The organism is Rhizobium sp. R693, assembly GCF_002211315.1.
Taxonomy (GTDB): Bacteria; Pseudomonadota; Alphaproteobacteria; order Rhizobiales; family Rhizobiaceae; genus Rhizobium.
In genome coordinates this window covers 1-56,977 of record NZ_LOKY01000015.1, presented here as the reverse complement: position 1 = coordinate 56,977, position 56,977 = coordinate 1, and the positions used below count along the sequence as shown (strand labels likewise).

Here is a 56,977-nt window from a genome sequence, read left to right as displayed (position 1 = left end):
CAAGGCGGCTGAAGACACGGGCAATCGTGGCGGTGAGAATGAGATAGAACACAGTCACCACGATCAGTGGCTCATAGACGAGCAATGTGTCCTGGCGGACTTTGCTTGCGACTGCATAGAGATCCATTACGGTGACTGTGAAGGCGAGTGGGGTCGCTTTCAACTGCATGACGATTTCACCACCGATCGTTGGCAATGCGATGCGGATGGCCCTGGGCAGCCAGATGCGCCGGGTCAGCATGAACCGCGACATTCCGAATGCGCGGCCTGCTTCCAATTCACCTTTCGGTACAGCAAGCAGCGCGCCGCGCAATACTTCCGCCTCGTAGGCGGCATAGTTCAGGGTGAAACTCACGGCCGCAAAGAAGAAGCCCTCGCGCAGCACGGGCCAGAACAGGCTCTGGCGGATACCGGGGATCATCGGGAGCAGCGAACCGACACCATAGTAGAGAAGCCAGAGCTGGATAAGCAGGGGCGTGCCACGGAAGAAGGTGCAATAGCCCTTAGCGAAATATTTGATGGCGGGGCCGCCGCTTATCTGCGCAAATGCAAGGCCGATTGCAAGTGCAAAGCCGAAAACAACCGAGATCACCAGAAGCAGAACGGTCTGTGCGGCGCCTGCGAGAAGAAGCGGCCAATAGGAGGCCATCCATGTGAAGGTCATGGCGGTGCACTCCTTAGGCTGGCTTCGGTTGGCCGCGCCGCACATGACGCTCGATCAGACTGAAGACGACGTTGGAGACAAGCGTGATGGCGAGGTAGAGAAGCGCTGCCGCCAGGAAGAAGATGAAGTAGTGCTTGGTGCTTGCACCGGCCAGGCGAGTGGCGAGCGCGAGCTCTTGGTAACCGACGACGGCTACCAGCGCGCTGTCCTTGGTAATCGACATCCATAGATTGGCAAGGCCCGGCAACGCGCTCGGCAAGAGCGCCGGCAGGATGACGCGCCGAAAACGCAATTGCGGCCCCATGCCGAAGGCCTTCGCCGCCTCGATTTCGCCTGCGGGAATGGCAAGTATTGCTCCCCGCAGCACCTCGGTCATGTAGGCACCCTGCACGAAGCCGAGCACGGCAACGGCGACGACGAAGCCATTCACCTCTATATGCGGCAGACGAAACGTTGCCAGGAGCCGATTAAGGCCGTCCATGCCGGCATAATAGAGCCCGACGATCAAAATCAGTTCCGGAATGGCGCGAACAGCCGTTGTATAGAGATCGAGCAGCAGGCGAAGCGGCCGGTTGCCGGAAAGCTTGCCAAGAGCGCCTCCCGTCCCAAGCAGAATCCCGATCAGGAAGGCGCCGGCAGAAATCGCAATCGTCGAGACGGCACCCACGAGCAACGTTCCGCCCCATCCAGGTGGATAGGGTGAAAGAAGCTCGAAGATCCCTTGTCGGGCCGCCGCCATCGTCGGGACCGCCTAGTTTGCGCCGTAGATGTCGAAGTCGAAGTACTTCCTGGTGATTTCGTCGTACTTGCCGCTGGCGCGTACTGCGGCGATAGCGGCGTTGAGCTTCGCCTTTAGCTCGGCATCTTCCTTGCGCAGGCCGCCGGACACCCCTGCCCCGAGTATCTCCTTGTCATCTGCAACGTCACCGGCCTTGGTGCAGCAATCCTTGCCGCTATCGCTTTTCAGGAAGGCATCAAGGGCAAGTGAATCCCCGAACACGTAGTCGATGCGTCCGGCAGCGAGGTCCTGGAATGCCTCATCGAGCGTCTGATAGGTCTTCTCGTCCGCGACCCCGGCAAAATACTTCTTGAAGTAGTCCGACTGAATGGTGGAAACCTGGATGCCGATGGTCTTGCCCTTCACATCCTGCGCAGTTGCGCCGAGCTTTTCATCCTTCGGCCCGATCAGCGTGCTGGGAGTGTTGTAATATTTGTCTGTGAAATCGATGACCTTCGAACGCTCGGGCGTATTCGACATGGACGACCAGATAACGTCGAACTTCTTGCTCTGCAGGGCAGGAATGAGGCCATCCCAGGACAGCTCTACAATTGAGCATTGCTCCTTCATCTCTTCGCATACGGCATTCATCAGATCGATTTCCCAGCCTTGCCATTGGCCGGAGGCATCCTTGGCGAAGAACGGCGGATAAGATTCGTTCATGATGCCGAAACGAAGCTCAGCCTGAGCGGTGATGGTCGAAAAAGCCAGCGCCGCGCCGGCAAGAAGCATGGGGAGCAGTTTCATGTTTCAAGATTCTCCTGATGTGGTTGTATGTGAAAGCGCCAAGTGTCAGCGCGTCAGCATGCCGGTAAATTCGCGGCAGCGCGCGCTAAGGGGAGCGTCGAAGATCTGTTCCGGGCGGCCCTCTTCCTCGATCCGCCCCTTGTGCAGGAAGAGGATGCGGCTTGAGACATCGCGCGCAAAACGCATCTCGTGGGTAACGATGAGCATGGTTCGCCCCTCCTCGGCGAGGTCGCGTATGACCTTGAGCACTTCGCCGACCAGCTCCGGGTCAAGTGCGGACGTCGGCTCGTCAAAGAGCATCACTGACGGCTCGATACAAAGCGCGCGGGCGATCGCCGCTCTTTGCTGCTGGCCGCCGGAGAGAAACGCCGGATAAGCGTCGCGCTTGTCGGAAAGGCCGACCTTGGCAAGGAGCGCTTCTGCCTTCTCGATCGCCTCCAGGCGCGGAACACGAAGGACGTGAACCGGGGCCTCGATAATGTTCTCGAGCACTGTCTTGTGTGCCCACAGATTGAAACTCTGGAAGACCATGCCGAGGCCGGCGCGCATCCGCTCGATCTGTCGCCAGCTCTTTGGCTGCAATTGCCCCCGGTGCGTCCGCTTCCAGGCGACTTCCTCGCCATTGACGATGATACGACCGCGGTCCGGAACCTCCAACAGATTGATGCAGCGCAGAAAGGTGCTCTTTCCAGAGCCGGATGAACCAATGATCGAAATCACGTCGCCCGGACGGGCCGTTGCGGAAACGCCCTTGAGGACTTCGTGCGAGCCAAAGCTCTTGTGTAGGTCATCGACACGGAGTGCCTGGGAGGACGGTTCTGGCATTCACAATTCCGTAGGAGCAATTTGGGCAGAATATCGCGAACATGCGCGAATTTTGCGCGCAAAGGCAAACCAAAATGCATAATATGTGCAAAAATCTCTTCTCATTGCGTGTTTTCGGATAGAATGAACGAAGCAGTTTGCCGCTCGTGCGTCGAAGGAGACAAAAATGGAAAAACTGGATCACTTTGACCGCGACATTCTGCAACTCGTGCAGCGTAACTGCCAGCTCACCGCCGAGAGCATTGCCGACGACGTCGGTCTTTCCACCTCGGCGGTTCAACGCCGTCTGAAGCGCCTGCGCGAAGAGGGGATCATCAAGGCGGAGGTGGCGATTGTCGAGCGCAAGACAACCGGCACGCCCATGGTGTTTATCGTCGGCATGGAAATTGAGCGGGACAATTACGATGCACTGGCGAAATTCCGGCTCTGGGCGGAAAAGCAGGATCACATCCAGCAGGTCTACTATGTTACGGGAGCCGTGGATCTCATTGCCATCGTCACCGCCCGTGACGTCGAGCACTATGACGACATCGCAGCCCTGATCATGGCGGAAAACCCTCAGATCCGGCGCATGCATACCAATGTGGTACTTCGCGACGTAAAGCTTGGGCTCTTCGTCCCGCTTTCAGGTGCAACCGACGACTGATTGGGACCGGCGCGCATCGACGCCAGTGTTTTTCTCTACAAACCAGCGGCGGCGACAACGCTGGCGGTGCTCGCCACGTCCACGGCCTTGGCCGGATGGAAACCGGAACGACGCGCTGCCCGCGTTCAACCCTTTCGGCCTGCGCCCGGCTCGCCTGCGCAATCCTGGTAAGGTCAGGGATTGGCGAAAGCGACGTCAGCGGCATGCGGTTGGCTTTGCGCCATAGCCATCCGGATAGATACTGACGGGGCCGCCCCGTCTCCGAGGCGTCAATCTGCTGGACGGCTCGGGACTACAGGTCGCCGGAGTTGCCGAAGCGCTCAGCTTTTCCGATCCGGCGTATTTCAGCGGCTTCTTCAAACGCCTTACCGACATCTCCCCGCGCGCGCATCGCGCCGGCGCCATTTCTGAAAAAAAGCCGAACGCAGAAACAAGCTAATACGGCCTGGCCCTGAGAGCCGGATCTCACCGCTTAAGCGGTGGCGCCTTTCAGCCAGAAGGATACTGACACTGCCTATCTTGGCGATCACGTGGAGTATGAAATCAGAACCAGCAACGGCTTGGTTGTCATCTTTCCTCGGTGGAAAGGGCACCTGACGCCTTTGACAGACTTGGAAATTGGCTTCAAGGATCGCAAGATTGCCATCACTGGCGGCTGAGCGGCCGCATTTCATCAAGGAAAGATTTTTATGACATTCCATGTCGTACCCGGGCTCGAAGCACGTTTTGGGCTTGCCGAAGCTGTGGCCCGCGAAGCAGGAGCAATGGCGCTCGATTACTTCAAACGCCGCGACACACTGGTCGTCGAAACCAAACGCGATCCGCAGGATGTCGTCTCGATCGCCGATCGGGATGTCGAAAACCTGATCCGCGCCCGGTTCAAGGAAGCCTTCCCTACCGATGGCGTGCTCGGCGAGGAGCATGGACTTGAACAAGGCAGCTCCGGGTTTACCTGGGTCGTCGATCCGATCGACGGCACAAGCCCGTTCGTCAACGGCATGCCGAACTGGTGTGTCTCCATCGGCCTGTTGCATGACGGCGTGCCGGTTGTCGGTGTCATCTGCGCACCATGCCACGACGAGCTTTATGCTGCAGCACTGGGCAAGGGCGCAAGGCTGAACGGCCAGAAGCTGTCGCTGGATGCGTCGCGGACTGTTCGAAACGCCGTTACCGGCATCGGCGCCAACAACCATGTCACGCCGGCTCTTGTGGCTGGGATCGTGGAACGCCTTTTGGAGGCGGGCGGCAATTTCATCCGCAATGGATCGGGCGCCCTGATGCTTGCCTATGTCGCAGCAGGCCGTCTCGTCGGCTATTACGAGCCGTACATGCATGCCTGGGATTGCATTGCCGGGTACTGCCTCGTGAAGGAAGCAGGCGGTTGGTACTATCCTTTTCCCACGGCAGGGGAAGGGCTGACGAAGGGCGCACCCGCGCTTGCTGCCGCGCCCGGTGCGATCGACGATCTGCGCAAGATCGCCTGTATCTGATCCCTCTTCATCGACCGACGGCCGGTCGCGCCAGGAGTGGCATGGCCGATGCCTTCGCCTTAAAGAGTGCGGTGGCGATATCTGCAGGCCAGGGCCTACCGGCCCCGAAAAACCCATCGGGGCTCGTGTGGGAGCTTCTCCTGGATCCGAACGACGCTGCGCGTCCCAAAGGAATTGCGATGGTGCCGACCATCGGGCCAAGGCGAAAGGCTGTGGAAAGTCACCCTGCCACACCCTATCTACATCTATGCCGGGTTTCCGATACCCGATGCTGTGATATTGCCCGATCTTATTCGGGAGAGATTCGATGGCCTTGATCGATATTCTGACGTCCGTGGCTCTCGCGGCGACTGCAACTGTCACCGCGTCCATATCGCCGGCTCAGACGTCAACTCCTGCCTTCCGTCCATTTGGCGTTTCACAGGATGCCCTGCCCTCCGCGCTCGGTTGCAAGCCGATCTACGGCAATCAGCCGGATACGACAGGACAATATTCGTGCAGCAGCTTGCCGGACGGAAATGACCTCTACGACCAGTATGTGCTCGCCTATGTCAGCGGGATGGGAATCTGCAACGTCGTTGCCGTTTCTCGCTACATCGACGATGATCAGCGTGGCACCACGACGCGCCAAGTCTACAAGGAAGCGGCTTCCTTACTCGCCTCCCAATTTGGTCCCGCAGACGAGAAGATCGACCATGTCGCTGCGTCCAAGTTCGAAAAGGACGGAATGTTCAAGGAAGCGGTCATTGCCCAGGAGCGACAGATCTTCGAGCAATGGGACAACCTGAGCACAAAGTTTCAAAATGCCCAATCTGCCAGCGTGACCATTTCCGGCAGCGAGGACGCGGGATTGGCCGTCTACAGCATTCTCCGCTTCGCCCACAACGATGCGTGCCTCAGCAATCTTGAGCAGCAGACGGGGCTATCCGGCAACGATGCAGAATGACTGGTGCTGGCTGAAGATTTCAAACAGAAGGCCGCCAGCCGGCGGCCCAAGGTAAAACAGCTCAGGCGTCCGATCGAGCCCGACCGCGTTTCTGGTCAGGATATGAACAGTGCCCGCAAGCGAGAGAACAATCCCGGCCGTTCAGCGCCGAGAATTCCCCGCACATGATGGGCTGCCGTTGCGGCGTTGACCGTCGCGCCGAAATGGCAATAGCAAAGAATATTGTGTAGTTCACCGTCGGTGAGACTGAAGAATTTTCTGGCCTGACCGTAGGTGTCATCTTCCAATCCGGCAGCCCGCAGGATCGGATCCTCGAAGGCGACCGAAATCGGCGAGTTATCACTACGCAGGAGCGATAAGACTGATGTCGGCTGATGCTCCGTCTGGTAGAGGGTCGCCAGTCGTCGATGCGGACTAAGCTCGAGAAGCTCCACCCAGCGCTCGAGACGTTCGGTTCGCGACATGATGCGGTGCGGATATGTCTGGTCGATATCCGCAATATTCTGCAGTTGCTCCAATGTCTGATGTTTCATGGCGGGCTCCATTCGGCTGAAATCTGCGTAGCCCCGTTCGCGTACGCCCTGTGTAATTGAGCTAGGGGACGGGGAAGCCCAATCAAGATAGCTTGGCAAGGATTTATTGAAGATCGCGCCGACCGCCGGCGCTATCGACCTGAAAGGAGAAGCGCTTGCACGTTGGGGCGGCAGAACCTTTGCCCGGCAGGTCGCCTACATGCCGCAGTTTACGCGGGCAACCGACGGCATGACGGTTCGCGAACTGGTGGCGCTCTGCCGCTTTCCCTGGCACGGGACGCTCGGCCGGTTTACCAGCGAAGATCACAAACTGGTCGACGAAGCCATCGAGCGCACCGATCTTGAGCGTTTTGCATTGAGCTCGCTCGCCCACCTGTGCGGCGGCGAAAGGCAGCGCGCCTGGATTGCGATGATGCTGGCGCAGAATGCGCAATGCCTGCTTCTCGATGAGCCGACCTCTGCGCTGGACCTTCTGCACCAGGACGGGGTTCTGGCGCTGCTTTGCGAACTCAGCCACGAGCGCCGGCTGACAATCGTCGTCGTCCTCCACGATATCAATCTGGCCGCCCGCTACAGCGATGAAATCGTGGCCCTGAAGAATGGCCGCGTCTTCGCACACGGCGCGCCTGCCAGGATCGTGATTCCGATGTCCTGAAATCGGTCTTCGATATGGAGATGGGCGTCTTTGCGCATCCGGTCAGCAATGACCCGATCAGCTACATCCTCTAGACAACGGCATTGGTCATTGGTGCGGGACCAAGATCGCCTGGTCCAGGGACCGCATTCAAGCCAACAATCTATTAATTCTATGGACTAAGAAATACACAGCCGCCACGGCCGGCAAATTGGAAAAGTCTTACCTCGAAGCCCCTCCCCGGATGCTGCATGGTGACGCCAAACAGAACGGGAGTCAGCCATGAACGCGCAACTGCACCACCTCGTAGCGGACCGATCCGCAGCGAATTCTCTTGAGAATGAACAGCAGGCGATTGCTGTCGCGCAGGAGCTTGCCAAGCGGTTTGAGACAAGCGCATCAAGGCGAGACCGTGAGAGGCTGCTCCCCTTCGCCGAGATCGACGCCCTGTCGCAATCCGGCCTGCTTGGTATCACGGTTCCCGAGCAGTATGGCGGGCTCGACGTGTCCAATTCGGTGCTCGCCGAGATCACTGCAATTCTTTCCGAAGCAGACGGCTCGATTGGTCAGATTCCGCAAAACCATTTCTACATCCTGGAGGCGCTGCGCACCGACGGAACGGAAGAGCAGAAGCAGTTTTATTTCGGTCGCGCGCTTGCCGGCGACCGCTTCGGCAATGCTCTTTCGGAGCGCGGCACAAAGACCGTCGGCCACTACAATACCCGCATCAAGCGCGATGGTATCGGCTACCGCATCAACGGGCAGAAATACTACTCGACGGGCGTCCTGTTTGCCGACTGGATCACGATCTTCGCACTCAATGAGGAAGAGCGGCTGGTCATGGCCTTCGTGCCGAAGGGCACCGAGGGCGTGGAGATCGTCGACGACTGGGACGGCTTTGGTCAGCGCGTCACCGGCAGCGGCACGACGGTTCTCAACAATGTCTACGTCCACGCAGGTTCCGTCGTGCAGCATCAAAAAGGGTTTGAGCGTCCGACGACCATCGGCTCTGTCGGGCAGATCATTCATGCCGGCATCGATCTCGGTATAGCCCGCGCTGCCTTCAACGAAACACTCGACTTCGTGCGGACCAGGTCGCGCCCCTGGACGAATAGCGGCGTCGACCGCGCCTCGGACGATCCATTGACGATCGCCAGGATCGGCCAGATTGCCATTCGGCTGGAGGCTGCAGCGGCGACGATCGAGCGGGCCGGCCGCAAAGTGGATGCAGCACAGATCGACATGACGGAGGAGAAGGTCGTGGCGGCGACGCTTGCGGTGGCGGCCGCAAAGGTTCTGACGACCGAGATCGCCCTTGAAGCCACCAATACCCTCTTCGAACTTTCCGGCACAGCATCCGTGAAACTCGATCTCAATCTCGATCGGCACTGGCGCAATGCTCGAACCCACACGCTGCACGATCCAGTGCGTTGGAAGAACCACGTCGTCGGCAATTATCACCTGAACGGCGTCATACCGCCCAAGAGTGGCGCCTTGTAAAAGGATCAACCAGAACAAAGCCCCATTCCCGCGGCGGGAATGGGGCTTTGCTTAATCAGGATGACGCGCTTCAACTGTAGAGGCTGACCTCAGGAATCTTGTCGTTCAGAACGAATTCACCGACTTCCTTGGCCTTGTAGAAGACCGGGTCATGCAGGGTGTGCGTGCGCACATTTCGCCAGAAACGATCGAACCGATATCGCTCCGCCGTCGAGCGCGCACCTGTCAGCTCGAAGATGCGCGACGTGATGTCGAGCGAGACATGGGTCGCATGGACCTTGGCGGCATAGGCCTCAGCGGCGGCTTCGCCACGCTCGCGCTCCGTCACATGATGCCCTCTGGCGAGGCCCGCCTGCACGGCTGCCGCGGCGGCGTCCGCCAGTGCCGCCGATGCTTTCAGCGCTGCCGTGAACTCGCCGATGCGCTCGAGAATGTAGGGGTCGTCGGCAGCGCGCTCGACGCCTGACGTCACCCACGGTCGGGTCGTCGTTTTGACGTAGTCGATCGCTGCCTGCAGCGCTCCTTCGGCCGTACCGAGATAGAAATTGACGAAGACAAGCTGGATCAGCGGCGTATTGAAAGTGGCGAGCACGGACGGCGCTGCATCGGGCGCATCGACGAAATCCTCCTCGTAGACGGGGAAGTCGTGAAACTCGACACTGCCGCTGTCGGACAGGCGCTGGCCGAAATTGTCCCAGTCGTCATTGGCGGTATAGCCTGGGCGGCTTGTCGGGACCGCAAAGCCAACGATCTTGTCGTCCAGGCTCGCATTGGCGTTGATGTAATCGGAGACGTGCGCCGCCGTAGAGAAGGACTTGCGACCGTTGAGCACATAACCACTGCCGCGACGCGTCAGGACAAGGCCGGGATCGCGCGGATTGACGGCGGCTCCCCAATAGAAGTTCTTGGCGGCCGTCTCCGCCCCTAGAATGCGGGCGCGGGCCTGGTCGAATGCCCAGTAGACGTACTGGCTGTTGACGAAGTGATAGCCGAGCAGCTGGCCGATTGAGCTTTCGCCGCGTGCGAGAATGCGCGTAAGCCTCAAACCGTCCACCCAGTCCAGTCCGCCGCCGCCGATCTCTGGCGCATGGAGGGCATTCAAAAGGCCAGAACTCTTGAGTTTGACGATCTCGGCAAGCGGTGGGCGCCCCTCACGATCAAGGTCGGCAGCGCGCCTGGAGAGATCGGCGGAAATGATCTCGGCGCGGGAGAATAGATCCTCTCGGCTGGTATTGCGATTGGTGGCAAAGAGCACGTTGGGCTGGCTCATGGGATCGGACTCCGATTCTTGACATGACACCGGCAGGGCACCGTTGCCCCGCCGAAGGATCGAGGCAGACAGCTTAGAAAAGCTTGTCGGGAATCCAGCTTGCGGTCGCAGCGTCACTCGTGCTGAAGGCCGGCACCTTCGCAGCCAGCTCCTCGATCGTCTTGACGCCGGCCGCGCGCAAGCTTTCCTGTGTCAGCAATGTCGGCTTGACGGTGATCTGATGGGGAATTTCCTGGCCCGCGACCTGCAGCGCCGCCGCACGAACGGACACGGCCCCGACGACTGCCGGATTGGTCGCAACGGTTGCCACCCAGGGGCTGCCCTCTTCCGTGATCTCCTGAATGTCTGCAGTCGAAACATCGGCGGAATAGATCTTGAGCGTCTTGGCAATGCCGAGATCGTTTGCCGCCAACTTCACGCCGCGCGCAAATTCGTCATAAGGCGCGAAGACGACTTTGATATCGGGATTGGCCGAAAGAACGGCCTTCGCCTGATCCGCTGTCGAGGTTGCTGTCGTATCGTTGACGACACCAAACCGCGCCTTCTCCACGACGCCGGAATTTTCCGATCTGAACTTCTCCCAAACCTCGTTGCGGCGGTCGAGCGGCGCGAAGCCGGCGACATAGGCGTAGCCGGCATTGAAACTCTTGCCATTGTCCTTCGCTGCCTGATCGAGGGCCAGTTGCGCAAGCTCGTGATCGCTCTGCTCGACCTCAGGGATTTTTGGATTATTGAGGTTTACGTCGAACGCGACGACCTTGATGCCCTTGTCCAGCGCTTTTTGGGTGACGTCCCCCAAGGATTCCGGCAGGCCGTGATCGATCACGATGGCGGATACGCCAAGGTTGATCGCCTGCAACACCTGTTCGCGCTGTTCGGCTGCGTCCTGGCGGCCCGGGAAGACACGCAGATCGACATCGAGCGACTTCGCCTGCGCTTCGGCGCCAGCCTGATAGGCCTGGAAGAAGTCGCCAGCGGAAATGTAGCTGATCAGTGCAATCTTGACGCCACCCTTGTCGAAGGGAGCCGGCGCACCGGCGAGGCCTCCGGCAAGGGCCGCCTCGGAGACGCAAAGGGGGATGGCAGCGCTCAGGGCCAGCCGGGCAAGAAGTTTCATCGTCGCATCCTTTAAACAATCGAAAGCGTCGTCTGACGGAAGGCCGGTTCCGGCGACGCTCGATCTATTAAATATAAACTCTATACTTTTAGTAGATTAAATCATCCGATTTTGCGAGCACGCAGAGATTCTTTGTTTCGCTCGCAAGGCCTGCCCGGCAAAGGCTTGCCTGGAAGTTCGCCCATCCTCCAGGCCAATATCAGCGCGCTCAAGGCTGATCGGACGACAAGCGATGCCACTTCTTCACATAGAAAACCTGACCCGCAGTTTCGGCGCAACGCGCGCGCTGACGGGGATCGATCTTTCCATCGACCGGGGAGAGATCGTGGCACTGATGGGCGCCAACGGTGCGGGAAAGTCTACCCTGGTTAAAATCCTGTCGGGGGTGCTTGCCGCAGACGGCGGCAAGATCCGCCTCAACGGACACGCCTTCGCTCCCCGTACGCCCCTTAAGGCCAGCGATGCCGGTATAGCGACCGTTCATCAATCGACGGATATCATCGGCGCCTCAGGGCTCACGGTTGCGGACGCACTGCTCCTGCATCGCTTCGCCGCGCGCCGCACACCGTTCTTCGTCTCGCGCAGCAGCCTTCGTCGCCAGGCGCAGGCAATGCTCGATGCTGCGGGCTTTTCCCTGCCGCTCGATCGCGACTTCGGCGACCTCGCTGCGGCGGACCGCCAGCTTGTGGCCATCGCTCGCGCGCTCGCAGACAGGGCTGATCTGCTGATCCTCGACGAGCCGACTGCCAGCCTTTCCGGCGACGAAAGCCGCCGACTATTCGATATACTTCTGCAACTGCGCGCAAAGGGCCTTGCGATCCTCTACATATCCCATCGCACCGCCGACCTTAAAGCCGTCGCAGATCGAGCCCTTGTCATGCGCGGCGGTCGGGTGGTCCGCAGCTTTCGCCGACCGATCGACTTCTCGAGCGCCATCGAAGCAATGATCGGCCGTCGGCTGGAAGCGGCACGTCCGGATGCACGCGGCCAGGCTGGACCGGTGGTCCTTGAGATGCGCAACGCACGGCTCCTGGCGACAAGCCAATCCTTCGATCTGACGATCCGGGAAGGAGAGGTTGTCGCGGTCACCGGCGCACTCGGTGTCGGCAAGAGCCGGCTGCTGTCGGCCATCTTCGGCGTGAGCCGGCTGGCAGGCGGCAAGATGTTGCTCGACGGGCAACCGCATGCGCCGCGATCACCGGCAGAGGCGATTGCAGCTGGCGTTGCAATGGCTGCGGAAGACCGCCACCGCTCATCCTTGATGCCTGCCGGTTGGCCGGGGCATCCACTTGCAGCCACGGTCAGCCTTCCGCACCTAAAGAAGTGGTATCGCCGGGGCTTTCTCGTCGGCGACCGCGAACGACGCGAGGCAACGCAGGCAATTTCCCGTCTCGGGATCAAGGCTTCGGATCCCTTTGCCTCCGTCTGGAGCCTTTCCGGCGGCAACCAGCAAAAGGCTGTAATCGCCCGCTGGGAGGCCGAACCAAGCCGACTGCTTCTGCTCGACGAGCCCTTCCAGGGCGTCGATGTCGGCGCACGCCGCGACATCATCGAGACGATCAGGGCCCGTACCGATCGCGCCACACTGATCGCAACCTCCGATCCGCAGGAGGCCTATGAGGTCGCCGACCGGATCCTGGGCATCGATCGCCATACGCTGCGGCCAATCGCAACCGCCAGCAGAGCCATTCAGGGGACATACGCATGACGACGATCGGCGAGACCGCACAGCCAGAAGAAGCAGGCACGCCTGAAGGCAATCATCGAGATATCCGCAGCGCCAGCGTGTTCCTGCGCTCGGGCGCTGTCTTCATTCTGCTCGGGCTTATGCTTGGCGGCTTTGCCTTTGCGGAGCCCGCCTTCATCAACATCGGCAATCTGATGAGCATCCTGCAGGCAGTCTCCGTCGTCGCGATCCTCGGAGCCGGCGTCACGGTAACATTGGCTGTCGGTGGCTTCGACCTGTCGATCGGCGCCATCGCCGCCTCGAGTGTCATGGCCGCAAGCTACGCCATGATCGTCTGGCAGCTTGATGCCTTTGCGACGGTACCTTTGGTGCTGGCCTTCGGCGCTGCAATCGGACTGGTCAACGCGTTCCTGATCGTGCGCCTGCGTGTACCCGATCTGCTGGCGACGCTTGCCATGATGTTCCTTTTGTCCGGCTTGCAGCTCATTCCGACAGCGGGCCGATCGATCTCGGCCGGCCTGGTTCTGCCGGATGGCTCGAAGGCGGCAGGGGCTTATGATCCAGCCTTTCTCCTCATCGGCCGGTACAGCTTCCTCGGCACGTTGCCCGTCTCGGTCCTGCTGATGGGACTCGTAACCCTTGTTCTCTATGTCCTCACCGAACGCACGCGCATTGGCCGTCTCATGTTTGCAACCGGCGGCAACGAGGTGGCGACACGGCTGGCGGGCGCATCTCCCGAGCGACTGAAGACGCTTGCCTATGTGATTTCAGCAACGCTCGCCTCGCTTGGCGGTGTCGTCATCGCTGCCCGCGTCGGGCGCGGCGACGTATCATCCGGCGGTTCGCTGCTGATGGATGCGGTGGCTGCTGCTCTGATCGGTTTTGCCGTCCTCAACCTTCGCCGCCCCAACGTGCTTGGAACCCTGGTGGGAGCGGTCTTCGTTGGTGTGCTCTTGAACGGACTGACGATGCTGAACGCGCCCTACTACACACAGGACTTCGTGAAGGGTGCGGTTCTGGTTGGCGCCCTGACCCTTACCTACGGTCTTGGCCGCAACCTGGATCGCTGAGGACTGACTGCAACCTTGCGAAATTTTCCTGTCAGGCGGCGCTTTTGGAATGAAGTTTCTCCTTAATGATACAAATCCATATATTTTATGGATTAATGGCAAACGAGAGGGCTATTTTCATGACTGAAGAAACTGCATCCGGCTTCGGCCGCCGCGAAATCCTGAAGCTTGCGGCGGTCGCCGGGGCAACTTTTGCAGGCGCGGGCGTTTTTGCTTCGGCATCAGCAAGTGCTGCAGAAGACGGCCTTTCCCTGAAAGGCAAGCGCGTCGCGATCAGCGCCACCGGCACCGACCACTATTTCGATCTGCAGGTCTATAACGCCCAGATCGAAGAGGTAAAACGGCTTGGCGGTGAGCCGATTGCCGTCGACGCCGGACGCAACGACGGCAAGCTGATCGCCCAGCTGCAGACGCTGGTTGCACAAAAACCCGACGCGCTTGTGCAGATTCTCGGCACGCTCAGCGTCATCGACCCGTGGCTGAAGAAGGCTCGCGACGCCGGCATTCCGGTGCTGACCGTCGATGTCGGCTCGACCAATTCGCTTAACAACACGACCTCGGACAACTGGGGCATCGGCAAGGATCTCGCCTTGCAACTCGTGTCCGACATCGGCGGCGAAGGCAACGTCGTCGTCTTCAATGGCTTTTACGGCGTCACACCCTGCGCCATCCGCTACGACCAGCTGGTCAACGTCATCAAGTACTTCCCGAAGGTGAAGATCCTTCAACCGGAACTGCGCGACGTTATCCCGAACACCGTTCAGGACGCGTTCACCCAGATCACAGCGATCCTTAACAAGTATCCGCAAAAGGGTTCGATCAAAGCCGTCTGGTCGGCCTGGGATATTCCGCAACTGGGCGCAACGCAGGCGATTGCCGCGGCCGGTCGCAACGAGATTAAAACCTACGGCGTCGACGGCAGCCCGGAGGTTCTGCAGCTCGTTGCCGATCCCAAATCTCCCGCAGGTGCCGATGCTGCCCAGCAGCCGGCCGAGATCGGTCGCGTCGCCATCCGCAACGTCGCCAGGCTGCTGGCCGGGCAAAGCCTGCCACGCGAAACCTATGTTCCAGCTCTCCTCGCAAACAAGCAGAACGTCGGTGAGATTACCAGGAAGCTTGGCATCGGCTGACATCGGTCTCGCGATGCGGCGAGATCGCATCGCATTTTTTCTCTCAACGGTGAGTAAGATGACCGCACCCCCTGCTGCTGAAACGGCCGAGCATGACGACGACATCATTCGTTTTGACCGGATCGCGAAACGCTTTGGTGGCGCGCAGGCGCTTCAAGGCGCCTCGCTTGCGGTGCGACGCTGCACCGTGCATGGCCTCGTCGGTCAGAACGGCGCCGGCAAATCGACACTCATTAAAATCCTTGCCGGCCTGCATAGACCCGACGAAGGGCACATCGAAGTCGAAGGGCGCGGCTATGAGAGCCTGACCCCGCATCTGTGCGAAGAGCTTGGCATCCATTTCATCCATCAGGACCGGCTGCTGGTGCCGACCTTCACCGTCGGGGAAGCGCTTTTTCTCGGCCGCGAGATCCGCCTTTCCGGGACGCCGTTTCTCGATCGCCGCGCCATGCAACGGCGAGCAGACGAAATCCTTTTAAATTATTTCGGCCTGCGGCTGCCGAAAGATGCCCTGATCAGCGAGCTTTCCACCGCCGAACGGCAGATCGTCCAGATCACCCGCGCCCTGCTCAATCAGCCAAAAGTGCTGGTCTTCGATGAGCCGACGGCAGCGCTGGTCCGGCGTGAGGCCGAAACGCTCTTCCGGCTGATCCGACGCCTTCGCGATGAAGGCGTCACCATCATCTACATCTCCCACTATCTCAATGAGATCGAGGAACTGTGCGACCATGTGACAGTGTTGCGCAACGGCCTCGATGTCGCCTCGCTGCCGATCGCCGAAACATCGGCGAAGGCCATCGCTGGCCTGATGATCGAGCGCGATATCAACGAGATGTTCCCCAAATCGCATGTCGAACCGGGTGCCGAAATCCTCAAGGTCGAGACCCTCGCGGCACCAAACCGCTACGCTGAGGTGAGCTTTACGCTCCGCCGTGGCGAGGTGCTCGGCATCACCGGCCTGCTGGGATCCGGCGCGAAGGATCTCATCCGCACGCTCTTCGGACTGGAACAGGCAGCATCCGGCCGGATCGAGATGGGAAACAAGATCGTACAGCTGCGCAATCCCATTGAGGCCGTCGAGCAAAGCGTCGCACTGGTGCCGGAGGATCGCCGCGGCCATGGCGTGGGTCTCGATCTCAGCCTCCGCGAGAACATCACCTTGTCAAGCCTCGCGCGATATACCCGCTTCGGCTTCCTGAAGCGCAAGCGTGAACGTTCCGACACCGACGATCTCATCCGGCGCCTGCAGATCAAGACGGCTGGACGAGACGCTCTGGTGCGCACGCTTTCCGGCGGCAACCAGCAGAAGGTCGCAATTGCCAAATGGCTGAGCCGACAATCGGAAATCTATCTCCTGGACGAGCCGACCGTCGGCGTCGATATCGGCTCGAAGGTGGAGATTTACGCGTTGATTGGAGAGCTCGCCGCCCGTGGCGCTGGCGTTATCGTCCTTTCCTCTGATCTACCGGAGCTTGTCGGCATCACCGATCGGATCCTCGTTTTCTTCCGCGGGCGTGTCGTGCGCGAATTCGCCTCCTCGGACACCACGACGGATGAAGTACTGGCGGCATCGACCGGCGCTTCGGAAGGATTGCGCCATGTCGGCTGATATTCAGTTCGCTTGCCCGCCTGCCAATGCCGACGGCGACGCGCCGAGCGCGAAGGGCAATCTCGCGGCCGTATCCCTTCGCTTCGGCTCGCTGCTCGCCTTTGCTTCCATTCTTGTCATCTTCTCGCTGACCGCCCCCTATTTCCTGACAATCGGCAACATTGGCAATGTTCTCGGTCAGTCGACCATCGCAGGCGTTCTTGCGATCGGCTTGACAATTGTACTGATCGCCGGCGGTTCAAACGTCGTCACTGGCGGCATCGATCTCTCGCTTGCCGCAAACATGGGGTTGAGCGCTGCGGTCTATGCTTCGCTCATTCAGCTCGGCTACGGCGATGCGATCGGAGCCGCGGCTGCAATCCTCACCGGGATTGCGATCGGTGCCGTCAATGCTGCCGCGGTCGTGCTCGCCGGCATCGTACCGCTTCTGGCAACGCTTGCCGTGATGAATGTTGTTGCCGGCCTCGAGCTGGTTCTGACTGAGAATACCGTGATACCCGCCTCCACCGACGCATTGACCGCGATTTCGACGTCCGACGGCTTCGGCATACCCATCCTCGCCTATATTCTCATCGGCCTTACTGCATTTGTGGCGGCAGTCATCCAGTACACGCCGCTTGGTCTGCGGCTTTACGCAGTCGGTGAATTTCCGGACGCTGCCCGTGCAGCGGGCCTACCCTTCAAGCGTCTTGTTGCCGGTGCGTTTATCGCAAGCGGCCTGTGCGGTGGCCTGGCCGGTATCCTCTCGGTCTCCTACCTCAGCGGCAGTACGACGGGTTCCGGGGAAATGCTTCTGCCCGTCGTCGTCACCGCCCTTCTTGGTTCGGTGTTTTCGCGTCGCCTTGTGCCGACCGTCACGGGCACCTTGATATCGGCGCTCTTCGTCGGCTTCCTCGTCAACGGCTTCCAGCTTCTGAACCTGCCGAGCACCCTTGTCAGCGGTGTGCAGGGTCTCCTGATCCTGATCGTCGTCTCCGCCACGACCCTTTTGCGCAAACGAAAGATCTGACCATGTCCGCCTCAATTCCCGCCGGACGATCCCTCGCCGGTCTTTCCCGCTACGGCCTGATACTGGCCCTCATTACCGTCTTTTCGATCTTCTGTGCCGCCGCTCCGACCTTCCTGACGACGGGCAATCTGCGGAGCATTCTCATCAACAACTTTACGCTTCTTGCCATCGTCTCGATTGCCATGACACTTGCGGTATCGGCCGGCGGGATCGACCTCTCGGTCGGCACGGCAGTCGATTTTGCAAGCTTCGCCTTTGTATCTCTGGTCCTTTCTGGAAAGCCCGTCGTGCTGGCGCTGCTTACAGCCCTTCTGGCCGGCGGTTTCGTTGGAGCCTTCAATGCGATCCTCATCTCCGCGATCGGCGTCTCGCCATTTTTGGCAACACTCGGCACGCTGTTCATCGGCCGCAGTATCCAGCAGTTGCTGACGAATGGCGGCAACCCTGTCTATCTGCCGCCAACAGCCGTCCCCGATGCCTTTCGCTTTCTCGGCCATGGAACGATTGCCGGCATCCCCGTTCCGCTGCTGATCGCAGCGGCTGTCATCGCGGGCGCCGCCGTCTCGTTTTCCCTCACCCGCTTCGGGCGGGTGGTGGTCTCGATCGGCATCCAGCCAAGCGTCGCGCGCTATTCGGGCATCGGCCTTGGCCGGCATGTCGCCGCCACCTTCATTCTTGCAGGCACGGTCGCGGCAATCGCCGGGATCATTCTGACATCGACAGTCACGGTTTACATTCCCTCCTCAGGCAATGCCTTCTTGCTCAACGCCATCGGCGCCACCTTCATCGGTACGGCTTTCTCGCCATTCGGCCGTCCGAATGTCGCCGGTACCGTACTCGGCGTTCTGCTTCTCAGCATCGTCGCCAACGGCCTGCTTCTGACCGGGCTGAACTTCTACTGGCAGCAGGTCGGCACCGGCAGCCTCATCTTCGCAGTGCTGGCCTTCAGCTTCATCAACAAGAAAGCGGTCGGCGCGTGATCGCGGCCGAACCAATCCAATGCAGGAACTCTGACATGAGCCGAGAAATCAGGCTGAACGCCTTCGACATGAATTGCGTCGGACATCAGTCGCCCGGCCTCTGGCGCCATCCACGCGACAAATCCTGGACCTACAAGGATCTCGACTACTGGGTCCACCTTGCCAAGACCTTGGAGCGGGGCAAGTTCGACGGGCTCTTCATCGCCGACGTGCTCGGTGTCTACGACGTACTGAACGGCAACGTCGATGCGGCACTGCGCCATTCGGCTCAGGTGCCGGTCAACGATCCACTGCAGCTCATCCCGACCATGGCCTATGAGACCGAGCACCTCGGCTTCGGGCTGACGGCATCGCTCTCCTTCGAACACCCCTATACCTTTGCACGCAGGATCTCGACGCTCGACCACCTGACGAAGGGCCGCGTGGGCTGGAATATCGTCACCTCCTACCTTAACAGCGGCGCGCTGAATGTCGGCCAGCCTGCACAGACCAACCACGATGATCGCTATGACCTCGCCGAGGAGTATCTCGAGGTCTGCTACAAGCTTTGGGAAGGCAGCTGGGAGGAAGACGCCGTCGTAAGGGACCGTCAGAAAGGTGTCTTTACGGATCCGCGCAAAGTGCATCCCATCCGCCATTCGGGCAAGCATTTCACGGTGCCGGGGATCCATCTCAGCGAGCCCTCACCCCAGCGTACGCCCGTGCTCTATCAAGCGGGTGCCTCCAGCCGGGGCAAGGACTTCGCAGGCGCTCATGCCGAGTGCATTTTTGTTGCCGCACCGTCGAAAGCCGTGCTCAAGCGCTATGTTGCCAATGTGCGCGAGGCCGCCGAGCGGGCCGGCCGCAACCGGCGCGATATCCTTGCCTTCAATCTGCAGACGGTCATCCTCGGCGAAACCGACGCACAAGCGCAGCGGAAGTTCAACGAATACCGGCAATACGCATCCCTCGAGGGCGCGCTGACGCTGATCTCCGGTTGGACTGGCATCGACTTTGGCCAGTTCGGGCCTGACGAGGTGCTGCGCCACCGCTATACCAATGCCGTGCAGTCCGCCGTCGAGACCTTCACAACGATCGATCCCGGCAAGGAATGGACCGTGCGCGAAATGGCCGACTGGGTCGGCGTCGGCGGCTTCGGGCCGGTCTTTGTCGGCTCACCGTCAACGGTCGCGGACCTGATGCAGGAATGGGTCGAGGAAACCGACGTCGACGGTTTCAACATTGCTTATGCGGTCACCCCGGAGAGCTTCGAGGACACGGTCGAGCTCCTTGTGCCGGAACTGCAGAAACGCGGCGTCTACAAGAGCGAGTATCGACCAGGAACCCTTCGCGAAAAGCTCGCAGGCACAGGTCCGCGCCTGCAGGCACCGCATCCAGGTTCGACCTATCGCAATCTCGCAAACACATCGACGAAGCTTGCGATGTGAGGACAGGAAGCTGTGGCAAAAAACATGACGTCTTCACGCGTGCGGCCGAATGTCTGATCATTGTCGGCTCAGCGCAGGAGGCAACCCAAGATGTTCGCGTACTGACCTTCGACGAACTGCTGGCGAGACGCGCGGACCACTCAGCTCGGGTAATGCGCGAAAAGATAATCGCCTGGGAGAGACGCCGCGCGGGAGATGGTCCGCGTTTGGATTTTGTCGCCAGGCGCCCTTGGCTCAGCGCGCAACACGCCGATTTGCGTTGCGCGAATAGCCAAGCTTCTCGGATATTTCCGAAGCCGCATCGAGAAGGCTCTCAAGGTAGGTCGCACGATTGCGCAAGCCGTCTTCGCGCGGCGCGACCAGGCACAGTGTCGCGATGCATGCGCCGTCCGCCTGATGGATCGGAACGGCAAAGCAATGGGTAAAATTCTCGACTTCGCTGTTGAAGGTGAAATAGCCATCTTGCGCCGCGTTGCGGACTTGGCCGATGAAGTCGGCTGGGTCAAGGCGCCTGCCATTCGGCAGCACGAAGTCGTCCGGGGGGATGAGGTCAAGGATCTGGCGGTCGGACAGGTGCGACACAAGCAGTCGTCCCGAGGCCGTCCAGGGGATCGAGACAAGTTCGCCGACATTCGAGGAGATGCGGAACGGGCGGATGCCTTCCCGCATCATCGCCACCGTATACTTCGCACCCTCAAGGACGCACATCTGCGCCGTCTCGCGGGTTTCCTCTGCAAGACGGATCAGCATGCGCTCGCATTCGCGCATAAGATCAAACTGCTCGGCATAGGCGGTGCCGAGGAAATAGAGGCGGCGGCCGAGATAGACCCGGCCGTCGTCCTGATAATAGTCAAGCATGCCGTGGCTGAGCAACAGGTTGACGAGTTCGTAGACCGAGGAGCGCGGCGCGCCGATCTCGGCGGCGATCTCGTTCGGCCGCATGGGCTGGCGCTTCACGCGCAGGAATTCGAGGATCTCGAAGGCACGATCCAGTCCTCGGGTGCGCCGCGATACTGTGTCGACACCAGCCTCAGCCATGCTTTTCTCCAATGTCAGGCGCGGTCCGCGCGGTAGGCCACGCAGTCGACTTCGACCTTGCAGTCGACCATCATGCGTGATTGGACGCAAGCGCGCGCCGGAGGGTTTTCGCCGAAATAGTCGGCATACACGCCGTTAAAGCTCCAGAAATCGCGCGGATCGTCAAGCCACACGCCCACGCGTACGACGTCTTCAAGGCTGTAGCCCGCCTCATTGAGAATGGCAATCAGGTTTTCGATCGCCCGTCGGCTCTGGGCAACTATTCCACCGCCGACGATCTCGCCTTTCTCCATAGGGACCTGACCGGACACATACAGCCAGCCGCCTGCTTCGGTTGCTCGGGCGAAGGGAAGTGGTTGTCCGCCTGCGCCTGTTTCACCGGCCCCATAACGCTTGATCGTCATTCTTTTCACTTTCTTTTCTAGTTGAAGCTGGAGGTCTTGAGGAATTCGGCCAGGCGCTCGGTCTTGGGCTTCACGAACATCTCCTTCGGATCACCTTCCTCGCAGATGACCCCTTGATTCATGAAGATGACACGCGATGACACCTCGTAGGCAAAACGCATCTCATGGGTGACCAGCAGCATGGTCATGCCGTCTGCAGCAAGTCCCTTGATCACCTGCAGCACCTCACCGACCAGTTCGGGATCAAGAGCCGAGGTCACTTCGTCAAACAGCATAAGACGGGGTGACATTGCGATTGCACGGGCAATTGCCACGCGCTGCTGCTGACCACCGGAAAGCTGGCCTGGATAGTGATTGGTTCGCGCCGACAGCCCGACGCGCTCGAGCCAACGCTCGGCAATCAAGCGGGCGTCGGCTTTCGGCATCTTCTTGACCTTGATGAGGCCGAGCATGACGTTCTGGGCTGCCGTCATGTGCGGGAACAGGTTGAACTGCTGGAAAGCCATTCCGGTGAGAGCGCGTTGACGGGCGATCTCCTTCTCGGTCTTGCGCCGACGCGTCGATCCTTCGACGTGGTAACCGATCTCCTCCCCATCGAGGCTGATCGTACCACCCTGGAATTCCTCCAGCATGTTGACGCAGCGCAGCATCGTGGTCTTGCCCGAGCCCGACGAGCCGATGATCGAAATGACCTCGCCTTCCTGCACGGAGCAGTCGACGCCTTTGAGAACCTCGTGTTGGCCGTAAGTTTTGCGCAGGCCCTTGATTTCAAGCATTGTCTTGGCCATCTATCGGCCTCCTCAGGATGGAAGGGCAGTCTTGCGCTCGACGAATTTGCCGAAACGCTCGATACTGAAATTGACGACGAAATAGAGGGCCCCTGCCAGGAAGTAGAACTGCAGGCTCATGAAATTGCGGGAGATGATCTCCTGCGTGCGCAGCAACAGCTCCGCCACACCGATAACCGACAGCAGCGTCGACGCCTTGACCATTTCCGCCGCCGTGTTGACCCAGGCTGGCAGGCACTGGCGCAGGGCCTGGGGCCACAGGACGGAGGTGAACGTCTGCGTGAACGTCAGACCGATCGCCTTTGCGGCTTCGGTTTGCCCCTTCGGGATGGCCTGCAGGGCACCGCGAACAATCTCACCGACGTGCGACGAACAAAATATCGCAAGCGCCAGAACGCCCGCCGCGAACGGCCCCAATTCGATGCCCACGGCGCTCGAGACGTAGTAGCTGGCGAGGACAAGGACCAAAACCGGTGTGCCGCGGATCACGTCCGTATTGGCTCTCACGATCAGGCGTAGCACACCGTTTCCATAAACCAGGGCCAGACCTGTGAATACCCCGAGCACCGAGCCTGCGAAAATGGCCAAGAGGGAGATCGATACCGTCATCGCGACGCCATTCAGGATGACATGACGGGCGATCCAAAGTTGATCGAGAAAAGTTTGGGACATTGGTTTATCTCGGCAATGCCAGACGCCGCTCGACAAGGCGCATCAGGGCGGCAATGAGGAAACAGGTGACGACGTAGAGAGCGGACGTGACGATCCAGGTCTCGATGACACGGAAGCTCTCGACGTTGATCTTGCGCGCTGCGAAGGTCAGCTCGGGCACAGCGATCGTTGCGGCAAGCGATGTGTCCTTGAAGAGAGAGATGATTGTCGACGACAGCGAAGGCAGAACGTTGCGGATCATCAGTGGTGCTATGATCGAGGTGCGTATCTGCATCGACGTTAGGCCGATCGCCATTCCGGCTTCCGTCAACCCCTTTGGAATAGAAAGAAGCCCAGCGCGGAAAACTTCCGCCAGATACGCTCCCGAGTAGAGCGACAGAACCAGGACAAAGCTCTTTATCTTGTCGAGCCGGAAGCCCATCTGAGGCAGCGCAAAGAACGCAAACAGGACGAGAACGAGGATCGGCAGATTTCGGATCACCGTAACATAGGAGCGCGCCGGCACGGCTATGAGGCGGTTGTTCGAAAGCAGCGCGAAAGCGACGAAAAGACCGAGGACGGCCCCGATCAAGATCGAGATCACCGCCAAGCCGAGGCTCAACATCAAGCCGCTGAGCAGGAAATCGAAGTTGCGCCAAACGGCGGCGAAATTCAGCGTGTAACCCATTGTAGGCCGCCTCTCCAGAAGCGGGAGCGGGACAAGACCCGCTCCCTTGGGCCAGTTACTTGTATTCGACCGGGAAACCGATTTGCGGAGGCGTCAGGTCCTTGCCAAACCAGGTCTTGAACGATTTGGCATAGGCATCGAATTCGACGCCGGTCATGGCTTCGTGAAGGGCGGTGTTGACGAAGTTCAGCCAATCCTGGTCGCCGCGCTTGACACCGCAAGCATAGGTCTGCGGATTCCAGCCGAAGCCCGCATCCTTGTACTTGCCGGGGTTCTGGGTCATGTACCACGCCAGCGAGGACTGGTCGGTGGCGACGGCATCCGCACGGCCGGATTCCAATGCCTGATAAATCAGGTCTACCGAGTCATACTGGTCGACTGTTGCATCGGGAAGCGCGGCATGAACCATGGCTTCCGCATAAACATTTTGCAGGACCGAAATTGTCACCGATGAGCCGGCAGCCTTGAGCGCGGCGTAGTCTGCATATTTGCCATCAGCCTTCAGCATCAGGCCGACACCTTCACGGTAGTAGGGGATCGTGAAGGCGATCTGCTGGGCGCGCTCACCCGTCACCGTCATGAACTGGCAGGTGATGTCGACTTTGTCGGTTGTGATGTTCGGAATACGGGCGTCCGAGGACTGGTTGACGTATTCGATCTTCTCGGGATCGCCAAAGAGAGCCTTGGCGATAATGTGACCCATGTCGACGTCAAATCCCTGGAGCTTGTCGTCGGCGCTCTTGAAGTGCCAGGGCGCATTGGTGCTGCCGGTCCCCATGACGAGGTGACCGCGAGCAAGCACCTCGTCGAGCTTGCTTCCGTCCGCGAGAACCGGGCTGGAAAGGATTGTGGCTGCGGCCAAAGCGATCAGGCCGACACGAAAAGAAGATGTCATGGCGTTCCCCTTGTGAACATTTTTCCTTTGTCCAATATTCCGGACACGTGTCTGTTTTATTGGATTTCGATAGGAAGCGACATCGGCGATGAATTGTCAAGCTGCGCCGCCCAAAAAGCTGAAGCGATCGACGCTCACTGCTTTTTCGGCAGCGCAGCATTTCTCCCCTTCCCGAACCTCGACACGCCTCCCTGAGCACAATCTGGGATTGATCGAGTAACGCTGCTGCTTGCAGGAAGGAACCAACATTGAGGCCGATCACCCGCGAGCAAACCGGGCTCTGCGAACGCAAGCTGGCAGAAAAGCCTTCACGCATGGCGCCATTGCCGCCCGATCCATGATTGCGCACCGTCAACCAATTGACCAAACGTCCATTCGCCTAAAGTCGATCAATCAATTCGGTCAGATTGCCATAGCAATTTCGCCATCTTACGTTTAAGTAAGCGCGAGTTTTCGAAGTTAGGTGAATTTCTGAAATGCGCAGCGATACAAACTTTCATGAAGAGGCAAGATTGCTTGCGCTTCTGGCAAATGAAAAAAGGCTCCTGATTGCCAGCCTCCTCCTGGACAACGAACTGAACGTCGGCGAACTCGCGAAACGAGTCGGTCTGTCGCAGTCGGCTCTGTCCCAGCATCTGGCGAGGCTACGTGAGGGCAAGATCGTGACAACGCGACGTGACGCCCAGACAATCTATTATTCGACAACCCACTACGGCGTCCGGAAAATCCTTTCCACCCTCGATGAAATCTATGCCCGCCCGACCGTGACGTTGAGTAGCGCGAACTAAACTTCTTTGGTGTGCACGACTACCGAGAAGTGCCAACTTGCGGAAGAATAGGGGCTGCACCATCTTCTCCTCATAGCGGTCTTTGAGGAGCGGCCATGATACCCGAAGGCGATCATCTGTTTTCCACGCAAATCTCAGGCGAAGCGATGCCGGATGCCGGATTGTTCACGTGGGATCTCCGGAGCAACCTCGTCTATGCGGACAGCGCCCTTGCGTGGTTGTTTGGGCTTGAACCTGACGAAACAGAACACGGCCTGCCGCTACAGACGTACATGGAGCGCATTCACCCTCAGGATGCACCGGTTCTCGCCAAACAGATCAACGACGCCATTGTTGCGGAGCATCCGACGGTGCAGAACTACCGCGTCCTGAACCAGGATGGGATCTATGTTGCTGTTTGCGCGTTTGGCCGCTGCTTTCGCGACCGCGAAGACGTTCCAGTTCATTATGCAGGTATCGTCGTGCCCGCCGAGACCTTGCCGGACAAAAAGTCGCACTAGCTATCGCGACTTGCTTCGCCAGTTAACCCTGCGCGCTACCCTATTTGCTGGCGGTTGACCAAATGGACGATAGCGCCCGAAGGGCGCGGCATCAGTCTCTTCAAAGCCGAGCGGTGCCCCCTTGGTTCGCCCAGTGAGAGAGCGAGTATCTCGCCAAGCATTGCCGACTGTCACGACTATTGGTAGCATTTGCGCTCACCGCTGATCCGCAGAGCTTCGCAATGCCTTGAATTGATAGACTTCCTCGTGTTCGTTGGAGACTGGTCGATGAAAGTGTCATGTCGAGTTTCACCGGTCCTGAGCGCACTCATCATTGCGTTTATGTCGGTACCTCAAGGTGTCCTGGGGCAAACCGTGCCAACTGTCGGCATAGCTGGCGTTCAGATCGAGGATGTCTCCCCAAAGCATGAATTCGTCGGACGTGTGGAAGCCTTAAACGCCGTAGACATCCGCTCACGGATCGAAGGCTTCCTCGACGGGCGGCTTTTCGACGAAGGCCAGATTGTCAGGAAAGATCAGGATCTCTTCCTCATCGACAAGCGATCACTCGATATCTCGCTCCAGGACGCACAGGCTTCCCTTGCTAGCGCTCAGGCAACCTTGGCAGATGCGCAACGAAGGCTCGAACGAAATCAGTCGCTGAGCTCACAGACCGTATCGCGCGCCACCCTGGAAGAGAGTCAAGCAGCGGTGGAAACGGCCCAAGCGAACGTCTTGTCGGCGCAGGCACAAGTAGGGCAAGCAGAACTAAACCTCAGCTACACTCGCATAACCTCTCCGATCGAGGGCCGCATCGGGGCAGCGGAGTTGTCGGTCGGAAGCTTCGTAAGCGGCAGTTCATCGACATTGGCGCGTGTCGTGGAAATGGACCCGATCCGGGTCGTCTTCTCCGTCAGCGACCGGTCGATCCTTGACCTGCGGGCGGCCGCGGGTGGCGCAAGCAAAGACGATCTTGCAAGGAAGTTTGAGCCTACCTTGCGCCTTTCCAACGGCCAGCAATACAGCGAGACGGGCAAGATCGAGTTTTTCGGGAACGAAATCGACGAGACAACGGGCACGCTGGCCATTCGAGCACTGTTCAGCAATCCAGAGAGCCTGCTCATTCCGGGCCAGTTCGTCACGGTGATCATATCGGAGGCAGAAAGGAAAATGCGCCCCGTCGTCCCGTTGGGTGCTGTCCAGCAAGACCGCGAGGGCAAATTCGTCCTGCTTGTCGATCAGGAGAAGCGCGTTGTGCTGCAGCGGATAAAGGTCTCAAAGCAGGCAGACGAAAACTGGGTCGTGGACGAAGGACTTAAAGGCGGCGAGAGCCTGATCGTGGAGGGACTGCAGAACGTTTCTGAAGGTGTGGCCGTTAATGTCACGCAAGTGGCCGCGGCCGAAGGCAGCATCACCTCACCTTCCTCCCTCACGCCCCAGGCTGGAACGCAGCAATGAATATATCGGCCCCCTTCGTCGCCCGACCACGGTTTGCGATGGTTATTGCGATCGTCATGATGATAGCGGGCACGGTCGCCCTCCTCCTGATACCAGTCGCGCAATTCCCTCAGATCACACCGCCGGAGGTTCAGGTAACTGCGAGCTACCCCGGTGCCAGTGCCAGCGTCATGACGGACAGCGTGGGAGCACCTATCGAGGATCAGGTGAACGGCGTCGAAGACATGCTCTACATGTCGTCGTCCAGCACCAACAATGGCACGTACAGCCTGACGGTGACCTTTGCGGCGGGGACAGATCCCGCAATCGCCCAGGTCAACGTGCAGAACCGCGTGGCCATGGCAACGCCGCGACTTCCCGCTGCGGTGACCCAGACCGGTGTGTCGGTGAGAAGCCGTTCGTCGAGCATGCTTCTCGGTTTTGCGATCTATTCGCCAAAGGGGACGAAAGACGAAGTTTTCATCAGCAACTACGCGACGATAAACATCCGCGACGCGATCGCGCGGCTCCCCGGCGTCGGAGAAGCGAGCGTTTTCGGCCCCGCCTATAGCATGCGGGTATGGATGAACCCTGACCGCATGCAGGCGCTTTCAGTAACGGCGGCTGATCTGACCGCAGCCATTCAGGCTCAGAACGCTCAGGCGTCCGCCGGCCAGCTCGGATCACCGCCGTCGGTAACAGGCCAGCAAATGCAGTTGACCGTTACGGCCCGCGGACGGCTGGCAAGCGAGACCGAGTTCGGCAACATCATCATTCGGACCAACCGGGACGGCGCAGTCGTGCGTATCCGCGACGTTGCCCGGGTGGAACTCGGCGCACAATCCTATGACACCGCCTCCACCCTGAACGGGCAGCCCAGCGCGACGGTGGTCGTCTATCAATCGTCAGATGCCAATGCGCTTGCCGTGTCCACCGCCGTCCTTAGCGAATTGGAGAGACTGTCGAAGCAGTTTCCCGACGACGTTGCATACACCGTGGTTTTCGACACGACGGCTTTTGTTCGACAGACCATCCAAGAAATTCTCGTCACGCTGGCGATCACCTTTGCTCTCGTCGTCGCCGTCGTCTTTATCTTCCTGCAAGACTGGCGCGCGACGGTCATCCCCACATTGACCATCCCCGTTTCGCTGGTGGGCGGTTTCGCCGTGCTCTACCTGATGGGATATTCGGCCAACACAATCACCCTGTTTGCGATGATACTCGCCATCAGTCTCGTGGTGGACGATGCCATCATCGTCGTGGAAAACGTCCAGCGGGTGATGAGCGAGGCCCGCGTTGGGGTGCGCGAAGCCACGTTGCGCACGATGAGCGAGGTAACCGGTCCGATCGTTGCCACCACGCTGGTCTTGGCGGCCCTTTTCATTCCGGTGGCCTTTCTTGCTGGCATAACCGGTGAGCTCTACCGTCAATTTGCCGTTACCATTCTGGTGACGATCACGTTCTCGACGATCAATGCGTTGACGCTCAGTCCAGCCTTGTGCGTTCTCATGCTGCGGCCAGGACAGCAAAGCCCGTCACTATTTTTCAGCAAGGTGAACCGAGGCCTGGACGCGTCACGACGTTTTTACCTGCATTTGCTGGACATCTTTTCCCGCAAGCTGGTTCTGGCTGTCTTGCTCCTCGTCGCTGTTTTCGGCGGGATTTACGGCCTCTATCGCGTCCTGCCGACCGGGTTCGTACCTGCCGAAGACCAGGGTTATCTCTTCATGAACGTGCAATTGCCAAGCGGGGCGTCCCTGGAAAGAACGCAGCAGACAATTGCAACGGTCAGCTCCGTGCTTCAGCGAACCCCCGGCGTTGCGAATACTATCGGCATCGCTGGCTCGAGCATGGTGGGTGGTGGTGGCTCGAACTCCGGAATGGTCATTTCCGCGCTGCGTCCCTGGAACGAGCGTGGGAGCGATCAAAGCGTCTTTGCACTCATCAACCGGTTGCGCGCTGAATTCGCAACGATTTCAACGGCCTCGATTGTACCGTTCAATCCACCGGCGATACCTGGCCTCGGCACGACGGGGGGATTTGATTTCCGTCTTCAGGCGCGCGCCGGCCAAAGTCAGGAGGAACTGGCCGAAGTGATGCGCGGCCTGATCATCGCGGCAAACCAGACGGGGAAGACGTCCAGCGTGTTCAGCACTTTTTCCGCGGATACGCCCCAAATCTATCTCGACATAGACAGGAAACGCGCCGAACTGTTCGGCGTTTCTCCGGCAACGATTTTCAGCACGCTTCAATCCCACCTCGGATCGTCCTATGTCGACGACTTCAACATCTTCTCGCGCGTGTATCAGGTCCGCATTCAAGACGAGCCGAGTTTCCGAACACGAATTGAAGATATTCAGCGATTGCGGGTGCGCGGGCAGTCCGGCAATCTCGTTCCGATGCAAGGACTGCTTTCCATTTCGACCGTCTACGGTCCGAACTCGATCAACCGTTACAATCTCTTCCCGTCGGCTGCGATCAACGGCCAGGCTGCAGCCGGATCCAGCACCGGCGATGCGCTGGAGACCATGGAAACGCTCGCGGCGGAAAAACTCCCCCCCGGCTTCGGCTACGAGTGGACCGGCTTGGCGTTGCAGGAGCGGCAGGCAGGCAATCAGACGGCAATCATCCTCATCATGGGGATCGTGTTCACCTACCTTTTCCTGGTTGCTCAATATGAAAGCTGGAGCGTGCCGGTGGCGGTGATGCTATCGGTGACGGTGGCTGTTGTCGGAGCGTTGGGCGGTCTCGTGATTGGCGGCATCGATCTCAATATCTACGCGCAAATCGGCCTGTTGCTGCTTATCGGGCTTGCGGCGAAAAATGCAATCCTCATCGTGGAGTTTGCCAAGGAACGCCGGGAAGGAGGTCTCGGCATCATGGAGGCAGCCACCGCCGGAACGGCACAGCGCTTTAGACCCGTCCTGATGACTGCGATGGCGTCGGTGCTTGGCGTTGTGCCTTTGGTCGTTGCGACGGGCGCGGGCGCAGCCAGCCGGCAGGCAATCGGCACGACAGTCCTCGGAGGACTGCTCGTTGGCACTATCGTCGGCCTCCTGGTTATCCCGCTTTTGTATATCCTCGTCCAAACCGTCAGGGAGGCCGTCAAGGGTCGAATTTTCGGCCACGGCCGCGACAGGGCCAGCAAACCTCCGGCTGCCACAACTCCGGAGTAGACGGCGCGACCTGAAAAGCTCGACGTTAGTCTAGCTCTACGCGTCCTTTGGGTTTGCGAGAAGCCGACGGCGGATGGCACCGTCGGCAGCCTCGTTGCCCGTTTACGATTTCAGGGCTGCGGCGTTGTCCGCCGCATAGGCTTGCAGCGAACGCGGCGACTTGCCGGTCAGGGTTTTTACATCGCCGGTAACGACGGCGGTCCAGCCTTCACGGACCGGATAAAAGATGGTGGCGAGGAATCCCGCGTAGTCGGTGGGCACACCGGCGCCGGTCAGGATGCCGACAAAGGTGTCGTCGCCAACGGCCTTATATGTAACCGGCTTGCCGATGACGTTAGAAAGAATTGCAGCGGCATCTGCGTAAGACAGCGCTTCAGGCCCCGTCAGGTTGAACGCCTTGCCATCAAAGGCTGACGAGGTCAGGGCCGAAACAGCGCTCGCCGCGATGTCGCGGGCGTCGATGAAGCTTGACTTTCCTTCGCCGGCGGGCAGAGCGATCTGTCCATGGTCTATGCCCGCCTTCCAGAACGTATGGAAATTGTCGGCAAACCAATTCGGGCGCAAAATCACATAGGGGGTGCCGGACTTTTCCAGCGCAATCTCAACCTGCCGGTATGGAATGGCGTCGTCGGCATCAACGCCGAAGACGCTCTGAAGAACGACCTTCACCTTGCGGGCGGCCGCAGTTTCGATGACAGGCCCCAACAGGCCCTTGGAATCAACATATCCTGAGGGGAGGAGCACATAGGCGCGGTCGACACCGTTGAAAGCCGCGTCGAAGGTTTCCGGCTTGCCGTAGTTGAACACCACGCCTTCGGCGCCTGCGACCGGCTTGCCAGCGCGAGAGGCGGCCTTGACAACCTCGCCCTTCGCCAAGAGGCCCTCCACCACATGGCGCCCCACGGTGCCCGTCGCACCGAGAACTAGAATCTTGTTGCCCATATCGATCACCTTGGTATCTGTTGGAAACTATCTTTCGATCTGATAGATATAGATAAATTGAAATCGGGAAAGAGAGCACTTTCCTGTCACATAGTTTCCTTTCGGAAACCGAGCACAATGGAACAAGGCAGACATGACAGCGATGCAGCATGCATATGACGTCTACGAAGATCGTTGTCCCACACGGCTGGTGCTCGACCGGCTGGCAGACAAATGGGCCGTGCTGATCCTCGATCGGCTGGATGGTGGCCCAGTGCGCTTCAATCATATTCGCCGGGACATCAAGGGCATCTCGCAAAAGGTGCTTTCGCAAACGCTCAAGAAACTGGAACGTGATGGGCTGGTGTCGCGGACGATATTTCCGACGGTGCCGGTGACTGTCGAGTACGCCCTGACCCCATTGGGGCGCACGCTTACGCAGACGATTTCGGCGCTCGCTCACTGGGCGGAAAAAAACATGGACGCGGTCCTTGCCGCGCAACAACTTTATGATGAGGCTCATCAAGATTGAGGCGAAGTCGCCAACGCCTGTCGACAACCCGGGTCGCGGTCCGGCGATCGCTGTGACTGGAACCACCACGCTGGTGCATGAGATCTGCCGAGGCGAACGACGCGGCCAAGCTGATTAAGGCTCCTTGAGAAAACCGGCTCACTGCGCTATATGATGCGTGATGCGTGATGAGGCGAATATGAGAACCACCCTCGCAATTGACGACGACATCCTGATCGCGGCAAAGGCGATGGCAGCACAGCAGCGCCGAAGCGTCGGAGAAGTCATTTCCGAACTGGCGAGACGGTCGCTGCGCCGACCCGCCAGTGGCGGTGAGCGCAATGGAATTCCTCTCCTGTCACCTCGGCCGGATGCGCCTCCAGTGACCCTGGAAGTCGTTAATGCCTTGCGTGACGAATTGCCGTGATTTTTCTATTGGACGTCAATGTTCTGATTGCCTTGATTGATCCGGGCCATGTAGCCCATGACGATGCGCACGAATGGTTCTCAGCAATTGGTCATTTCGCGTGGGCGACCTGCCCCATCACCGAAAATGGTGTCGTCCGGATTGTCGGCAATCCAAAGTATCCCAATTCTCCAGGTACTCCGTCCCCTGTGATGGAAATTGTCAAGAAACTCCGGTCGCTCCCTGGCCATCATTTTTGGCCCGATGATGTGAGCCTGGTTGGATCAGGTGATATCGATACCACGAAAATTCTAACCGCTGGACAGGTCACTGACACCTATCTACTTGCGATGGCCAAAGCGCATGGAGGCCAATTGGCGACGTTTGACCGCAAGCTGTCAACAGCTGCGGTTGCCGGCGGCAATTCCGCCTTACATCCAATCCCCACAAACAGGGCGTGAGTTCCAGGCGACACACGATGCCGCCCAAAACCTTGGTCAGTAGTCCTGCCAACATTACGCATTGGCGCCATGGGTTTTTGCTGGCACGAACTTTTCACTCTCGCCGGGGAACCCATCGACCGAGTTAGCCCGTGTGAAATACTGGATCGTTGGTCGTTCGGCGATGAAACTGCAACGAAGTTGATCGACCATCGCGAGCTATGACAGAGCCATCTTTGTCGACGAATTCCGGCTGCCCTCTATCCCAATCCTGCCACACAGGGCGGCTCTTAGCCGATATCTGATTTCTAGGCGCAATGCGGCCGCCGGTTGCGATTGACGTCGATGGTCGTATGCCAGAACACGGCACCAAGAATGATCGCGCCGCCGAAACAGGTGGCGAGCGGCGGTTGTTCGGAAAACAAAAGCCAGACCCAGAAGGGCGTGATCACGATTTCCATCGTGCCGATCAGCGCCGCTTCAGCCGGCGACATCCGCTTCGCCCCGGCAAGGAAGAGAACCAGCGCGAGAGAGAAATTGGTCGCGCCAAAAGCGGCAAGAACGATCCAGTTGCGCAGATCGAGCGAGCCGACGGAACTAAACGGCGCAAAGATGACGAGGGTCAGGAAAGCGGAGACGACGGTCGGCGGCAGGCTCGGCACGTCGGGATCGATGCGCGGGATGATGATGACGAGCGCGAAGGACGCAGTCATGCCGAGCGCCAGCAGATCGCCCCAGCCCGTGCCGCCGCCGATCGACGAGGCGACGATGACCGCAACACCAATCAGCGAGACGCCGCCAGCAATCAGCGTGCGTCTGGCAACCCTCTCCTTGAGGATGAGCCAGCCGAAGAGGGCTGCGATGAAGGGCGTCGTCGCATAGATCATCGTCACATTGGCGACGGTGGTCATGTAAAGCGCCCCGATGAAACATCCCTGACTGAAAGTCTGGCATGCGATCATGGCAAGACCGGACGGATGGAAGACGGAACGCCATTGCCGCCGTGAAATACCCCCTTCGAGGAAAAGACAGGGGATCAGCAGGAACAGTCCACCGAACAACGACCGCCAGGCGATCGCCGTCCATACGTCGGTCGTCAGGAGCCGCGAATAGACACCGCTCGCGCTCCAGGCAAGCGTCGCGGCAATGATGAGAAGCACGCCCTTCCCGTGCTCGCTGCCTGCGAGGTGTGTGGTCGGATTTTCAATGGTCACACGGATGGTCTCAAAGAAGGAAGTCGAACGCCGTTCCTTTCTGGGTCAGAAGTTGACATTGGACAAACGAATAGTTGAGATAGCTGTCATCGATTTTTTCTATGGCTATTCATGCGCGAACCAATCGAAAGCGACCTATTGAGAACTTTTCTGGTGGTCGCCGAGACGTCCAATTTCTCCGCGGCAGCCCAGCGCATCGGGCGGACGCAGTCGGCCGTCAGCGCGCAGATAAAGAGGCTCGAGGAGACGATCGGCGAAACCCTCTTCGAGCGCGGCGCTCGCGGCGTGCTCTTGACGCGCCAGGGCATACAGCTCGTGCCTTATGCCCGCAGGATCATCGACCTCCTGAGCGAGGCCGCCGCGACGATCCGCAGCAGACCGCTGGAGGGGCCGGTGCGGATCGGAATTCCCGAGGAATACAGCCAGACGGTGCTGCCGGCGGCACTTGCGGCTTTCGCCGTACGCCACCCGGCCGTCGAGGTTACCGTTTCCTGCGACTATACGGTCCGCAACATTGCCGCCCTGGAGCGCGACGAGCTCGATCTGGCCGTCGTTTTCGACTGGAGCGACCAGACGAAAGGCGAGGTCCTGTGCATCGATCCGACCGTCTGGGTCACATCCATGGTCCACAGGCTGCACGACATCGATCCCTTGCCGATCGCAACCTACCGCAACTCCACCTGGTCGCGCGATTTTGCGCTGCGGTCGCTGGAGCAGCTCGGCCGCAACTACCGGATAGCATTCATCGCCGACACGGGCTCAGGGCTCAAGAACGCCGTGACCGCCGGCCTTGCCGTCACCACGCTTTCGCGCAGCAACATTCCACCCGGCTGCCGGGAGCTGACCGCCGACGACGGTTTTCCGCCGGTCGATGCCTCCAAGGTCGTACTGCGCCGGAGCACTTTTCGCTCCAGCGAGGCCGTGCGGGAACTGGCCGAAATGGTGCGGGACGCGTTCCAGCCTATGTCGGCGATGACGTGATGCGGCGGTGCAATCGGCGCCGGGTCTCGGACGGGCTTTCGGAAAAACTCGCCCGATAGCTTCTCGCAAAGGCTGAGGCCGAGTTGAAGCCGGTCGCCGCCGCGATATCGGCGAAGGAGGCCGTCGTCTCGATCACCTTGCGGCGCGCCGCATTCAAACGCAGCGCGAGATAGTGGACATGCGGCGGCGCGCCGATAGCCTGCTGGAACAGATCCTGCAGATGCCTGGCGCTGATGCCCACCCTGCGGGCCAGCCGCGCGAGAATGAGAGGCTGTTCGATATGCTCCTCCATCAATCGTACCGCCTGCGTTACCCGGGGATCGTGCACGCGCAGTCCCGCAGAAGCTGCCGAAAGCTGTTCGTCGGCATGGAAGGAAGGCTGCTCGTAACGGAACAGCCGGCTGACTTCGAGCGACAGCGAATAACCCTGACGTTGCCTGATCACCTCCAGCATCAGGTCGACGGTTGGAAGCGAACCTGATGTCGTCAGCCGCTTGCCGTCGATGACGAAACGATCCTTCACTGCCCGCACCTGCGGATAGGCCATGGCAAAATCCTCGTAGTCCTCCCAGTGGACGGTGGCCGGCAGTCCGTCGAGCAGGCTTGCCTCCGCCAACAGCCATGTGCCGGACTCGATGCCGGCAATCATTTTGCGGTAACGGGCGGCCTGGGAGAGCTGCATCTTGAGGACCTGTGTCGCGCTTCGACGCCAGTTGTAACTGGCAAGTACGAAGAGCGGTGCATCCTCGGTCGTCGCCCCAAAGGCGTCCTGGGCGGGCACGGCGATATTGCTCGTGGTCGGGACCGGCGCTCCGTCCGGCGTCAGGAGCCGCCAACGATAGAGCTCGCTGCCGGAAATGCGGTTTGCGCCGCGCAACGGCTCGATGACCGACGCGATCAGGATCAGGTTCGTATCCGGCAGGACAAGAAGGTCGATATCGAGCCGTTCCGTCGATCGCTGCAGCAAAACCACCTCCCTGTGATTCCGATAATGTATCGCTTGCTTCTGAAATTGCAAAGCATCTCCGTTCGTCCTGTCGCGTAATGCGGACAAGACGGAGAACGACACCATGCCTCTTGCGATGAACCGCGATGTCTTCATTACCTGCGCTGTCACCGGCGCCGGCGATACGGTTTCCAGATCCAGTCACGTGCCGATCACTCCCAAGCAGATCGCCGGCGCCGCCATTGACGCGGCAAAGGCTGGTGCCGCGGTCGTTCACTGCCACGTCCGCGATCCGGAAACGGGCGCCGCCAGCCGCCGCAACGAGCTTTACAAGGAGGTCACCGACCGCATCCGCTCGGCGGATATCGACGTCGTCCTCAATCTCACCGCCGGCATGGGCGGGGATCTGATTTTCGGCGATGTCGAAACTCCCCTTCCCCTTAATCCGAAAGGAACCGATATGGCGGGCGCCAGCGAGCGCGTCAGCCATGTCGCCGAATGCCTGCCGGAAATCTGCACGCTCGACTGCGGCACGATGAATTTCAACCTCGGCGACTATGTCATGACCAACACGCCGGCCATGCTGCGTGCCATGGCGAGGAAGATGACGGATCTCGGCGTGCGGCCGGAAATCGAGGCCTTCGACACCGGCCATCTCTGGTTTGCCAAGCAGCTTGCCGAGGAAGGCCTGATCGAAGATCCGGTGCTGATCCAGCTCTGCATGGGCATTCCTTGGGGCGCGCCCGACGATCTCAACACGTTCATGGCGATGGTCAACAACGTACCGGAGAGCTGGACCTTTTCGGCCTTTTCGATCGGTCGCAACGCCATGGCCTATCCGGCGGCGGCCATTCTGGCTGGCGGCAACGTGCGTGTCGGGCTCGAGGACAATCTCTTCGTCGGCAAGGGCCAGCTTGCCACCAATGCGCAGCTCGTCGAAAAGGCCGCACAGGTGGTCGAAGGCATGGGTGCGCGGATCATCGGTCCGCAAGAGGTCCGCAAGAAACTCAAACTGACGAAGCGCTGAGGACGGGATGGCAGGGATCAACAAGGCGGCTTGTATCGGTGGAGGCGTCATCGGCGGCGGATGGATCGCTCGTTTCCTGCTGGCCGGCATCGACGTGAATGTGTTCGACCCGCATCCGGATGCGGGACGCATCGTCGGCGACGTGATCGCCAATGCCGAAAAAGCCTATACCATGCTGACCGGCGCCCCCCTGCCGGCCCGCGGCAGGCTTAATTTCTGCAAGACGCTGCACGAAGCAGTCGCTGACGCCGACTGGATCCAGGAGAGCGTGCCGGAAAGGCTCGAACTCAAGCGCGGCGTGCTGAATGAGATCGATGCAGCTGCGCGCCCCAACGCTCTGATCGGCTCGTCCACCTCGGGCCTGCTGCCGACCGATCTGCAGCGTGACATGAAGCATCCCGAACGCCTCTTCGTCGCCCACCCCTACAACCCCGTCTATCTGCTTCCGCTTGTCGAAATCGTCGGCGGCGAAAGGACATCAGCGGCCACCATCCGGGCGGCGATGGAAAGACTGCCGCCGATCGGCATGAAGGGCGTCCATATCGCCAAGGAAATCGAGGCCTTCGTCGGCGACCGGCTGCTAGAAGCGCTATGGCGCGAGGCCCTGTGGCTGATCCATGACGATATCTGCACCGTCGAGACGCTCGACGACGTCATCCGCTACTCTTTCGGCCTGCGCTGGGCTCAGATGGGCCTGTTCCAGACCTACCGCATTGCCGGCGGCGAGGCCGGGATGCGACACTTCCTCGCCCAGTTCGGTCCCTGCCTCGCCTGGCCATGGACCAAGCTTACCGACGTCGTCGATCTCGACGATGCGCTGATTGAAAAGATCGGCCGGCAATCAGACGAACAGGCGGCCGGCCTCTCGATCCGCGAGCTCGAACGCATCCGCGACGAAAACCTCGTCGGCATCCTGCAAGCCCTCAAGGGTGGCCACGGCGGCAAGGGATGGGGCGCCGGCAAGCTGCTGAAGGACTTCGAACAATCGCTCTGGGCACAAGGCGGCGGGACATCCGTGTCTTTTGACCCATCCAAGCCGCTCAGGCTTATCGAGACGAAAGTCAGCCCTGCCTGGGTCGACTATAACGGCCATATGACCGAACACCGCTACCTGCAGGTTTTCGGCGACACGTCCGATGCACTGTTGCGCCTGATCGGCGTCGATCTCGCCTATGTCGAGGCGGGACAGAGCTACTACACAGTGGAAACCCACATCCGCCATCTCGGCGAGGCAAAGCTCGGCCAGGCGATCCATTCGACCTGCCAGATCCTGTCTGTCGACGAAAAACGACTGCATGTCCTCCACACCCTTTACGGCACGGCGACGGGCGAGGCCCTCGCCACGGCCGAGCACATGTTGCTGCATGTCGACAGCAAGGCGGGGAAGGCTATCCCTGCACCGGCCGCTGTGTTCGACAAAGCGAAGGGGATTGCGCAAGCGCATGCCGTGTTAGCGGTGCCTGAAGGCGCCGGCCGGCAGGTCGGCCAGAAACGGTAGGAGGAGCGGCATGAACTTCGGACTGAGCGAAGAACAGGAAATGATCGTCGAGACGGTCCGCACTTTTGTCGAAACCGAAATCCATCCGCATGAGAACGAGGTCGAGCGCACAGGCATCGTCCCGTCGGAGCTCGGGCGCGAGATCCAGCGCAAATGCATCGATCTCGGCTTTTACGCCTGCAATTTCCCCGAGGAGGTCGGTGGCGCCGGCCTTGACCATGTCACCTTCACTCTGGTCGAGCGCGAGCTCGGAACCGGCTCGCTGGGGCTGACGGTTTTCTTCGGCCGGCCCTCCGGCATCCTGATGGCTTGCGAGGGCGAACAGCGCGAACGTTATCTCCTGCCTGCGGTGCGCGGCGAGAAGATCGACGCACTTGCCATCACCGAGCCTGACGCTGGGTCGGACATGCGCGGCATGAAATGCGCTGCCCGGCGTCACGGAAGCGATTTCCTCCTGAACGGCACGAAACATTTCATCTCACATGCCGACGTCGCTGATTTCGTGATCGTCTTTGCCGCGACGGGGGAGGAGGAAACGCCAAAAGGCTTCAAGAAAAAGATTACTGCCTTCCTGGTGGATCGCGGCACGCCCGGCTTTGAAATCCTCAAGGGCTACGATTCTGTATCGCACCGCGGCTACCACAACTGCACGCTGAGCTTCGACGATTGCCGGATCCCCGCAAGCCAGGTGCTCGGCGAAGTGCATCGCGGCTTCGATATCGCCAATCAATGGCTTTACGGTACGCGGCTGACGGTCGCCGCCACGTGCGTCGGCCGGGCACGTCGCGTGTTTGACATGGCCCTGCCCTACGCCGCCGAGCGCAAGCAGTTCGGCAAGCCGATCGGAGCCAATCAGGGGGTGTCCTTCAAGCTTGCCGACATGATCACAGAAATCGACGCGGCCGAGTGGCTGACGCTTTCAGCCGCCTGGCGCCTCGACGCCGGCCTTTCCGCGGACCGGCAGATCGCCTCTGCCAAACTTTATGCCTCCGAAATGCTGGGCCGCGTGACGGACGAGGCGATCCAGATCTTCGGCGGCATGGGCCTGATGGACGACCTGCCGCTTGCCCGTTTCTGGCGCGATGCGCGCGTCGAGCGTATCTGGGACGGCACCTCTGAAATCCAGCGGCACATCATCAGCCGCGACCTGCTTCGACCTTTAGGAGCGTGAACTGATGACGCCTGGCCCGCTCGACCGCCTGCTCAGACCGCAAACGATCGCCGTCTTCGGCGGCCGCGCGGCGCGCAGGGTGATCGAGCAGTGCGACCGCATGGGCTTTGCCGGCGAGATCTGGCCCGTCCATCCCAAGCTTGGCGAGGTGCTCGGGCGGCCCTGCTATCGCTCGGTATCCGAACTGCCTTCGGCACCCGACGCTGCCTTCGTCGGCGTCAACAGGATGCTGACCGTCGAGATCGTGCGCAGCCTTTCGCAGGCCGGCGCCGGCGGAGCGGTCTGTTATGCATCGGGCTTCAGCGAGGCGACCGGTGAACTCGGCGACGGCGCCGAGCTACAGCAGGCCCTGCTGGCGGCCGCCGGCGACATGCCGATCCTCGGGCCAAACTGCTACGGGCTCATCAACGGTCTCGACGGCGCGCTGCTTTGGCCCGATCAGCACGGCCTGCGGCGTAGCGAACGCGGCGTCGCGATCCTCACGCAGTCCTCCAATATCGCCATCAACCTCACCATGCAGACCCGTGGCCTGCCGATCGCCTATATGGTGACCGCTGGCAACCAGGCGCAGATATCGCTTTGTGATGTTGCCTGCGCCCTGATCGACGATCCGCGCGTCACAGCGCTCGGCCTCCATGTCGAAGGCTTCGGCGATCTCGCCGCCCTCGAACGCCTGGCCGCTATCGCCCGCCATTCAGGCAAGCCGGTCGTCGTGCTGAAGGTCGGCAGGTCCGAGCAGGCAAAGCGTGCGGCCGTGTCGCACACCGCCTCGCTTTCCGGCAGTGATGCCGTCGCGAATGCCGTGCTCGCCCGCCTCGGCCTCGGCCGCGTTCAGAGCTTGCCGGCGCTCTTGGAAACCTTGAAGCTGCTGCATGTCGCCGGCCCGCTCGCAGGCCATTCGATCTCGTCGATGAGCTGTTCGGGAGGCGAGGCTTCGCTGCTCGCAGATGCCGCCGTCGGGCGCGCCGTGGAATTCGGTGCGTTGCAGCCGGCGCAATTGCCACGGCTGCGGCGGGTCTTGGGCGAGATGGTGACGCTTTCCAATCCGCTCGACTATCACACCTTTGTCTGGGGCGATTTCGCACGCCAGGCCGAAGCCTTCAGCGCCATGTTCGAAGGGGGATATGCCCTCAATCTCGTCGTCCTCGATTTTCCCCGCAGTGATCGGTGCGATGCATCCGAGTGGACGACGACGGTGGATGCGGTGATTGCCGCGGCCTCCGCCACTGGCGCGCTGACCGGGCTTGTCGCGACCCTTCCGGAAAATATGCCGGAGGCGACCGCCGATCGCCTGATGGCAAACGGCATTATCGCCTTCTCGGGCATCGACGAGACCATCACGGCGGCAGAAGTCGCCGCCGGCATCGGCCGCGCCTGGAATCGGCCGTCTCCCCTGCCACTGCTCGACGCGTCCACTATGGAGGGCGAGATCGAGACCCTGACGGAAGCCGATGCAAAGGTCGAGCTTGCCGCTTTCGGCTTGCCCGTCCCGAAAGGACTGCTGGCCTTTTCTCCCCGAGAAGCGGCCAACCAAGCCGAACGACTCGGTTTCCCTGTTGCACTGAAGGGCCTCGGTATGGCGCACAAGACCGAGGCCGGAGCCGTCGCACTCAACCTCAAGGATCAGGAGGCGGTGTCAAATGCGGCAGCGGCCATGCCGCCGAATGCCGGTTATCTCGTCGAGAAGATGGTCGATCCACCGGTCGCCGAGCTCATCATTGGCGCTACCCGCGATTCCGCCTTCGGATTGTCGCTCACACTCGGCGCAGGCGGAATCTTCGTCGAATTGCTTGATGATTCGGTCATCCTGCCGCTTCCGGCGACGAAACCGGACATTCAAGCGGCGATTTTGCGTCTCAAGATTGCAAAAATGATCCATGGCTACCGCGGACACCCGAAAGGCGATCTCGAAGCTGCGGTCGCCGCTGTCGCAGCAGCGGCAGAATATGTCGTTAAGAATGCGGTGCGCCTGGAGGAACTGGACATTAATCCATTGATGGTTCTTCCCGAAGGGCGCGGCGTTGCTGCAGTTGATGCCCTGATAAGGCGGAGGAGGGTAGCATAGGTTGAGCGACCAGATTCGCACACGATTTGATGGCGCAATACTCGAAGTCGTCATCGACCGGCCGAAGGCCAACGCCATCGACCTTGCGACCAGCCGTGCCATGGGGCTGATCTTTCGAGATTTCCGCGACGATCCGGCAATGCGTGTCGCCATCGTGTCCGGCGCAGGCGACAAGTTTTTCTGCGCCGGCTGGGACCTGAAGGCAGCGGCCACCGGTGATGCCGTCGATGGCGACTACGGTGTGGGCGGCTTTGGCGGACTGCAAGAATTGCGCGACCTCAACAAGCCTGTCATCTGTGCAGTCAACGGCATCTGTTGCGGTGGTGGGCTGGAGATTGCCCTTTCGGCCGACCTGATCATTGCCACCGAACATGCGACCTTCGCGCTGCCGGAAATCCGCTCGGGTACAGTTGCCGATGCAGCTTCGATCAAGCTGCCGAAGCGCATCCCTTACCACATCGCCATGGACATGCTCTTGACGGGCCGCTGGCTCGACGTTCACGAGGCGCATCGTTGGGGTTTCGTCAACGAGGTCTTGCCAGCCGATCGGCTAATGGAAAGGGCATGGGAGCTTGCCCGGCTGCTCGAAGGCGGGCCACCGCTCGTCTATGCCGCGATCAAAGAAATCGTGCGCGAAGCGGAGGGTTCGACGTTCCAGACTGCCATGAACAAGATCACCAAGCGGCAGTTTGCGACGGTCGACAGACTCTATTCGAGCGAAGACCAATTGGAAGGCGCGCTCGCCTTCGCAGAGAAGCGAAACCCGATTTGGAAAGGACGATAACGAGGCGGCGGCAACCGCAGCATTTTCCCGCATGATGCGGGCACCGGAGGCGGAGAGGAAACCGCCTGCGGATCTGCCCGGAAGTTCTGTCAACGCACCATAAAGAAGGAACTGGGGAATGAACGACTACACGAGATATCTTGCAAGCCGTGTCACCGCCGGCGGGCTCAGCCGCCGCGAATTCATGGGACGCGCCATGGCAGCGGGCATCACACTCGCTTTTGCCGACAAACTTTTCGCCGAAAGTGCCAAGGCTGCCGAACCCAAGCGTGGCGGCCACCTGAAGCTCGGCCTTGAAGGCGGCGCCGCGACCGATTCCAAGGATCCGGCGAAATTCCTGTCGCAGTTCATGTTCTGCGTCGGCCGCTGCTGGGGCGACATGCTCGTCGAATCCGATCCGCTGACTGGCGCAGCCGTGCCCGCGCTCGCCGAATCCTGGGAGCCGTCGAAGGACGCAGTGACCTGGACCTTCAAGATCCGCAAGGGCGTCAAATTCCACAATGGCAAGGAACTGACGATCGACGACGTCGTTGCGACGCTGAAGCGCCATACCGATGCGAAGTCGGAATCCGGCGCACTCGGTGTCCTCGGCTCGATCAAGGAGGTCAAGGCCGATGGCGGCAATCTCGTCCTGACGCTCAGCGAAGGCAACGCCGACATGCCACTGCTATTGTCCGACTACCACCTGGTCATCCAGCCGAATGGCGGCGTCGACGATCCGCTGGCCTCGATCGGCACCGGTCCCTACAAGCTGACGAGCTTCGAGCCCGGCGTCCGTGCCACCTTCGAGAAAAACCAGGACGACTGGCGCACCGACCGCGGCTATGTCGATTCGATCGAGATCATCGGCATGAACGACGCCACCGCCCGCATCGCGGCACTGTCGTCCGGCCAGGTGCATTATATCAACCGCGTCGACCCGAAGACCGTCAATCTGCTGAAGCGCGCGCCCAACGTCGAGATACTCTCGACCGCTGGCCGCGGCCATTATGTCTTCATCATGCATTGCGACAAGGCGCCGTTCGACAATAACGATCTGCGCCTCGCACTCAAATACGCCATGGACCGCGAGACCATGGTGCAAAAGATCCTCGGCGGCTACGGCAAGGTCGGCAACGACTTCCCGATTAACAACACCTATGCCCTGTTCCCCGAGGGCATCGAGCAGCGCGCCTACGACCCCGACAAGGCCGCCTTCCACTACAAGAAGTCAGGCCATAGCGGCTCGGTCCTCCTGCGCACCTCCGAAGTCGCCTTTCCCGGCGCTGTCGATGCGGCCGTCCTCTATCAGGAAAGCTGCAAGAAGGCCGGGATCGAGATCGAGGTCAAGCGCGAGCCGGGTGACGGCTACTGGACCAACGTGTGGAACGTCCAGCCCTTCTCGACCTCCTACTGGGGTGGGCGGCCGACGCAGGACCAGATGTATTCGACCGCCTATCTTTCGACGGCGGACTGGAACGACACCCGTTTCAAGCGTCCTGACTTCGACAAGCTCTTGCTGCAGGCCCGCTCCGAACTTGATGAAGCAAAGCGCAAGGACATGTACCGCACCATGGCAATGATGGTTCGCGACGAAGGCGGGCTGATCCTGCCGATGTTCAACGACTTCGTGAATGCCTCCACCAAGCAGGTGAAAGGTTATGTTCACGATATCGGCAACGACATGTCGAACGGCTACGTCGCGACCCGCGTCTGGCTGGATGCCTGATGGCAAGGGGCATGCGCCCCTTTGATCTCCAACGAAGCCGGGACCGTGGGATGAAACCCGCGGTCCTCCCGACGTTTTTAGCGCGAGGTCTTCGCCATGACCAATTCCGCCCCAAGCAATATCCTGCCCGGCCTCGGTTTCCGGCAACGCTTTCCGCTGCTTGCCCTCATCCTCGAGCGCTTCGTGCTTAGCATCATCCTGCTTTTTGCCGTTTCCATCCTGATCTTCGGTGGGCTGGAAGCGCTGCCCGGCGATTTTGCAACCACCTATCTCGGCCAGTCGGCAACGCCCCAGGCCGTTGCCAATATCCGCCAGGACCTAGGGCTGGACCGCCCAGTAACCACACGCTACGTCGAGTGGCTCGGCAACGCAGTCCAGGGTGACTTCGGCACGTCCTGGGCCAGCAAGAATTCGGTGAGCGAGCAGATCGGCAAGCGCCTCGGCAATTCGCTCTTCCTGGCAGGGTTCGCAGCAGTCATTTCCGTGCCTCTCGCCGTCGGCCTCGGCATGCTGTCGGTGCACTTTCGCAACCGCCTGCCGGACAAGATCATCAACGTGATCTCGCTTGCGGCGATCTCCCTGCCGGAATTCTTCATCGGCTACCTGCTGATCCTCTTCTTCGCCGTGAAGTTCGGCATGGCCACCTTTCCGGCGACCGTTTACGACAGCATGAGCTTGATCGAGCGATTGAAGGCGATAGCGCTGCCGACGGCGACCCTCGTGCTCGTCGTGCTCGCGCATATGATGCGCATGACGCGGGCGGCGATCCTCTCCGTCATGTCGTCGGCCTATATGGAGACCGCAGAGCTGAAAGGTCTCGGCGCCTTCCGCTCGATCGTCAAGCATGCCGCTCCCAATGCGCTCGCGCCGATCATCAACGTCGTCGCATTGAACCTTGCCTATCTCGTGGTCGGCGTCGTCGTTGTCGAAGTCGTGTTCGTCTATCCCGGCATGGGGCAATACATGGTCGATGCGGTCAGCGTGCGCGACATGCCTGTCGTGCAGGCCTGCGGTCTCATTTTTGCGGCCGTCTACATCTTCCTTAACATGACGGCCGATATTCTCGCGATCATCGCCAACCCCCGGCTGAGGCATCCGAGATGAGATTGAGAGACATCCCCATCGCCGCCTGGATCGGCATAAGCGGTATCGCGATCGCCTTCACCTTTGCGGCCTTCGCGCCCTGGATCGCCCCCTATGGCGAGACCCAGGTCGTCGGCGACGTCTGGCAACTGCCCGATGATCACTATCTCTTCGGCCTCGACAATCTCGGCCGCGACATCCTTTCGCGCCTCATTTATGGAGCGCGCACGACGCTGCTCGTCGCGTCCGCCGCCACCATCATCTCCTTTTCGCTCGGCGTCATCTTGAGCTTCACCGCCGCGGTTTCGCGTGGTCTTATCGACACGATCTTCTCACGCTTCAACGATCTGATGATGTCGATCCCGACGCTGATTTTCGCGCTCGTGGTTCTGGCCGTCCTGCCACAGAACATCATCGTCCTGATCCTCGTCATGGCGATCCTCGATTCCACCCGCGTCTACCGTCTCGGCCGTGCCGTGGCGCTCGATGTCGCGGTGATGGAATTCGTCGAGGCGGCCAAACTGCGCGGAGAAGGCAAGCTCTGGATCATCTTCCGCGAAATCCTGCCGAATACGCTGTCGCCGCTGCTTGCCGAATTCGGCCTGCGTTTTGCCTTCTCGATCCTGTTCCTGTCGACGCTTTCCTTCCTCGGCCTCGGCATTCAACCGCCTGCGGCCGATTGGGGCGGCATGGTCAAGGACAATAAGGACGGCATCATCTTCGGCATTTCCGCCGCACTGGTGCCGGGCACCGCGATCGCCGTGCTGGCTGTCTGCGTCAACCTGGTTGTCGACTGGCTCCTGAAACGCACATCCAGCCTCAAGGGAGGGCGCGGCGATGCCTGAGCTTCTTTCCGTTCGCGATCTGAAGATCGAGGCGACCAGCTATCCACCGGGTGAACCGCCCAAGCGGGTGACGATCGTCGACGGGGTTTCCTTCGACCTTCACAAGGGCAAGGTTCTCGGCCTGATCGGGGAATCGGGCGCCGGCAAGTCGACGATCGGTCTCTCCACGCTCGCCTACGGCCGGGGTGGTGCAGAAATTACCGGCGGCGAGGTGCGGCTCGACGGCGCCGATATCCTGGCGCTCGGCAAGAGCGGCATCCGAAAAATTCGCGGTGCGCGAATCTGCTACGTCGCGCAATCGGCGGCTGCCGCCTTCAATCCGGCGCACAGGCTCGGTGATCAGGTGATCGAAGCTTCGATCACGCATGGTCTGATGACCAGGGAGGAAGCGCGCAAGCGCGCGCTTTATCTGTTCGGCGTCTTGGGTCTGCCCAATCCGGAGACTTTCGGCGAGCGCTTTGCCCATCAGGTCTCCGGCGGCCAGCTGCAGCGCGCGATGACGGCGATGGCACTCTGTTCCAACCCCGAACTCATCGTCTTCGACGAGCCGACCACGGCTCTTGACGTCACCACGCAGATCGACGTCCTGGCGGCGATCAAGCATGCCATCGAGGAGACGCACACGGCCGCCCTCTATATCACCCACGATCTTGCCGTCGTCGCCCAGATCTCGGATGACATCATGGTCCTGCGCCATGGCAGGCAGGTGGAATATGGCAGCGTCCACCAGATCATCGAGGCACCGCAACAGGACTATACCCGTGCCCTCGTCAACGTCAGGCAGGCCTACCGCGAGGAGGCCGCCGATCAGTCCGTCGGACTTCTCAAGATAGAGAATGTCAGCGCCGAATATTCAAACGGTTTCAAGGTCCTCCACGATGTTTCGCTGCATGTGCCGAAAGGGCAGACGCTTGCCGTCGTCGGCGAATCCGGTTCTGGCAAATCGACCCTGGCGCGCGTGATCACCGGCCTTCTGTCGCCAAGCAGCGGACGCATCGTCTTTGACGGAAAGCCGCTTGCGCCCCGTCTCAAGAACCGGCCGAACGACGACCTCAGACGCATCCAGTTGATCTATCAGATGGCGGATACGGCTATGAACCCGCGCCAGACGGTCCGCGACATCATCGGCCGCCCGCTGGCCTTCTATTATGGCCTGAGAGGCGCCGAGAAAACCGCCCGGGTAAAGGAGCTGCTCGACCACATCGAAATGGGCAAGGGTTTCATCGACCGCTACCCGGCAGAACTGTCCGGCGGCCAGAAGCAGCGTGTCGCGATCGCAAGAGCGCTTGCCGCCAGACCCGAACTCATCCTTTGCGACGAGCCGACCTCGGCACTCGATCCTCTGGTAGCAGAGGGCATCCTCAAGCTGCTGTTACGCCTGCAGAAGGAAGAGCAGCTCTCCTACGTCTTCATCACCCACGACATCGCGATCGTCCGGGCGATCGCCGACAGCGTGGCGGTCATGCATCGCGGCAAGCTGGTGCGGTTTGGCCCGAAATCGACGGCGCTGTCGCCGCCCTTTGACGACTACACGGATCTGCTCTTGAAATCCGTGCCGGAAATGGAGATCGGCTGGCTGGAACGGGTGCTTGCGACGCGACGCATGGAAAGCGCCGGACACTGACTGGACGAGACGGAAACCTCGTCTCATGAAATGGGCATCAAGGGAATGAGCATGACTTCGCGCGGTTTCACCACCATCGAGAATGAATGGATTATCCTGAAGGATGGAACGCGGCTTGCCGCGCGTATCTGGATGCCGGACGGTGCGCAGGAAGATCCCGTTCCCGCCGTCTTCGAATTCCTGCCCTATCGCAAGCGGGACGGGACCAGTCTCAGGGACGAGTCGACCTATCCGGTATTTGCGGCGGCAGGCATTGCTGGCGTGCGCGTCGATATCCGCGGATCTGGAGAATCCGATGGCGTCATCGATGGCGAATATACGACGATAGAGCTTGCCAATGCCTGTGAGCTGATCGCCTGGATCGCCGCACAGCCATGGTCGAACGGCGCAGTCGGCATGATGGGCATCTCCTGGGGTGGCTTCAACAGCCTTCAGGTCGCAGCGTTGCGCCCTCCGGCGCTCAAAGCCGTCATATCGATCGCCTCGACCGTCGACCGCTACAACGACGACATCCACTACAAGAACGGCTGCCATCTTTGCGCACAGCTTTCATGGGCGGCGACCATGCTCGGCTATCAATCGCGTCCACCGGACCCCGCGCTTGTCGGCGAGCGCTGGAAGGAGATGTGGCTGGAACGCCTGGCGGGCGAACCCTTCCTGATGGAGGCGTGGCTGGCACACCAGCGGCGCGACGATTTCTGGCGCCACGGCTCAATTTGCGAGGATTTTTCGAGCGTGGAGATCCCCACACTCGTGATCGCCGGCTGGGCCGACGGCTACCGCAATACGCCTTTAATGGCGCTCGAGGGCCTGGGCAGCAAGGCGAAGGCGCTGATCGGCCCATGGGTCCACAAATATCCGCACTTCGCCTGGCCGAAGCCCCGCGCGGATTTCCATGGCGAAGCCATCGCCTGGTGGAACAAATGGCTGCGCGGCGAGGATAATGGGATCGACGCGTTGCCGCAGACCCGCGCCTATATTCTCGATGCGGTCCGGCCTGCCACGCGGCGCGACAGCGATCCAGGCTTCTGGATCGCCAAGGACGTCTGGTCGCCGCCGCAGATGGAATGCTTCTATGTCGAGCAATTCGGCCGTTTGACGCAGGGCATGCCGATTCCGCATGCACCCGATCACATGGTCTATCTGCGCTCTCCGCTCGACACCGGGACGGCATCCGGCGAATATTTCACGCTGAAGCCAGACGCCGAAATGGCGATCGATCAACGAGCCGACGATGCCGGCTCGCTGATCTTCGAGACAATACCACTTGCCGGGGATTGCGATTACCTCGGCCGCCCCGTGCTTACGGTGGCGCTGCGCTCGCACTCGACAGGTGGCAATCTCTGCGCCCGGCTCATCGACGTCCATCCGGACGGCACGGCAACGCGTGTCGCCTTCGGCGTCGTCAATCTGACCCACCGCGATGGCAATGCCGATCCAAAACCGCTGGCTCCAGGCGAGAAGGTGTCGGTCCGGCTCGTGCTTGATGCCTGCGGTTATCGCTTCCGCAAGGGTCATCGTATCCGTCTTTCGCTTTCCACCGCATATTGGCCGATGATCCTGCCGCCGCCGGAAGACGAAGGGGTCGAGATCGATCTCGCATCGCTTGGCCTGGCGCTGCCGTTGCTCGGTGAGTTTAGGAGGATCGAAATCAAGGAACCGGCCAATTCCGATCCGCTGCCGAAATATATCGAGCATGCGGCCGCCACAACGAAGCGGCAGGTCATCCGCGACCTATCGGCCAACCGGACGGAGTATCACATCCATGAGGATACCGGACTTTACGAGCATCCGCAGACCGGCCTGTCGACCCGACAATTGCGGGAAGAAGTCTGGTCGATTGCACCGGATGATCCGCTGTCGATGACCGGCACGTCGACCTGGACCTGCGACATGCGCCGCCCCGATTGGGTCGTGCGGACGATCGCAACCGCGCGGATCGCATGCACAGGGAGCGATTGGATCGTCAGCGCTGTCGTCACTGCTTTTGAAAATGACATGCAGATATTCGAAAAGATCTTTGCGCAAAAGCGGATCGGGCGCGACCTGATGTGATCTCAGGCCGCCGCGAAGTGTTTGATGGCCGCACAGATGGCATAAAAGCCTTCTCGGGCGCCATCGCTCATGTGACGGGCCCGCAACCAGGCGTGCACCATCTGCGGTTCTTCCCTGAACCGGACGTCGATGCCTTCGGCGGTCAGCCGGGCGGCATATTGCCGGCCGTCGTCTCTCAGTGGATCGAAATGCGCGACCGTGATGAAGGCAGGTGGCAGTCCGGTAACGGAAGATGCCTTTAGCGGCTCGGCGATCTCATTGCCCGCCGGTGCCTTAAGCATCTCGCGGTAATAAGCGACATCCGCCGTCGCCAGGCCGGGCGCGGTTGCCATTTCGACATAGGAGCCCGCGGCAAGGTCTCCGCCGAGCGCCGGGTAGATCAGGACCTGGCCGACGATGCCAAGCAGGCTCGCGTCGCGTGCACGCAATGCAAGGCCTGCCGCAAGATTGCCGCCGGCACTGTCGCCGATCACCACAACTCTTTTGTTGGCGCAAAGCAGATGTTTTAAGACGGCAAAGCCGTCATCGGTCTGAGCCGGCCAGCGATATTCTGGGGCCAGCCGGTAATCGACGGAAATGAGTTCCGCACCGGCAAAATCAGCAATCTCCGCACAGATGGCGTGGTGGCTATCAAGTGAGCCGACAACAAAGCCGCCACCATGCAGATAGAGCAGAATGGTCCGCGTAGTGATATTTCGCGGACGGTAGCGCCGGATCGGTATACGCTGGAGCATGCCGTCGGCAAAGGTCATCTCGACGGGCAGCGGGCGATCAAACCTTGCGCAAAGGGCGTTGTACCAATCCCGCTGCTGTTCAATCGATGCTTCAACGGCGTCTGGCGGATAGAAGGCATCGCAGATCGCGAGAAACTGTAGAATGCCCTCTTCGTTGGGGACAGGCGATCGGGCGGACATAGGGTCCTTTCGCGATTTGGGACAAGCGGATCATGTTCCGGGCCAGCTCAGCTTCCGATCATACGCCCTCGTGATGGAACCGACCTGTCTGGCTGCGACCCATTGATGTCGCCAAGGGGCGCATGAATGCGGCCAAGATGCTTGCGCTTCATACGACGAGCGCATTTTCCGTCTCGTCGATGGACAGGCCACGTTTGCCGGCGCGAACGCCGCCTCGCCGACCGACGATGCGTCAAATGACGTCACGGGGCCCGTTTTCTAGTTTTGGATGGGGCTTCTCCATAGGCGGCTTTGTAAAGCGCAGAGAAACGGCCGAAATGAAAGAAGCCCCACTTCAGGCATATGTCTCGTACCGATTGCCGGTTTGACGCGTCGAGCAGATCTTCTCGAGCCGCTCGTAAGCGCATGGTTCGTAGAAAAGCTGCCGGCGTGGTTGCTCGGAAGGCCCGAAAGCCCGTTTCAAGAGCACGAACGGAAACACCAATCTCCTCCGCAACCGTTTGCATGGAAAACGGCAGGGCAATGTTTACCTGCATATACTCGATTGCTTGGCGCACATGCCATGGCGCGATCAAACCTGCTTTCTTGTCCAGGAAATGGGAGAAGCGATGCGGGATCGATCGTAGCATCAGGTCCGCAAACGCATCAGTAAGATGCGCCATGGCGATCGGTGAACGCAATAGTGGCCCATCGTCACGCATGCCGACAATGATCGTCTGGGCCAGGCGCCCGATCAGCTGGCCGGATGGAGTGGCAAGATCAACAACAGGCGAAAGCTCCAGGGCGCCCACCAATGGCGTGTCCAATATGGCGGCAAATTTCCGCATAATCATTGTCCAGTTCAGGCGAAGCACATCTGACAGATGGGGTTCCCCCCTTACAAAAAAGCGCTCTGCCTCATGATTTGCGGCCAGAAGGAGCTTTCCGGGTGTGCCCTCAACAATCTCTCGGCCGAGAGCGATATTGATGGCGCCGCTGCGAGGGAACATGACCGACAGCCATTGCGGCGTCTCAGGCTCCGCACTCGCCGACCACTCGGATGAAAAATGGGAGGTAATCATCGTCGCTGTACCATCGGAACAGAAGTCAGTTTTCCAGTGGAAGTTTCGGGCCGATCCAGCAGGCGATGCAGCAAAAGGACCGAAACTCCCTTTGAAGGTTTCGACCATCTGTTCGAAAGATGAACCCTGATAGCGCGGCGAGAAATCGTGTAGGACATCATCTGGCATGCAAACACACCAAATCGAACACGTGACAACTGAACACGTGAAACCCGTGTCTTTCCGCACTCAGATACCAACGCAAAGTGGAACAAACTTCGTGCCGCATCGGCATGATCTGTAAACCTCAGCGCTTCAGGGTCTGCGACGGCAGTTGACCGAAACGCTTCTTGTATTCGGCTGCAAATCGACCGGAATGGGCAAATCCCCATTTGAGAGCAACGTCGGCGACGACCGGTCTCGGACCAGCCTCGAGCAAATCGCGATGGGCGGCAGCCAGCCGAATTTCATGTAAGTATGACATCGGGCTCGTGTTTCTGAATTGCTTAAAGCCCTGTTGCAGGGTTCGAACGCTCACCTTGGCTGCAATCGCAATGTCGACGAGCGAAATCGGTTCCGCCATATGCTCCTGCATGAAGTCGACCGCCCGTTTTACATGCCGCGGGGCCGGTGCCGGAGCACTCTGTTCGAGCTCATTTGAATATCGATTGGGACAGTTTTCCAAAAGGAGGTAGATAGCAGCGTCGCAAAGAGAGCTGAAAGCCAGTGGCGACCGCTGCAGGGGGCCGCTGTCGCTCAGGCCACGGTGAAGGTTCTGCACAAGCTGCATCAAGGCAAGCCCCGCACCTGCCGTCAGGTCGATGTGAGGATGAATGTTGAGATCGCCGTCGACCGTGCGCTCAAGCATTTGGGTCAGGTGGTTCGTAATCATCGCCTGATCAATAAACAGACCGAGATGACGGCGGGGCCCCATCAGGCGTGCACCAGCGTTATGGCATGCCTCGAAAATTGCGGCGCGACCCGGAGCTGAGTGTATCTCCTCCCGCCCGCCGTCGAAGGAGGCGCTTCCTTGCAACGGCAGAAAGACAAGCACTTTTTCAGTCGGCGCCTCGCGCTTCAGAAGAAATGTTCCTTCGTAGGCGCAGTCTGCCAAAGCAATCTGTCCCGCCGATATGAAATTACAGCGGAATGCGGTGGGTGCATTGCATTGCGCGCTAACCTTGAGCGGTGACTCCGGCGTCGACAATGCCTGTGACAGCTCGTCCGGATCTGTTCCACTATGCGTCGTTTCGCGAATTGACACGGTTTGGATTGCTTGATTTTGGCTTGGGCCACCGCAGGAGCGCGTACGGGCATTCATGGACATTCGTGACCTCAAAAACACCCGATCTCGTGATCAGGCACGTACCTCAGATCACATTAAGGCTGTCATCCGGTTAGAGCCGGTGTCGACCGGCCTCTTCGACGATCCAAAAATTGGGGCACACCGATTAATGATTGGTAAAAAATGGCGATAAGTATGATTAAATTTAATCAACCAGAGCGCCGACCAGGTGCAGCGGGTTATTGACACGCTGCGACTGCAAATCCGCGGGTCCTTCGGACATGCATTCGGCAAGTTTCGTCGCACGTAAGGTCTTGTGGGCTATTGCGCTTGTTGCGCCGTTCAAAGCGAAAGATCACGTTGCCACCCGCCAGTGGTACTGTCGCGGGCAAGCAGCTTCAGGCATGACTTCTTGCTTGTGACGATAGTGCTCTCTTAACTGTTCCTCCCCAAAATCGTGAGCCACTTGGTTTTCAAAGGAATCACGATGGCCTTCAATAACCGCGCAGGTGACATCACAAGCTTCGCTGACCTGTCTTCGGTTCCAACGGTCCGGCGGCTGCGCGACAACGCGCTCGTCGACAGACTGCGGAAGGCTGTTTCATTCGAGTACCTGACCATCGGCGGTTTGGATCTGGAAGGATACGAATTCGGCAGCAGCCAGTCGATCGACACCGATATGCCTCCGCATTACATGGAAGCCTATTTTGCTGAAAAGATGTCTCCGCAAGACCCATTGGTCGCTGTGGGCAAGACCAGGAAGACGACCTACACGGAGGAAGAGGCTTTCGATCTGATCTCGCCGCCGCAAAGATTGCTTTATCTTTCTCGCGCCCACGGTGTTCGAAACAGGATCTTGTTTCCATTGTCCCGGAAAGACACCGTTTATGGCGCCGTTTGCTTCACAAACGCACGGCCATTCACACAAGGCGAATGCGAGTTTCTGTCTTTGATGGCCGAACCGCTGCATACTGCCATCACCAAACCCATCATGGACAGATTTGCTACCGACCAGCTTCGCCTCACCAAGGGTGAACTTCTTTGCCTGGAAATGGCCGGCCGGGGTTTGACGAGTGAAGAGATTTCCAATGCATCCGACTACGCATTGGAAACAATCAATAGCTACCTCAAATCGGCAACCCGGAAACTTGGAGCATCCAACCGCCTGCAGGCGGTCGCCGAGGCGATCAGAAGGCGCCTAATCGACTGAAGCGCTGAAGCCGGCTTCGTCGGCGACGAAGGCCCCGGCCCGTGCGCTGCGGAGACGACGTACCGCAAGCTTGGCTGTTCGCTGGTTACCGTTTCGCGGCCCGGCCGCCTCAACGTCTATATGCAGCCTTCGGGTCTCCCGACGGCAACACGCCTCCCGGCTTCCGATATGCTTTCCGTCAAGTGGACGAAGGTGGCGATACCGCCTCGCGAGCGCCGGGATGTAGCTCGTCTTGGGGGCGATAGGTCTGATGCCGCTCAAGGACCTCAGTCCTCCCAGCTTCCGCATCAACCAGCCAATGCGAACAGTCAATACCGCCCCGGTATCGCTACAGACGTCGTTCGTGCCCCGGGGGCTCGGCCGTTGACCGCAGTCCAAATGTACGGATCGCGCAGTGGATATCCATAAGGCGCAGCATAACCCGTCCGCCATTGAAGCATTTACCTCTCATAAACCATACAACCCCGAATTGGGCGTTGTCCGATGAGGTTCGGTCTGTACCTTTTTTAGCGCCATGAAGGCGGGTCTCGGAGCGTAATTGCGCACATCATCATTTTGAAACCTTGCTTCTCAGAGGGTATAATGCCGAACCATTTTCATGCACATGCTGGTCATAACCACGGGTTGGCCGCGGCACCGGCGAAAAACCAGAATATCGAGCGCCGTCTGGAGTTCATGCAACTCGATGGTGAAGGCCGCGCCAGCATCCGGTCCTTGAAAAGCCTGATCGAACGCGAGCTGCCGCACGGGCTCGACAAGTTCTACACCCAGCTTCGCAAGAGCCCCGAGGTGAAACGCTTCTTCTCTTCCGACGAGCACATTTCCCGGGCCAAGGGTGCGCAGATGGGCCATTGGGAGAATATTTCCGACGGCAACTTCAACGAAGACTATGTCGGAAAGGTGCGGACGATCGGCACGGTTCACGCCCGGATCGGCCTTGAACCTCAATGGTATATTGGCGGCTATGCCATTATCCTCGATCACCTGATCCGCAGTGCGATCGAGGAAATGTTCCCCAAAGGCAAAATCTTCTCAAAGAAGTCGATGAAACCTGCCGATTTCGGCAAGGCGCTCGCGAGCCTCGTGAAGGCTGTTTTGCTCGACATGGACCTCGCCATTTCCGTCTACATTGACGAGGCAGAGATCGCAAAGCAGAAGGCGCAGGCTGAAGCCATCGATACCGAGCGACGGCTTGTCTCGGACAGTTTCGGCAAAGCCATGGCCGCGATCGCCAGCAAAGATATAAGCTACCGAATTGCTGCCGACCTGCCGGAGGCCTACGACGCGCTGCGTAACGACTTCAATTCCGCGCTGGAGCAGCTCGCCGGCACAATCGACCGGATCAGTGATGCTGCTTCGCAAATTCATGCAGGATCGCAAGAGATCCGCTCTGCGTCCGACGATCTTTCCAAACGCACTGAACAACAAGCAGCGTCAATCGAAGAAACAGCAGCAGCTCTCGAGGAAATTACCACGACCGTCAAGGATTCGAGCCGCCGTGCGGAAGAAGCAGGCCAACTCGTTGCCAAGGCCCGCCTGGGAGCGGAGAAATCCGGCGAAATCGTCCGGCAGGCGGTTGGCGCGATGGGCGCCATCGATACCTCGTCACGCGAGATCTCGAACATCATCGGCGTGATCGACGAAATCGCATTCCAGACCAATCTTTTGGCTCTCAATGCCGGGGTTGAGGCCGCACGCGCAGGCGAAGCCGGCAAAGGTTTCGCCGTTGTCGCCCAGGAAGTGCGCGAACTCGCACAGCGCTCCGCCAAGGCAGCGAAAGAAATCAAGGAGCTGATCAACAACTCAGGCGAACAGGTCAAGTCCGGCGTCGCGTTGGTTGGCGCGACCGGTCACGCGCTCACGGTGATCGTCGAGGAAGTCAAGGAGATCGACCGGCATATCGGTGCCATCGTCGAGGCGGCCCGCGAGCAGGCAACGGCGCTTCAGGAAATCAATACTGCCGTCAATACCATGGATCAGGGGACGCAGCAGAATGCCGCCATGGTCGAGGAATCGACTGCCGCAAGCCATAGGCTGGTCCAGGAGGTCAGCCGCATCGCGGCAATGCTTAGCGAATTCAATATCGGCAAAGGCTCCGCGTCGCATGCGTTGCAACGCCAGGGCGCTGCGATGGCGCGTTCGTCCAATTCACCCGCACGCGAACTTAGGGCCAAGATCGCCACAGCCTACCCTGCTCATGGAAATGCAGCCGTCGCCAGCGACGGCTGGGAAGCGTTCTGACGTCATTTTCACCGGCTTTTTTGGCTTGAACACAAGCGCTGGAGAGCCGCGCTCTCCGTCGCCTTGAGAGAAGTGTGCTTGCGCTCGAATAGTGTTCGCGCATTAGATATGGGAATTTCAATGAGCAATATTGTCGCTTTTCCTCTCAATCAGGCTTCCGAAGCTCCACGGCTTGGTAGCGATGGGGCCATTTCGTTGCGAAAGATGGAAGATGCCCGCAGCGAGATCCAGCTCGTCTTTACCCGACTGACGGCCATTCTGGAGGAGTTGAAGAAATTCCGCCTGCCCGCTCGTCTGCAGTTGGAGGCTGCGACCATGCGCCAACCGGTATCGGGGGTCAGGCAGGATCGAAGCGATGTCCGATAAGCGCAAAAGATATACAGTAGGCGCAGAAATTCGCGCATCGTGGAACGTGCCGTCGCCAAAAGCATTGAACTTCGATGCACGGGCCAGCAACCTTGGACGGCAAGCGTGATGACCTTGCCCCGTTGAAATAATCCATTTTGAAGTAAGCTCTGGCCCATTGAGAGGACCAGAGAATGAAGCGCAACCGTTTCACAGACGAACAGATCATTGGCATCCTGAAGGAGCACGAGGCGGGC

General features: G+C 59.8%; 51 protein-coding genes and 1 pseudogene (1 of these 52 cut by a window edge). 33 read left to right on the top strand and 19 right to left on the bottom strand.

Features of this window, described 5'->3' with window-relative positions; all coding sequences use genetic code 11:
* The 4 genes in view from ATY79_RS15610 to ATY79_RS15595 are tightly spaced (at most 45 nt apart) and all read right to left on the bottom strand, a layout consistent with a single transcriptional unit that may run on beyond the window.
* Positions 1 to 664, bottom strand: the 5' portion of a protein-coding gene (locus ATY79_RS15610; RefSeq protein ID WP_088704298.1) for an ABC transporter permease. Its footprint begins 26 nt before the window's first position; only the first 664 of its 690 coding nucleotides appear in the window; the start codon lies at positions 662 to 664; its stop codon lies off the left edge, out of view.
* A 13-nt stretch (positions 665 to 677) separates the two neighbouring features.
* Positions 678 to 1,403 (bottom strand): ABC transporter permease subunit, encoded by a 726-nt coding sequence (locus ATY79_RS15605; RefSeq protein WP_088704297.1) that lies wholly within the window; start codon positions 1,401 to 1,403, stop codon positions 678 to 680.
* Positions 1,404 to 1,415: 12 nt separating this feature from the next.
* Positions 1,416 to 2,189, bottom strand: a complete 774-nt coding sequence (locus ATY79_RS15600) for a transporter substrate-binding domain-containing protein (RefSeq protein ID WP_088704296.1) — start codon at positions 2,187 to 2,189, stop codon at positions 1,416 to 1,418.
* Between the two features lie 45 nt (positions 2,190 to 2,234).
* Positions 2,235 to 3,014: an ATP-binding cassette domain-containing protein gene (locus ATY79_RS15595; protein WP_088704295.1), complete on the bottom strand. Its 780-nt coding sequence runs from the start codon at positions 3,012 to 3,014 to the stop codon at positions 2,235 to 2,237.
* A 166-nt stretch (positions 3,015 to 3,180) separates the two neighbouring features.
* Here ATY79_RS15595 and ATY79_RS15590 point away from each other — a divergent pair, with 166 nt between their 5' ends.
* The 3 genes from ATY79_RS15590 to ATY79_RS15575 all read left to right on the top strand — a co-directional run bounded on the left by ATY79_RS15590 (position 3,181) and on the right by ATY79_RS15575 (position 6,096).
* Entirely contained in the window at positions 3,181 to 3,660 is a 480-nt protein-coding gene (locus tag ATY79_RS15590) for an Lrp/AsnC family transcriptional regulator (protein WP_088704294.1), read from the top strand.
* A gap of 689 nt (positions 3,661 to 4,349) precedes the next feature.
* On the top strand, positions 4,350 to 5,150 hold the full coding sequence (locus ATY79_RS15580; protein ID WP_088704292.1) for an inositol monophosphatase family protein: 801 nt from the start codon (positions 4,350 to 4,352) through the stop codon (positions 5,148 to 5,150).
* A 307-nt stretch (positions 5,151 to 5,457) separates the two neighbouring features.
* Positions 5,458 to 6,096, top strand: a complete 639-nt coding sequence (locus ATY79_RS15575) for a hypothetical protein (RefSeq protein WP_088704291.1) — start codon at positions 5,458 to 5,460, stop codon at positions 6,094 to 6,096.
* A gap of 95 nt (positions 6,097 to 6,191) precedes the next feature.
* Here the strand turns inward: ATY79_RS15575 and ATY79_RS15570 are convergent, their stop codons facing one another.
* On the bottom strand, positions 6,192 to 6,629 hold the full coding sequence (locus ATY79_RS15570; RefSeq protein WP_088704290.1) for a hypothetical protein: 438 nt from the start codon (positions 6,627 to 6,629) through the stop codon (positions 6,192 to 6,194).
* Between the two features lie 109 nt (positions 6,630 to 6,738).
* On the opposite strand from ATY79_RS15570, the pseudogene ATY79_RS15565 reads away from it, so the two are divergent.
* Together ATY79_RS15565 and ATY79_RS15560 are read left to right on the top strand one after the other, a co-directional pair.
* A pseudogene (locus ATY79_RS15565) lies at positions 6,739 to 7,358 on the top strand (ATP-binding cassette domain-containing protein); the annotation flags it as partial.
* A 187-nt stretch (positions 7,359 to 7,545) separates the two neighbouring features.
* A complete protein-coding gene (locus ATY79_RS15560) occupies positions 7,546 to 8,763 on the top strand; it encodes an SfnB family sulfur acquisition oxidoreductase (RefSeq protein WP_088704289.1) in 1,218 nt (405 codons plus the stop codon).
* Positions 8,764 to 8,833: 70 nt separating this feature from the next.
* On the opposite strand, the gene ATY79_RS15555 is transcribed toward ATY79_RS15560, so the two are convergent.
* The gene (locus tag ATY79_RS15555; RefSeq protein ID WP_088704288.1) at positions 8,834 to 10,033 is read right to left on the bottom strand and encodes an acyl-CoA dehydrogenase family protein; all 1,200 of its coding nucleotides are present in this window, start codon (positions 10,031 to 10,033) and stop codon (positions 8,834 to 8,836) included.
* Positions 10,034 to 10,106: 73 nt separating this feature from the next.
* Complete coding sequence (locus ATY79_RS15550) at positions 10,107 to 11,150, bottom strand: substrate-binding domain-containing protein (RefSeq protein WP_088704287.1); 1,044 nt, start codon at positions 11,148 to 11,150, stop codon at positions 10,107 to 10,109.
* A gap of 232 nt (positions 11,151 to 11,382) precedes the next feature.
* Here ATY79_RS15550 and ATY79_RS15545 point away from each other — a divergent pair, with 232 nt between their 5' ends.
* From ATY79_RS15545 to ATY79_RS15515, 7 genes are all read left to right on the top strand, one after another.
* Positions 11,383 to 12,858, top strand: coding sequence for a sugar ABC transporter ATP-binding protein (locus ATY79_RS15545; RefSeq protein WP_088704286.1), 1,476 nt, complete (start codon positions 11,383 to 11,385; stop codon positions 12,856 to 12,858).
* Positions 12,855 to 13,907, top strand: a complete 1,053-nt coding sequence (locus ATY79_RS15540; RefSeq protein ID WP_088704285.1) for an ABC transporter permease — start codon at positions 12,855 to 12,857, stop codon at positions 13,905 to 13,907. Before ATY79_RS15545 ends, ATY79_RS15540 begins: the two co-directional genes overlap by 4 nt.
* 119 nt (positions 13,908 to 14,026) lie before the next feature.
* A complete protein-coding gene (locus ATY79_RS15535) occupies positions 14,027 to 15,037 on the top strand; it encodes a sugar ABC transporter substrate-binding protein (protein ID WP_088704284.1) in 1,011 nt (336 codons plus the stop codon).
* Positions 15,038 to 15,095: 58 nt separating this feature from the next.
* Positions 15,096 to 16,646: a sugar ABC transporter ATP-binding protein gene (locus ATY79_RS15530; protein WP_088704323.1), complete on the top strand. Its 1,551-nt coding sequence runs from the start codon at positions 15,096 to 15,098 to the stop codon at positions 16,644 to 16,646.
* Positions 16,636 to 17,655 carry an ABC transporter permease gene (locus tag ATY79_RS15525; protein WP_088704283.1) on the top strand — a complete coding sequence of 340 codons (1,020 nt, stop codon included), beginning with the start codon at positions 16,636 to 16,638 and terminating at the stop codon, positions 17,653 to 17,655. The genes ATY79_RS15530 and ATY79_RS15525 overlap by 11 nt, the downstream gene beginning before the upstream one ends.
* Before the next feature lie 2 nt (positions 17,656 to 17,657).
* The gene (locus tag ATY79_RS15520; RefSeq protein ID WP_088704282.1) at positions 17,658 to 18,635 is read left to right on the top strand and encodes an ABC transporter permease; all 978 of its coding nucleotides are present in this window, start codon (positions 17,658 to 17,660) and stop codon (positions 18,633 to 18,635) included.
* A gap of 35 nt (positions 18,636 to 18,670) precedes the next feature.
* Complete coding sequence (locus ATY79_RS15515) at positions 18,671 to 20,062, top strand: LLM class flavin-dependent oxidoreductase (RefSeq protein WP_088704281.1); 1,392 nt, start codon at positions 18,671 to 18,673, stop codon at positions 20,060 to 20,062.
* Positions 20,063 to 20,296: 234 nt separating this feature from the next.
* Here ATY79_RS15515 and ATY79_RS15510 read toward each other — a convergent pair whose 3' ends face one another.
* From ATY79_RS15510 to ATY79_RS15485, 6 genes are read right to left on the bottom strand one after another with little or no spacing between them, the layout of a single operon-like run.
* Entirely contained in the window at positions 20,297 to 21,100 is an 804-nt protein-coding gene (locus ATY79_RS15510; protein ID WP_088704280.1) for an IclR family transcriptional regulator, read from the bottom strand.
* Positions 21,101 to 21,114: 14 nt separating this feature from the next.
* Complete coding sequence (locus ATY79_RS15505; protein WP_088704279.1) at positions 21,115 to 21,504, bottom strand: RidA family protein; 390 nt, start codon at positions 21,502 to 21,504, stop codon at positions 21,115 to 21,117.
* Positions 21,505 to 21,521: 17 nt separating this feature from the next.
* On the bottom strand, positions 21,522 to 22,292 hold the full coding sequence (locus ATY79_RS15500) for an amino acid ABC transporter ATP-binding protein (RefSeq protein ID WP_088704278.1): 771 nt from the start codon (positions 22,290 to 22,292) through the stop codon (positions 21,522 to 21,524).
* A gap of 12 nt (positions 22,293 to 22,304) precedes the next feature.
* Complete coding sequence (locus ATY79_RS15495) at positions 22,305 to 22,964, bottom strand: amino acid ABC transporter permease (protein ID WP_088704277.1); 660 nt, start codon at positions 22,962 to 22,964, stop codon at positions 22,305 to 22,307.
* Positions 22,965 to 22,968: 4 nt separating this feature from the next.
* Entirely contained in the window at positions 22,969 to 23,631 is a 663-nt protein-coding gene (locus ATY79_RS15490) for an amino acid ABC transporter permease (RefSeq protein ID WP_088704276.1), read from the bottom strand.
* Between the two features lie 55 nt (positions 23,632 to 23,686).
* Positions 23,687 to 24,526 (bottom strand): transporter substrate-binding domain-containing protein, encoded by an 840-nt coding sequence (locus ATY79_RS15485; protein WP_088704275.1) that lies wholly within the window; start codon positions 24,524 to 24,526, stop codon positions 23,687 to 23,689.
* 476 nt (positions 24,527 to 25,002) lie between these two features.
* Here ATY79_RS15485 and ATY79_RS15480 point away from each other — a divergent pair, with 476 nt between their 5' ends.
* The 4 genes from ATY79_RS15480 (at position 25,003) to ATY79_RS15465 (ending at position 30,406) form a co-directional block, all read left to right on the top strand.
* Positions 25,003 to 25,314, top strand: coding sequence for a metalloregulator ArsR/SmtB family transcription factor (locus ATY79_RS15480; RefSeq protein ID WP_088704274.1), 312 nt, complete (start codon positions 25,003 to 25,005; stop codon positions 25,312 to 25,314).
* Positions 25,315 to 25,409: 95 nt separating this feature from the next.
* Positions 25,410 to 25,814 carry a PAS domain-containing protein gene (locus ATY79_RS15475; protein ID WP_088704273.1) on the top strand — a complete coding sequence of 135 codons (405 nt, stop codon included), beginning with the start codon at positions 25,410 to 25,412 and terminating at the stop codon, positions 25,812 to 25,814.
* A 321-nt stretch (positions 25,815 to 26,135) separates the two neighbouring features.
* Positions 26,136 to 27,251, top strand: a complete 1,116-nt coding sequence (locus ATY79_RS15470; protein WP_245312382.1) for an efflux RND transporter periplasmic adaptor subunit — start codon at positions 26,136 to 26,138, stop codon at positions 27,249 to 27,251.
* On the top strand, positions 27,248 to 30,406 hold the full coding sequence (locus ATY79_RS15465; RefSeq protein ID WP_088704271.1) for a multidrug efflux RND transporter permease subunit: 3,159 nt from the start codon (positions 27,248 to 27,250) through the stop codon (positions 30,404 to 30,406). Before ATY79_RS15470 ends, ATY79_RS15465 begins: the two co-directional genes overlap by 4 nt.
* Before the next feature lie 102 nt (positions 30,407 to 30,508).
* Here ATY79_RS15465 and ATY79_RS15460 read toward each other — a convergent pair whose 3' ends face one another.
* Entirely contained in the window at positions 30,509 to 31,348 is an 840-nt protein-coding gene (locus tag ATY79_RS15460; protein ID WP_088704270.1) for an SDR family oxidoreductase, read from the bottom strand.
* Between the two features lie 133 nt (positions 31,349 to 31,481).
* Between ATY79_RS15460 and ATY79_RS15455 the strand changes: the two genes are divergently transcribed.
* The 3 genes from ATY79_RS15455 (at position 31,482) to ATY79_RS15445 (ending at position 32,705) form a co-directional block, all read left to right on the top strand.
* Positions 31,482 to 31,859 (top strand): helix-turn-helix domain-containing protein, encoded by a 378-nt coding sequence (locus ATY79_RS15455; RefSeq protein WP_189638023.1) that lies wholly within the window; start codon positions 31,482 to 31,484, stop codon positions 31,857 to 31,859.
* A 178-nt stretch (positions 31,860 to 32,037) separates the two neighbouring features.
* The gene (locus ATY79_RS15450; RefSeq protein ID WP_088704321.1) at positions 32,038 to 32,265 is read left to right on the top strand and encodes a CopG family transcriptional regulator; all 228 of its coding nucleotides are present in this window, start codon (positions 32,038 to 32,040) and stop codon (positions 32,263 to 32,265) included.
* The gene (locus ATY79_RS15445) at positions 32,262 to 32,705 is read left to right on the top strand and encodes a TA system VapC family ribonuclease toxin (protein ID WP_088704269.1); all 444 of its coding nucleotides are present in this window, start codon (positions 32,262 to 32,264) and stop codon (positions 32,703 to 32,705) included. Before ATY79_RS15450 ends, ATY79_RS15445 begins: the two co-directional genes overlap by 4 nt.
* Positions 32,706 to 32,992: 287 nt before the next feature.
* Here the strand turns inward: ATY79_RS15445 and ATY79_RS15440 are convergent, their stop codons facing one another.
* Positions 32,993 to 33,898, bottom strand: a complete 906-nt coding sequence (locus tag ATY79_RS15440; RefSeq protein ID WP_088704268.1) for an EamA family transporter — start codon at positions 33,896 to 33,898, stop codon at positions 32,993 to 32,995.
* 111 nt (positions 33,899 to 34,009) lie between these two features.
* Between ATY79_RS15440 and ATY79_RS15435 the strand changes: the two genes are divergently transcribed.
* Entirely contained in the window at positions 34,010 to 34,879 is an 870-nt protein-coding gene (locus ATY79_RS15435; RefSeq protein ID WP_088704267.1) for a LysR substrate-binding domain-containing protein, read from the top strand.
* On the opposite strand, the gene ATY79_RS15430 is transcribed toward ATY79_RS15435, so the two are convergent.
* A complete protein-coding gene (locus ATY79_RS15430; protein ID WP_189638022.1) occupies positions 34,860 to 35,951 on the bottom strand; it encodes a GlxA family transcriptional regulator in 1,092 nt (363 codons plus the stop codon). The genes ATY79_RS15435 and ATY79_RS15430 overlap by 20 nt on opposite strands.
* Between ATY79_RS15430 and ATY79_RS15425 the strand changes: the two genes are divergently transcribed.
* From ATY79_RS15425 to ATY79_RS15380, 10 genes are all read left to right on the top strand, one after another.
* Entirely contained in the window at positions 35,950 to 36,852 is a 903-nt protein-coding gene (locus ATY79_RS15425) for a 3-keto-5-aminohexanoate cleavage protein (protein ID WP_088704266.1), read from the top strand. The two genes, ATY79_RS15430 and ATY79_RS15425, sit on opposite strands and share 2 nt — an antisense overlap.
* Before the next feature lie 7 nt (positions 36,853 to 36,859).
* Positions 36,860 to 38,350, top strand: a complete 1,491-nt coding sequence (locus tag ATY79_RS15420) for a carnitine 3-dehydrogenase (RefSeq protein ID WP_088704265.1) — start codon at positions 36,860 to 36,862, stop codon at positions 38,348 to 38,350.
* Between the two features lie 10 nt (positions 38,351 to 38,360).
* The gene (locus ATY79_RS15415; protein ID WP_088704264.1) at positions 38,361 to 39,521 is read left to right on the top strand and encodes an acyl-CoA dehydrogenase family protein; all 1,161 of its coding nucleotides are present in this window, start codon (positions 38,361 to 38,363) and stop codon (positions 39,519 to 39,521) included.
* 4 nt (positions 39,522 to 39,525) lie between these two features.
* Complete coding sequence (locus ATY79_RS15410) at positions 39,526 to 41,586, top strand: acetate--CoA ligase family protein (protein WP_088704263.1); 2,061 nt, start codon at positions 39,526 to 39,528, stop codon at positions 41,584 to 41,586.
* A 1-nt stretch (position 41,587) separates the two neighbouring features.
* Positions 41,588 to 42,370, top strand: a complete 783-nt coding sequence (locus ATY79_RS15405) for a carnitinyl-CoA dehydratase (RefSeq protein ID WP_088704262.1) — start codon at positions 41,588 to 41,590, stop codon at positions 42,368 to 42,370.
* A 118-nt stretch (positions 42,371 to 42,488) separates the two neighbouring features.
* The gene (locus ATY79_RS15400) at positions 42,489 to 44,078 is read left to right on the top strand and encodes an ABC transporter substrate-binding protein (RefSeq protein ID WP_088704261.1); all 1,590 of its coding nucleotides are present in this window, start codon (positions 42,489 to 42,491) and stop codon (positions 44,076 to 44,078) included.
* A gap of 96 nt (positions 44,079 to 44,174) precedes the next feature.
* Complete coding sequence (locus ATY79_RS15395; RefSeq protein WP_088704260.1) at positions 44,175 to 45,182, top strand: ABC transporter permease; 1,008 nt, start codon at positions 44,175 to 44,177, stop codon at positions 45,180 to 45,182.
* Complete coding sequence (locus ATY79_RS15390; protein WP_088704259.1) at positions 45,179 to 46,006, top strand: ABC transporter permease; 828 nt, start codon at positions 45,179 to 45,181, stop codon at positions 46,004 to 46,006. The genes ATY79_RS15395 and ATY79_RS15390 overlap by 4 nt, the downstream gene beginning before the upstream one ends.
* Complete coding sequence (locus ATY79_RS15385) at positions 45,999 to 47,630, top strand: ABC transporter ATP-binding protein (RefSeq protein WP_088704258.1); 1,632 nt, start codon at positions 45,999 to 46,001, stop codon at positions 47,628 to 47,630. Before ATY79_RS15390 ends, ATY79_RS15385 begins: the two co-directional genes overlap by 8 nt.
* A 51-nt stretch (positions 47,631 to 47,681) precedes the next feature.
* Positions 47,682 to 49,685: a CocE/NonD family hydrolase gene (locus tag ATY79_RS15380; RefSeq protein ID WP_088704319.1), complete on the top strand. Its 2,004-nt coding sequence runs from the start codon at positions 47,682 to 47,684 to the stop codon at positions 49,683 to 49,685.
* A 2-nt stretch (positions 49,686 to 49,687) separates the two neighbouring features.
* On the opposite strand, the gene ATY79_RS15375 is transcribed toward ATY79_RS15380, so the two are convergent.
* The 3 genes from ATY79_RS15375 to ATY79_RS15365 form a co-directional block, all read right to left on the bottom strand.
* Entirely contained in the window at positions 49,688 to 50,599 is a 912-nt protein-coding gene (locus ATY79_RS15375) for an alpha/beta hydrolase (protein WP_088704257.1), read from the bottom strand.
* Positions 50,600 to 50,841: 242 nt separating this feature from the next.
* On the bottom strand, positions 50,842 to 51,828 hold the full coding sequence (locus ATY79_RS15370; RefSeq protein ID WP_088704256.1) for a helix-turn-helix transcriptional regulator: 987 nt from the start codon (positions 51,826 to 51,828) through the stop codon (positions 50,842 to 50,844).
* 118 nt (positions 51,829 to 51,946) lie between these two features.
* Complete coding sequence (locus tag ATY79_RS15365) at positions 51,947 to 52,966, bottom strand: AraC family transcriptional regulator (RefSeq protein WP_088704255.1); 1,020 nt, start codon at positions 52,964 to 52,966, stop codon at positions 51,947 to 51,949.
* 445 nt (positions 52,967 to 53,411) lie between these two features.
* Here ATY79_RS15365 and ATY79_RS15360 point away from each other — a divergent pair, with 445 nt between their 5' ends.
* The 3 genes from ATY79_RS15360 to ATY79_RS15350 all read left to right on the top strand — a co-directional run bounded on the left by ATY79_RS15360 (position 53,412) and on the right by ATY79_RS15350 (position 56,741).
* Positions 53,412 to 54,134, top strand: a complete 723-nt coding sequence (locus tag ATY79_RS15360) for a LuxR C-terminal-related transcriptional regulator (protein WP_088704254.1) — start codon at positions 53,412 to 53,414, stop codon at positions 54,132 to 54,134.
* A gap of 582 nt (positions 54,135 to 54,716) precedes the next feature.
* Positions 54,717 to 56,375, top strand: a complete 1,659-nt coding sequence (locus ATY79_RS15355) for a methyl-accepting chemotaxis protein (RefSeq protein WP_088704253.1) — start codon at positions 54,717 to 54,719, stop codon at positions 56,373 to 56,375.
* 120 nt (positions 56,376 to 56,495) lie between these two features.
* The gene (locus ATY79_RS15350; protein ID WP_088704252.1) at positions 56,496 to 56,741 is read left to right on the top strand and encodes a hypothetical protein; all 246 of its coding nucleotides are present in this window, start codon (positions 56,496 to 56,498) and stop codon (positions 56,739 to 56,741) included.
* The last annotated feature ends 236 nt before the right edge of the window (positions 56,742 to 56,977 follow it).

Coding starts and splice junctions, on each gene's coding strand:
- ATY79_RS15470 (WP_245312382.1), top strand. CDS start 26,136: ATGTCGGTACCTCAAGGTGTCCTGGGGCAAACCGTGCCAACTGTCGGC.
- ATY79_RS15375 (WP_088704257.1), bottom strand. CDS start 50,599: ATGTCCGCCCGATCGCCTGTCCCCAACGAAGAGGGCATTCTACAGTTT.
- ATY79_RS15350 (WP_088704252.1), top strand. CDS start 56,496: ATGAGCAATATTGTCGCTTTTCCTCTCAATCAGGCTTCCGAAGCTCCA.
- ATY79_RS15475 (WP_088704273.1), top strand. CDS start 25,410: ATGATACCCGAAGGCGATCATCTGTTTTCCACGCAAATCTCAGGCGAA.
- ATY79_RS15570 (WP_088704290.1), bottom strand. CDS start 6,629: ATGAAACATCAGACATTGGAGCAACTGCAGAATATTGCGGATATCGAC.
- ATY79_RS15485 (WP_088704275.1), bottom strand. CDS start 24,526: ATGACATCTTCTTTTCGTGTCGGCCTGATCGCTTTGGCCGCAGCCACA.
- ATY79_RS15450 (WP_088704321.1), top strand. CDS start 32,038: ATGAGAACCACCCTCGCAATTGACGACGACATCCTGATCGCGGCAAAG.
- ATY79_RS15535 (WP_088704284.1), top strand. CDS start 14,027: ATGACTGAAGAAACTGCATCCGGCTTCGGCCGCCGCGAAATCCTGAAG.
- ATY79_RS15595 (WP_088704295.1), bottom strand. CDS start 3,014: ATGCCAGAACCGTCCTCCCAGGCACTCCGTGTCGATGACCTACACAAG.
- ATY79_RS15490 (WP_088704276.1), bottom strand. CDS start 23,631: ATGGGTTACACGCTGAATTTCGCCGCCGTTTGGCGCAACTTCGATTTC.
- ATY79_RS15600 (WP_088704296.1), bottom strand. CDS start 2,189: ATGAAACTGCTCCCCATGCTTCTTGCCGGCGCGGCGCTGGCTTTTTCG.
- ATY79_RS15430 (WP_189638022.1), bottom strand. CDS start 35,951: ATGGTGTCGTTCTCCGTCTTGTCCGCATTACGCGACAGGACGAACGGA.
- ATY79_RS15480 (WP_088704274.1), top strand. CDS start 25,003: ATGCGCAGCGATACAAACTTTCATGAAGAGGCAAGATTGCTTGCGCTT.
- ATY79_RS15380 (WP_088704319.1), top strand. CDS start 47,682: ATGACTTCGCGCGGTTTCACCACCATCGAGAATGAATGGATTATCCTG.
- ATY79_RS15365 (WP_088704255.1), bottom strand. CDS start 52,966: ATGTCCATGAATGCCCGTACGCGCTCCTGCGGTGGCCCAAGCCAAAAT.
- ATY79_RS15540 (WP_088704285.1), top strand. CDS start 12,855: ATGACGACGATCGGCGAGACCGCACAGCCAGAAGAAGCAGGCACGCCT.
- ATY79_RS15435 (WP_088704267.1), top strand. CDS start 34,010: ATGCGCGAACCAATCGAAAGCGACCTATTGAGAACTTTTCTGGTGGTC.
- ATY79_RS15530 (WP_088704323.1), top strand. CDS start 15,096: ATGACCGCACCCCCTGCTGCTGAAACGGCCGAGCATGACGACGACATC.
- ATY79_RS15500 (WP_088704278.1), bottom strand. CDS start 22,292: ATGGCCAAGACAATGCTTGAAATCAAGGGCCTGCGCAAAACTTACGGC.
- ATY79_RS15400 (WP_088704261.1), top strand. CDS start 42,489: ATGAACGACTACACGAGATATCTTGCAAGCCGTGTCACCGCCGGCGGG.
- ATY79_RS15390 (WP_088704259.1), top strand. CDS start 45,179: ATGAGATTGAGAGACATCCCCATCGCCGCCTGGATCGGCATAAGCGGT.
- ATY79_RS15555 (WP_088704288.1), bottom strand. CDS start 10,033: ATGAGCCAGCCCAACGTGCTCTTTGCCACCAATCGCAATACCAGCCGA.
- ATY79_RS15520 (WP_088704282.1), top strand. CDS start 17,658: ATGTCCGCCTCAATTCCCGCCGGACGATCCCTCGCCGGTCTTTCCCGC.
- ATY79_RS15455 (WP_189638023.1), top strand. CDS start 31,482: ATGACAGCGATGCAGCATGCATATGACGTCTACGAAGATCGTTGTCCC.
- ATY79_RS15605 (WP_088704297.1), bottom strand. CDS start 1,403: ATGGCGGCGGCCCGACAAGGGATCTTCGAGCTTCTTTCACCCTATCCA.
- ATY79_RS15425 (WP_088704266.1), top strand. CDS start 35,950: ATGCCTCTTGCGATGAACCGCGATGTCTTCATTACCTGCGCTGTCACC.
- ATY79_RS15550 (WP_088704287.1), bottom strand. CDS start 11,150: ATGAAACTTCTTGCCCGGCTGGCCCTGAGCGCTGCCATCCCCCTTTGC.
- ATY79_RS15410 (WP_088704263.1), top strand. CDS start 39,526: ATGACGCCTGGCCCGCTCGACCGCCTGCTCAGACCGCAAACGATCGCC.
- ATY79_RS15420 (WP_088704265.1), top strand. CDS start 36,860: ATGGCAGGGATCAACAAGGCGGCTTGTATCGGTGGAGGCGTCATCGGC.
- ATY79_RS15395 (WP_088704260.1), top strand. CDS start 44,175: ATGACCAATTCCGCCCCAAGCAATATCCTGCCCGGCCTCGGTTTCCGG.
- ATY79_RS15575 (WP_088704291.1), top strand. CDS start 5,458: ATGGCCTTGATCGATATTCTGACGTCCGTGGCTCTCGCGGCGACTGCA.
- ATY79_RS15515 (WP_088704281.1), top strand. CDS start 18,671: ATGAGCCGAGAAATCAGGCTGAACGCCTTCGACATGAATTGCGTCGGA.
- ATY79_RS15370 (WP_088704256.1), bottom strand. CDS start 51,828: ATGCCAGATGATGTCCTACACGATTTCTCGCCGCGCTATCAGGGTTCA.
- ATY79_RS15505 (WP_088704279.1), bottom strand. CDS start 21,504: ATGACGATCAAGCGTTATGGGGCCGGTGAAACAGGCGCAGGCGGACAA.
- ATY79_RS15525 (WP_088704283.1), top strand. CDS start 16,636: ATGTCGGCTGATATTCAGTTCGCTTGCCCGCCTGCCAATGCCGACGGC.
- ATY79_RS15360 (WP_088704254.1), top strand. CDS start 53,412: ATGGCCTTCAATAACCGCGCAGGTGACATCACAAGCTTCGCTGACCTG.
- ATY79_RS15465 (WP_088704271.1), top strand. CDS start 27,248: ATGAATATATCGGCCCCCTTCGTCGCCCGACCACGGTTTGCGATGGTT.
- ATY79_RS15590 (WP_088704294.1), top strand. CDS start 3,181: ATGGAAAAACTGGATCACTTTGACCGCGACATTCTGCAACTCGTGCAG.
- ATY79_RS15580 (WP_088704292.1), top strand. CDS start 4,350: ATGACATTCCATGTCGTACCCGGGCTCGAAGCACGTTTTGGGCTTGCC.
- ATY79_RS15385 (WP_088704258.1), top strand. CDS start 45,999: ATGCCTGAGCTTCTTTCCGTTCGCGATCTGAAGATCGAGGCGACCAGC.
- ATY79_RS15560 (WP_088704289.1), top strand. CDS start 7,546: ATGAACGCGCAACTGCACCACCTCGTAGCGGACCGATCCGCAGCGAAT.
- ATY79_RS15415 (WP_088704264.1), top strand. CDS start 38,361: ATGAACTTCGGACTGAGCGAAGAACAGGAAATGATCGTCGAGACGGTC.
- ATY79_RS15495 (WP_088704277.1), bottom strand. CDS start 22,964: ATGTCCCAAACTTTTCTCGATCAACTTTGGATCGCCCGTCATGTCATC.
- ATY79_RS15510 (WP_088704280.1), bottom strand. CDS start 21,100: ATGGCTGAGGCTGGTGTCGACACAGTATCGCGGCGCACCCGAGGACTG.
- ATY79_RS15545 (WP_088704286.1), top strand. CDS start 11,383: ATGCCACTTCTTCACATAGAAAACCTGACCCGCAGTTTCGGCGCAACG.
- ATY79_RS15460 (WP_088704270.1), bottom strand. CDS start 31,348: ATGGGCAACAAGATTCTAGTTCTCGGTGCGACGGGCACCGTGGGGCGC.
- ATY79_RS15355 (WP_088704253.1), top strand. CDS start 54,717: ATGCCGAACCATTTTCATGCACATGCTGGTCATAACCACGGGTTGGCC.